The organism is Streptomyces sp. NPDC001843 (genome assembly GCF_042891955.1).
GTDB lineage: Bacteria > Actinomycetota > Actinomycetes > Streptomycetales > Streptomycetaceae > Streptomyces.
Genome location: NZ_JBIATQ010000014.1, coordinates 111,812 through 166,757, shown reverse-complemented (window position 1 = coordinate 166,757; position 54,946 = coordinate 111,812). Strand labels below are relative to the sequence as shown.

Sequence of the window (54,946 nt, the reverse complement as noted above, 5' to 3'; positions counted from 1 at the left end):
TTGAACGCAGGTGAACGGCCCCGTCCGAGGTGCTCAAGACCACCAACACAGTTGGAAAGCGTGCGCTTCGAAGAGCGCTCGACGTACTGACCCGCGTGCACCGGCTCGCCCGATGCCGTCGGCCATGCGCTCTGCCCTGTGTAAGCGAGGTGCCACAGGCTGGACGCCCAGACCCGAAGACGGACCAACGCAAGGGGTGGGGACTGTGGGTGAGTGGAAGCAGGGAAAGTGTGGTTGGCCGACGGACCGAGGCAGCTGCCGCAACAAGACAATGAAGGGAACGTCGCGTTGCTACCGCCATCAAGGTGACTGGACGAAGCGCGGCCAGGCCGAACTGAAGAAGAGGGCAAGCAAGCGTCGCAAGATGTGAGCGGAGTTGGGGGTGAGTGTCTAACTGCGTGACAATGCCGACGCACATCGACGGACGCCCGCGAACGTCTGTGCACCATCAACGCAGGTGAGACGCGCAGTAGTCCAAGGCAGCACCCCCGCCCCAGTAACTGCAGGACGAAGAAGTCCCGAGCTAGAGGCTGTCGCGCTCGATGAGTGAGCCGTCAGGGCCCAGAGAGAAGAAGCGCGGTGGGCCCATGGCTTCCATGGCCCTTTGCAACGCCGCTTCCCGCTCCGCGGGATCTGGGCCGTGCGGGTCCCGGACCTGGAAGCCGTGCAGTCGGATGCTGTCCGTGTCGATGTCGTCCGGCTCGGGGCGGCCCTCCAGTACGAAGCCGCAGAGCGCGCGCAGCGCGTCTTCGCCCAGTTCCAAGGGGTGGAACGGCAATGGGTAGGGGCCTTCGTCCTCGTCCGGCCAGGGAATGATGTCGGCCGGGCGGTCTCCGGCCCAGTAGGGCAACTCGAAGGAGAGTGGTTCGCCGATGTTCTCGATGATGCCGCTGTCCGGGGACAGGCTCAGCGAGCGGACGAGCCGGCCGTCCTCCCACACGGCGAACGCGAGCCAGTCCACGACGCTGTGCATAGCGTGCAGCACGAGCCGCTGGCCGATGCTCGCCGCCACGAGGTGTTCCGGGAGCTGGGAAGGAAAGTCGATCATCACCCTCTGGTCGCCGATGACCTCAAGGCCGGGCCAGCTCGCCGCGTACGCCGTCCCCTCCGGGGGGTATACGCCGTCCCAGAGAGTCGAGCCCTCGCTTGCTTCTATCTCCCAGCCCGGGTAGAGCAGTCGCATCATGCTGGCCGTGCGTGCGAGGTCCGCTGTGCCCGCTTCTCGCAGCAGCCTCGGCACGTCGCCGTCGGCGTACATCAGAAAGCCCGTCTTGGCTCCCAAAGCCCCTCCCCAGAGTGTGGCCCTCGCTGGCGGGTGCACAGTAGCCGCCCCCACTGACAACGCGAGATGACGAAGCCCGAGGGCCCCCGGCTGGGCCGTCCCTGGGCCGTCCGAGGCCGCTCGACAGTGGCCAATGACGACCAACGACGACTACCAGGCGCACGATCCCACCCATCCTGACCATCGAAAATGCAGTTCACCAAGATCCCCGACAAGACCCAGGGCAAGAAGAAGTAAGCGCCCACGAAGAAGCCCCCTGCCTGCGGTTTCTCCGCTGGAAGGGGGCTCTTCTCTTGCCCTGGGCCGTCTCTGGGCCGTCAGCCGGTTGATCGGGCCGTGCTCAGTTGTCGGCGACGGCTGAAAAGTGGACCAGCGGCGGCGCTTGAAAGTTGACCCCCTCCAGGGGCTTGGCTCGTTGAGTCAGGCCGGGAGGAGTGGTGATCAGCGTGGAGGACTGGGCGGAGATCCGCCGGCTTCACCGGGCCGAGCAGATGCCGGTGCGAGCGATTGCGAGGAAGCTGGGGATCGCGAGGAACACGGTCCGCAGGGCGATCGCGGACGACGCGCCGCCGAAGTACCAGCGGGCCCCGAAAGGCTCGATTGTGGACGCGGTCGAGCCGCAGATCCGTGAACTGCTCGAACAGTGGCCGGAGATGCCGGCGACGGTGATCGCCGAGCGGATCGGCTGGGACCGCGGCCTGACCGTGCTCAAGGACCGGGTCCGCGACCTGCGGCCGGCCTATCGGCCCGCGGATCCGGCCTCGCGGACGGTTTATGAGCCGGGCGAGATCGGCCAGTGCGACCTGTGGTTCCCGCCCGTCGACATCCCGCTCGGCTTCGGCCAGGTCGGGCGGCCACCGGTGCTGGTCATGGTCGCGGGCTACTCGCGGTGGATCACCGCCCGGATGCTGCCCTCCAGGTCTGCGGCCGACCTGATCGCCGGGCACTGGCGGCTGCTGACCGAGCTGGGCGCCGTTCCCCGGGTGCTGGTCTGGGACAACGAGGGCGCCGTCGGCTCCTGGCGGTCCGGCGGACCCCAACTCACCGATGACTTCGCTGCGTTCGCGGGACTGCTGGGCATCAAGTTCCTGCTCTGCAAGCCGCGGGATCCAGAGGCCAAGGGCCTGGTCGAACGGGCCAACGGCTATCTGGAGACGTCGTTCCTGCCCGGGCGGGTGTTCACCTCGCCGGCCGACTTCAACATTCAGCTCGCCGACTGGCTGGCCAGGGCCAACCGGCGCGTCCACCGCACGTTGCAGGCCCGCCCGGCGGACCGGCTGGAAGCGGACCGCTCCCGGATGCTGGCCTTGCCGCCGATCGCCCCGCCGGGCTGGTGGAAGGCCTCTCTGCGGCTGCCCCGGGACCACTACGTCCGCTTGGACACCTGCGACTACTCGGTGCACCCGCTGGCCGTCGGCCGCCGCATCGAGGTCGCTGCCGACCTGGACCAGGTCCTGGTGACCTGCGACGGCGTCGAGGTCGCCCGTCATGCCCGCAGCTGGGCCCGCCACCAGACCATCACCGACCCGGACCACGCGGCCGCTGCCGCAGCCGCCCGCAAGGCGGCCGCCGGCCCGAAGCCGGCGCCGGTGGACGTGACGGAGGTCGAGGAGCGGTCGCTGGACACCTATGACCGGATCTTCGGTGTCATCGACGGCGGGCTGAGCACGGGTGAAGGGGCAGCGTGATGAGCACGAAGAACGGCACGAACCAGGCCAGGGCCAGCCGCGACGTCGGCTCCGAACTGATCTATCTGACCAAGGCGCTGAAGGCACCGGCCCTGCGGGACGCTGCCGCCCGGCTCGCCGAGCGGGCCCGCGAGGAGAGCTGGAGCCACGAGGAGTATCTGACCGCCTGCCTGCAGCGGGAGGTCGCCGCCCGTGACTCCCACGGCGCCGAGGGACGCATCCGGGCGGCTCGTTTCCCCTCTCGCAAGTCGCTGGAGGACTTCGACTTCGACCACCAGCGGTCCGTGAAACGCGAGGTCATCGCCCATCTGGGGACGCTGGACTTCGTGGCCGGAAAGGAGAACGTGATCTTCCTGGGGCCGCCCGGCACGGGCAAGACCCACCTGGCCACCGGCTTGGGCATCCGGGCCTGTCAGGCCGGCCATCGGGTGGCCTTCGGCACCGCCGCCCAGTGGGTCACCCGCCTCGCCGAGGCCCACCAAGCAGGCCGCTTGAGCGACGAGTTGACCCGGCTGGGACGGATCCCATTGATCGTGGTCGACGAAGTCGGCTACATCCCCTTCGAGCCCGAGGCCGCGAACCTGTTCTTCCAGTTCGTCTCGGGCCGCTACGAACGAGCCTCGGTGATCGTGACCAGCAACAAGCCCTTCGGGCGCTGGGGCGAGGTCTTCGGCGACGACACCGTCGCCGCCGCGATGATCGACCGACTCGTCCACCACGCTGAAGTGATCTCGCTGAAGGGCGACAGCTACCGCATGCGCGGACGCGACCTCGGACGGGTTCCCGCCGCCAACACCGGGGAATGACCAACATCAACTGACGCAGCGGGGGGTCATTTTTCACCCGCCGGAACCGGCTCACTTTTCAACCGTCGCCGACACTCAGTGCTTCGGGAAGTCGGCTCCGGCTGTTCCCTCGCCTCTGCCTGGGCTCCCACTGCTGTGCCTGGGCCGGATCCCGTCGGGTTCGGAAACTCGGCAGCGCATTCGCCGTGACGGGTCGAAGATGGGGGCGTGGGCAAGCAGAAGGTGACCTTACGGAAGATGACGCCGACGGAGTACGCGGCGGCCACTGAGCACCGTGAGGCCGAGTCGGTCCGGGAGCTCAGCAAGCTCATGCCCGAGGAACTGGCGCGGGAGCGGGTTCGTCAGGGCACGGCTCGGTTTCTCCCGGACGGGCTCGACACGGCTCGTCATCATCTCGTGGTGGCGGAGGACGCGTCGGGCGAGGTCGTGGGGAACGCGTGGATCGGTCCGGATCCCCGCCAGGCTTCGGGCACTGCCGGCTCGGCCTGGCTGTACGACATCAACGTCTTCCCGGCGTTCCGGCGCCGCGGGTACGGATCCGCCGTCCTCTCCGCTGCCGAGGAGCTCGTTGCCCGCGAGGGGTGGACATCCCTCGGCTTGAACGTCGCCGGGGACAATGAGGCTGCCATTGCCCTCTATCGCCGCAACGGCTACGACGTGTCCTCGATGTACCTGCGTAAGAGCGTGCAGCCGCAGTAATGAGAACGCGCGGTGCTCACACGACGCGCCGATGTTCCAGCCCGTGCCCGCGAGCTCTCCGCAGGCAGGGGCTTGCGCTGTCCTGAGGCAGGCGTCTCAGGAGCGTCCGCCGCCGGTGGTGCGGTGGCCGCGGCCGGGACCGCCGGTGGTTTCACGGGTGTCGTCGCCCTGGGGTGCGGCGTGGTGGGTCAGGACCTTCGTGATCTCCCGGGCCGACACATCCGCCAGGGCGGGTGCGAGAGAGTCTGCGAGTGCGGTCGCGAGGATCTGCGCGAACAGCATCCTTTCCAGCTGCGGACCTCAGTAGTCGAGGGTCGGGTACCACTCGCCACGGCCCCGCGGTGTCAGGTCGAGGAGGTGCCAGACGGGGGCCAGGAGGTCGATGCCGCGCTGGTCGATGTCGTCGGCCATGCGGGGATGGGTGGAGTAGAAGTGGTGGACCGTGCCGTCGCCGTCGCGGGTGAAGACGGAGACCGTGGAGTCCTGCGCGCCATCCTCGTCCTCGCTGCCCAGGTCGTACTTGAACGTACTGTCACCGCAGCTCAGCAGGCGCAGCCGGTCCCAGCCCCGGTTGCGGGCGTGCTCCCGCAGAGTGGGCGGGTCGGCGGCCGCGGCGACGACGAAGTCCGCGTTGCGGGTGACGTGGCGTGCGACCCCGTTGAAGCCGTCGATCCACAGGGTGCACATCGGGCAGGGGCTGGTCTGCAGCTTGCCGTACATGAAGTGGTAGACGATCAGCGGACGGTCGGGGGAGGTGAACAGCCCGCTCAACGCGACCTCGCGGACCGGCGTGTCACCGGCGCCGAGATCGGCGGGGCCTTCGAGGAAGACGTAGTCGTCCACGGGCGGCCCCTGGGGGAGGGACCGCCGTAGGGCCGCGACTTCCTCACGGTGGCGCATGAGCTCGATCTCGGCCAGGCGCAGCTCTTCGCGGGCCGCGAGGTAGTCCGCCGATTCCCCGGCCAGTCTGGTGTGCCGCAACATCGCGTCCTCCTGGGGTGGCCATCCCCCCCGGTTCCCCGCTCCGGGTCCCCGGCCCCCGCCTCCCCGAACCGTCCCGTAGGGGGCCGCGGGGACCGAAGGACTTTCGTTCAGGGGTCCACCTCGTACTGGCCGACCTCCAGGAAGTACCGCATCTCCTCCGGCGTCCCGTCGACGGCTTTCTCGGCAGCCGCGCGGAGGGCCTTGCTGATGTGCGGGTCGGCCAGGATCCGGAAGATGGCGACGCGGTCGTCCTCGGCCTGGGCCAGGCGGTAGCCGGTCTCCAGGAAGGCGCGCAGAGCCTCCGGCGTGTCGGTCTGCAGCGCCTTGGTCGCCTCCCGGACGACCGCCTTGCCGGAGTTCTTGTCTCCCAGGATCCGGAAGATCGCGACGCGGTCGTCCTCGGCCCGGGCCAGGCGGTAGCCGGTCTTCAGGAAGTTCCGCATGTCGTCCACCGTGCCGTCGAGGGCCTTGCCGGCCTCGCGGACGACCGCCTTGCCGCTGTCCTTGTCCGCCAGGATGCGCAGGACCGCGATACGGAGGTCGTCCTCCGACATCTCGTCCACCGGCGTTCCGTCCGCCGTCGTGGCGGACAGCACCGTCCCGGACGCCGCTTCCCCGGACGCCACCGTCCCGGACGCCACCGTCCCGGAAGTCGCCGGCACGCCCGGGGGCGTGGCCGCCGCGCCGTTCGCCGACGCCGGCGTGGTCAGGAGCAGGGCCGGCGCCAGGGCGGTGGCCGTGACGAGCAGGGCAGCGCGGAGCCGTCTCATTGGTGTACCTCCGTGGGCAGGCTGTCGGTACGAAGATCCTCCTGGCTGTCCTGCACCGAAATCACTGCCGGAAGTGGGCAGTCTTCGCCCGGCTGTCACTGCCGTCCGCACATCCTCCCTCCGGCAGACGGCCAAGGGCGGCGGAGCGTTCGGCAGGGCCGCTGCTCCGTCCGCCCCTGGCCGTCGAGGGGAGGGCCGGGTCGGCTACGGCCGCCCCAGCGCCCGGTACTCCCAGCCCGCCGCGCGCCACTCGGCCGGGTCCAGGGCGTGGCGCCCGTCCACGATGCGCCGGTGGGCGACCACCGCGCCCATGGCTTCCGGGTCGATGAGCCGGAACTCGTTCCACTCGGTGAGCAGTACGACGACGTCGCTGCCCGCGGCGGCGGACAGGGCGTCCGTGCCGTAGGACAGCTCAGGGAAGCTGCGCCGGGCGTTGTCCGTCGCGGCCGGGTCGACGACGGTGACGTGGGCTCCCAGCCTGTGGAGCGTGCTGGCCACGTCGAGGGCGGGGGCGTCCCGGATGTCGTCGGAGTTGGGCTTGAAGGCCGCCCCGAGGGCGGTCACCCGGATACCGGTCAGCTCGCCGCCGGCCAGTTCGCGGACGAGGTCCACGGTCCGGGCGCGGCGGCGCCGGTTGATGGCGTCCACCTCGCGGAGGAAGGAGACGGCCTGGCCGACACCGAGCTCCTCGGCGCGGTGGGCGAACGCCCGGATGTCCTTGGGCAGGCAGCCGCCGCCGAAGCCCAGACCGGGCTGGAGGAAGCGACCGCCGATCCGGTCGTCGTAGGCCAGCGCCTCGGCGAGGCCGGTGACATCGGCGCCGGCCACCTCGCAGACCTCGGCCATCGCGTTGATGTACGAGATCTTCGTGGCGAGGAAGGAGTTGGCGGCCACCTTGACCAGCTCGGCGGTCGCCAGATCGGTGACCACCACCGGTGTTCCCCGCTCGATGACCGGGGCGAAGGCGGCGCGCAGCCGCTCCTCGGCCCAGGGCGAGGAGACGCCGAAGACCAGCCGGTCGGGGCGCAACGTGTCGTCCACGGCGCGGCTCTCGCGGAGGAACTCCGGGTTCCAGGCGACCTCCACCCGGTCCCCTGCGGGGGCGGTGCGCTGGATGAGTTCCGTGAGGCGTGCGGCCGTACCGACGGGCACGGTGGACTTGCCGACCACGAGTGTGCGACGGTACAGATGCCGGGCCAGTTCGGTGGCGGCGGCGTCCACGTACCGCAGGTCGGCCGCTTCCGATCCCTGCTGTTGGGGGGTGCCCACGCACAGGAAGTGGACGTCACCGAACTCGGCGGCCTCCGCGAAGCTCGTCGTGAACCGCAGCCGCCCCGAGTCCAGCGCCTTGCCCAGCAGTTCGGGCAGCCCGGGCTCGAAGAAGGGGACGGTGCCCGAGTTGAGCCTGTCGACCTTGTTCTGGTCGATCTCCACCCCCAGGACGTCGAAGCCGAGGACCGCCATGCAGATGGCGTGGGTGGCGCCGAGGTAGCCGGTGCCTATGACGGTGAGCCGGGGAACGGCCTTGTCGCCGTCGCGGGGCTGGGAGCCGGCGGTGTCCTCCGGGATGGTGGTGGCTGCCATGATCGTCTCCAGGAATGTGTTTTCGGGTGTGGCGGACCGCCGCAGCGGCCCGCCCTACGGCGGGCCCTGCGTGACGGAGAAGCGAGAAAGGTGCGGTCAGGAGGCGCAGTGGACGTTGGCGAGACCCTCTGCCGCGCCCGTTGCCTTGTTGTCGCAGGTCAGTTTGTTGCCGTTGACGGGCGTGAAGTGGAAGCCGTAGCCCGGGCCGTCCACATGGGCGACGTTGCCCTTGAAGGTGTTGTCCTTGCCCCAGCCGTCGCGGATCTCGTGCGTCTGGAATCCGTCCTCGTTGCTGTGGCTGCCGGTGTTGAAGGAGATCGTCCAGCCGTTGCCCTTCACGTCGACCCAGGAGTCGTCGTGCGAGCCGGACAGGTCGGAGCCGTCGAAGGTGTTGCGGGTGACGACACCGCCGGTGGTGCCTTCCTTGATGTCGACCGCCTCGGCCGTGGTGGCGCTGATGTGGTTGCCGGTCACGACGTTGCGGTCGCTGTTGTCCGGCTTGCACTGGGTGACCGTGCACCAGTTGGAGTCGGCGGAGCCGATGTACACGCCTTCGCCGAACTTCGGCTTGCGCCGCCCGGTGTCGCGGATGGTGTTGTCACGGACGACGTTGTCCGAGCTGAAGTCGCGCAGGTGGATGGCCTCGTCGCCGATCTGCTCGACCGTCAGGCCCTGGATGACGGCGTGCTGGACCTGGTCCGCCATCACGCCCTTCTGGCCGTTGCGCACGGTGAAGCCGATCAGCCGCCAGTAGTCGGCGCCGTCGAGGTGGAAGGCGTAGCCCCCCTTGACGCCGCCTGCGTCGATCACCGCGCCGGGGCCGCCGCAGACCCAGATCGGCTTGTCGGCGGTGCCCGCGGCCTTGGCCGTGAACTTGCCCTCGTAGCGGCCGTCGGCGAGGTGGATGACATCGCCCGGCATGGCGCCGTCGAGGGCGTCCTCGAGCGTCTTGCCGTCGCTGACGTCGACGGTGGCCGCGGGGCAGGTCACGGCGTCGGCGGACGCCTTGGCCGAGCCGGTGGCCTGCGGCGTGGCCGGGTCCGCGGTGGCGACGGGTCCGGTGGCCGACGGGGACGGCTCCTCGGTGACGCTGCTGCGGGCGGTCGAGGCGCTGCTCGTCGGGTCGGCCTTGGTGCGCGGGGAGCTCCCGTCGCCGCCGGCGGTCAGGGCCACGATCAGCGCCACCACCGCGACCGCGAGGGCGGCTCCCGACAGCCACACGGCACGGTTCACGGCGCTCATTCGGACATCACCGGTACCCGCTCCTGTTCCGTTTCCGGCCGGGGGATCTCGCGCAGGTTGTCCTTGGGCAGCGGCGCCTTGTCCAGGTACGGGTGGATGCCGAACTGCCCGCGCGTGCGGCGGCCGCGCCTGCCCAGGGCCGCGGAGAACAGAATGAGGAGCAGGATACCCGTCCACAGCAGGGTCATCGGGCTGGCGTAGTGCCGGAACTTCACCCAGAACGAGCTGGTGTCGTACCAGGCGAAGGTCTGGTTCTCCCTGATGGTCATGTCACCGTGGGCACGGGAGTTGTCGACGGCGCTGGGGCCGACACCGGCGATGACGTTGTACGAGACCGTGGAGCCGTCGATGCCGCCGACCAGGGAGACGCCGTGGTTGCCGGCTTCCTCGACGGTGTTGCCCCGCACCTCGGCGACCGAGTCGCGGACGTAGACGGCGGTGTCGGCCTTCTCGACGATGTTGCCGGTGACCTTGGCGCCCGTCACGCCGTCGCGCACCGAGATGCCCTGCCGGGACTGGCCGACCAGGTGGTTGCCGGTGACCGCGACCTTCTCGGCGTCCTTGCGGGCGACGATGCCCATGTCACCGCCGACCACGGTGTTGTCCTGCACACCGACGTCTGTGCCGCCGACGACCTCGATGCCGTAGTGGCCGTTGTCCTTGGCGGTGCTGCTGGAGACCGAGTTGGAGCCGTAGCTGCTGACGGACTGACCGGAGGCGGAGGGGCCGTGGGCCAGCGGCTGGCCGCTGATGGTGAAGCCGTTGCCGCCGTTGCCCAGCGACTTGGAACCGGTGACGCGGACCTGCTGGGTGGCACGGGCCAGCACGAAACCGTCGCCGCCGTTCTCCCGTGACGTGGTCTTCTCGACGATCGCGTTGGTCACGAAGCGGTGCAGTACGAGGCCGTCCTGCCGGCTCTTCTCGATGGTGGTGGACTCGACGGTGACTCCGGTGGCGCCGGAGGCGAACAGCCCGTACACGTTGCCGGACACGGTGGAGTGGTTGATGTCCGCCGACACGTAGGACAGTTGGGGTGTGCTGAAACGGCTGTCCGGGGTGGTCAGCTTGCCCGAGGGGCCGGTCAGCACGCCGCTGCTGCTGAGCTGGTCGTCGTCATCGGTGGGGGTGTCCGGGCCGCTGAGGCTGCCGGTGTTGGGCCGGTCGGTCCCGGTGAGGCTGAGCCCGCCGGTGCGTCCGCTCCAGAAACCCAGGTCCGAGACGTCTGCGTAGCTCATGGAGAACTGGCCGCCGATGGCGCGGATGTAGGCCCGCCCGTCCCGGACGTCGGTGTCCGGTCGGTTCTTCACGGGGTCCCAGCTGCTGACCTTGACGTGCGCCTGCGCGGCGCCGTCGATCATGATCCGGCCGCCGAAGGAGACGATGGAGACGAAGCCCTGGCGGTTGCTGGCCATGTGCAGGTTCAGCCCACCGGGGTTGGACAGACGCAGTTTGGCCCCGGAGTTCAGATAGATGTTCTCCGTCAGCAGATACGACCCGTCCGGCTTCCGCACGAACGTCTGCGGCGCGAGCCGCAGAAGGTCGGCGATGCTGTACGGCTTGCTGCGCCGGGTCAGTACGAGGGTGTAGCCGCCGGTGGTCTCCGTCCGGTACGGCTTCGTGTACCGCAGGTCCTTCAGCGGAGCGACCGCGGCCACCGCGCGGACCTGGTCGAGCCGATGGTCCTCGGCGGCGACCAGTGCCGCCTGGGTCTCTGACTCCTCCGCGGTGAACTGCTGCTCAGGAGAGTCGTTTTTTCCGTCAGCCGAGGCGTGGGCGGCGGGGGCGAGCAGGAACAGTGCGGTGGCAACCGGCAGAGCGGCGGCGGTACGCAGGGCCGGCCCGAGGCGCCCTGAGCGTGTCGTGCGGTTCGGACGGTTCATGACTGGAGAGCCCCCATACCGGATGCGGCCGTGTCCGGCGTCGAGCCGCCGAGCGATGCGGAGTCCTGGCCCTCGCCGCCGATCGTGCTGCTGTTGCGGGTGAGCCAGCCCTGCTTGTTCATGGTGGCGAAGGCGTACAGCTTGATCGGCAGCGAGATCATCACGACCACGAGCGCGAGCAGCGGCAGCAGGAGCACTTCCTGCGGGTGCCTGCGCAGATGCGAGTAGCCGCGTATGCCACGTCCGACGAGCAGCCAGATCAGTGCCAGCGCGATACCACGCCCTGTCAGTTCGAGGCGGCTGAAGAGGAGATAACCGACGGCCATGCCCATCGTGACGGGGGTGAGCAGGATCTGCAGCACGGTGATCTTGGTGACCAGCGGTACCCGCCACAGCCAGCCCTTGTACAGGGCGGTCAGATAGCAGCGGTAGGAGTTGCGGCTCCAGCGCACGCGCTGCTTGACGAAGGCCCGGAAGGAGGAGGGGAACATCGACAGCGCACGGGCGGACGACTGATGGACCGTCTTGTAGCCGGAGGCCAGCACAAGCCAGGTCAGCCGGCCGTCGTCGCCCGCGACGCACCGGCGGCCGAGGAAGAACTCGTCCTCGAGATTGGTCAGCACCGGGGTGATCGCCGCTCGCCGGTAGGCCGCGGTGCGGCCGGAGAGGCAGGCGACGGCGCCGGCGCGACCCATGGCCGGGACGTAGTCGTAGTAGCGGAGGTTGACCAGCCAGTCGGCTATGCGCCGCCAGACGCTGGAGCGGCGTTGGTAGACGTTCTGCTGGGTGCCGACGCCACCGACCGCGGGGTCGGCGAAGGGCATCTGCACCGCGTCGAGCAGCCCTGGCTCCCAGCGGGTGTCGGAGTCGACCAGGACGCACAGTTCGCTGGTCGCCGCCCGGATCCCCACGCCCAGCGCCGAGCGCTTGCCGCGGTGTTCGAAGGCCAGCACCCGGACCCGCGGATCGGTCACCTGTGACAGCCGGTGGATGACCTCGTGGTCCTCCACGTCCGGGACGATGATCACCTCGGTGGGATTCTGGGCCAGCCAGGTCTCCAGGCAGTCCAGGAGGATGTCCGGGTCCTCCCGGTAGGCGGGCACCACGACCGAGGTGGTGGTGCGGTAGTCGTTCACCACGGGTCTGGCGAACCGGGACAGCACCGCTCGGTACAGCCACAGTCCCCACACGAAGACGCCGGCGATGCCGAGGGGCATCACGTCCCGCCAGGATGTCTCACCGACGGCCTGCACCAGCCATGACCAGAATGCGTCGAAGAAGCTCGACATACAGAGGGCCCCCACCCAAGAAGCAACCGGGAACAGCACCAATACGCCGTGGAGGCGATTTGGCGTGAAGGAATCTAAGCCACAGAACACGTGTTTTTCACAACTGGAACACAAAGTTCACCTTGTGTGCGCACAAGTTTCCGACGGCGGAAGCGGTTTGTGGCACAGAGGCGCCGTGCTCCGTGTGAAGCCGTGCGGGGACGGCGCGTCGGCTCTTTCGAGTCGCGGCCGGTGCCACCCGGGACGGACTACCGCTGTGTCACCGGCCTGTCCGTGATGCCGATCCCCCTCCGGGCCGGCAGGTTTCCGTACATGGTCCCCCCTCTGGGTCCGTGCGATGAGGCGCCCTGTGAAGAATCGTTTCGCCACTTCCTGAGCGGTGACGCCCCTGAAATGCGACCGTCTGTTCCTGAAGCAGGCGGGTGCGGCGTCGGTTGGAGGGTGTGGGCGTGAACGATGGTCCGGAGCCGTGCTGCTGAGCCCCCGTCGGGTCGCAGCGGCGGTGCTGTCCGATTCGACGCTCCGTCAGGAGGCGGCTAAACGCCCACGGCCTGAGCGTGTGTCGGAGACCGGCCGATCTTCACAAAGCTTCCTCATTTGTGAACATCAAGAGTTCAACAAGGGTACGCCATCGGTGGATCTCTTTACCGAAACGAGACCTATGAATCTACTCTCAGTCAGTTCAGGGAGTTGCCGGTCCTGGGCGACGGGTGAGACGGGGCGCGCGGGCGGCCGGTCTGCCCGTGTCGATCAGTCCTCACCATTCGATCGCGGGGTCACCCGCAGAGGGTGAGGCAGGGCCCCCGGCGGCTCCCTACCTTGAGGGGTGTCGGCTCTCCTCCGAGGAAAGGCGGACCCGAGATGGCCACTGCGCCTGACGCCCCCGTTCTCGACACGCTCACCGCCATGACGATCGACTCGCTCGAGCGGTGCCACATGGACGTGGGCGCGCTTGTCCTCACCCGTGTCGCCGCGCTCGTCGCCATGGACGCGCCCGCGGTCTCCTACCTCGCCCACGCCGGCGCCGCGGCCGAGGCGAACCTCACGACCGAGCAGTTGCAGGACGTCCTCGTCGCCATCGCCCCCGTGGTGGGCACGGCCCGCGTCATGTCCGCCGCCAGTCACATGGCTGAGGCGTTCGGGCTCGCCCTGGCCGTCGAGGAGTCCGAGGCCCAGACGATCGCCGAGGCGGAAGCGCAGAGCAGGGGGAATGCCTGAGGACCTGCGGAAGGCCGCCGCCTGCACCTCCCGAGCCTCTGGCCGTGCTCAGGCATGACCAGAGGCTGTCGTACGGTCCCCCTCGCTGCGGTCCTCAGACCGTCAACGGCACCGGATGCACCTCGTCCGCCCGGTGCCCCGCCCGTTCGTGAATGCGCTGGACCGCCTCGGCGGAGGGCGCCTCGGAGAGGCAGTAGACGGTGCCGGACTCCGGGTCCGCCCAGGCCTTCTCGAAGTGCACGTTCTCCTCGCCCTCGATGGCCAGGTCGGCCTGGTGCGCCTGCTTCAGCTGGTCGGCGGTGATGTCCTTCATCCCGTGGTGGACGTCCATGAACCGGGGCATGGCCTCACACCTCCTCGTCCTTTCCACTACCGCTTTCCATCGTGCTTCCGCGACCGCACGGGGGCGACTTCTGGAAACGCGGTCGCGGCATACGTCGAGGGCCCCGGCGCTCACTGATCGCCAAGGCCCTCGACGTAGCTGACGGAAGGTGCCGTCAGCCGCACTGGCACGGGCCGCCCGACTGGCACCCGCAGCCGCATCCCGAGCCGCAGCCGCAGGAAGCGACGAGCGGGAGACTCCTGAGGTCGGCGGGCTGGTCGGTGTCCTGCTGCTGTGCGGGGTCGGGCGTGGTGCTGGGGGATTCGGCCATGGTTCCTCCCAGTGGATAGGGCCTGGTGCCTTTGCCCATTTCATGCCCGGCCCGGTAGGCGCATCAACGGCGCACAGTGGCGCCCGCTGGGGCCGCCAGGAGCAGTGCCGGGATGTCCGGGCCGCCCGCCCTGGCCCGAGCCGCAAGCCGCCCGCACTGGGGCATGAGCGGGTCGCTGTCGCTGTGCCTCGGATCCGTGACCTTCATGCCTGCGACCGTAAGCCTCCGACTCGGCCGGAGGCCTTTGAGCGGGCAGGCGCCGACCGGATGTCGTGCAGCCCGAGGGCGACAGCGGTTCCCCTCCGCGGTCCACAGACCCGCGGCCTCGGCTACACCGCGCACCTGCCCTCGATCCCCGAGCCCTCACGCCCGCGAGCCGTAGGCCTGGGGCCGCCGGCCTGTAGACGGTGCTGCTGTTCCTGGCCGCGGGCCTGCCCCCGGCTGGAGGCCTCGGGCCCCCGGGCGTGCAAGCCGTGTTCCTGGTCGCTGGCCCTAGTTCCGGCCGTGGCTTCGGGTCCTTGGCCCGGAGGGCGTACTGCTGTCCTGGCTGCGGGTCTGCTTCCGGCCGGAGGCCTCGGGTCCCCGGCCTGCAAGCCGTGCTGCTGCCCCTGGACGAAGACCCGACTCCCGGCCGGAGGCCGACTCCCGGCGGGAGGTCGAGCCCGGCCGCAGGCCAAGCCCGCCCGCAGGCCGACCCCCGCCCGCGGCCCGGGCAAGCCCAGCCGTGGCCCGCCGAACCCCCGGAGGGCTACGCTCCGTCCGCCCCCGTGACCGACTGGATGTCCGTCTGGATCTCGTCCGCGTGCTCGCCGGTCACCAGAAAGACGACGCGCTTGGCGACCGCGACCGCGTGGTCGGCGTAGCGCTCGTAGTAGCGGCCGAGCAGGGTGACGTCGACGGCCGTCTCGATGCCGTGCTTCCAGCGCTCGTCGATCAGGTGCTGGAAGAGCGTGCGGTGCAGCAGGTCCATCGCGTCGTCGTCGGCCTCCAGCTGGAGCGCGAGGTCGACGTCCTTCGTGATGATGACCTCGGCGGCCTTCGCCATCAGGCGCTGGGCGAGCTGGCCCATCTCCAGGATGGTGGCGTGCAGGTCCTGGGGGACCGCACGCTCGGGGAAACGCAGCCGGGCGAGCTTCGCCACGTGCTGGGCGAGGTCGCCGGAGCGCTCCAGGTCGGCCGACATGCGCAGCGACGTGACGACGATCCGCAGGTCCGTGGCCACCGGCTGCTGTCGGGCCAGCAGGGCTATGGCCCGTGCCTCCAGGTCGTGCTGCAGGTCGTCGACCTTCTTGTCGGCCTCGATGACGCTCTCGGCCAGCTTCAGGTCGGCGTCGAGGATCGCGGTCGTCGCGCGCCCGATCGCCGACCCGACCAGCCGGGCCATCTCCACCAGACCGTCGCCGATCGAGTCCAGTTCCTCGTGGTACGCGTCCCGCATCAGGGTTCCCTCTCGTACGTGTGCTTCGGGGCGGTGCGAACCCCACGCTCCCACGTTCCGGCCCGTACGCGTCCGTTTCTTCCACCTCAAATGAACCAATACTGGCTCCAAGGTGAACTCTGGGCGACGAGTGTTCGAGCTCGCCCCCAGACGGCTGTGGTCAGGAGGAATGCCGTGCCTAACCTTGACGCATGGACGTGAACGCGGCGGTCGCCGCAGCGGCTGCGATCGCCGGGGTGCTCACCGGTGTCATCGCCATGCTGGCGTTCCGTTGGAGCGAGCGCGACCAGAAGCGACCGACCAGGACTTCCTTGCACACCGATCCCGTACTCCCGCCCGGAGTGGACACGGTTCTGTCCGTACTCCGCTCCTCGGCCGTCGTACTCGACGAGGCCGACGCCGTCGTCAAGGCCAGCTCCGCCGCGTACGCCCTCGGGCTGGTCCGCGGCGGCAAACTGGCCGTCGAGCCCATGCTCCAGATGACTCGCGACACCAGACGCGACGGCGAGATACGGCAGGTCGAGCTCGACCTGCCCCGGCGCGGGACCGGGCGGGGGGAGGCCCTCGCCGTTTCCGCGCGCGTGGCCCCGCTGGGCTCCAGGCTGGTCCTGCTGCTCGTCGAGGACCTCACCGAGGCCCGTCGTATCGAGGCCGTACGACGGGACTTCGTCGCGAACGTCAGCCATGAGCTCAAGACCCCGGTGGGCGCGCTCTCCCTGCTGTCCGAGGCCGTCATGGACGCCTTCGACGACCCGGAGGCCGTACAGCGCTTCGCCGGGCGCATGCAGATCGAGGCGACCCGGCTGACCAACCTGGTGCAGGAGCTCATCGACCTCTCCCGCGTGCAGAACGACGACCCCCTCGAGGACGCCGAGCCCGTCCGGGTGGACGAACTCGTCGCCGAGGCCATCGACCGCTGCCGGCACCAGGCCGGCACCAAGCAGATCACGATGGCCGCCGGCGGCACCGCCGACCTCCACGTGTGGGGGAACCGGGGGCAGCTCGCCGCCGCCCTGGGCAACCTCGTCGAGAACGCCGTCAACTACTCCCCGGCCCGCACCCGCGTCGGCATCGCCGCCCGCCGGATCGTCGCCTCCGGCGGCGACATGATCGAGATCGCAGTCACCGACCAGGGCATCGGCATCTCCGACAAGGACAAGGAGCGCATCTTCGAGCGCTTCTACCGCGTCGACCCGGCCCGCTCCCGGGCCACCGGCGGCACCGGCCTCGGTCTGGCCATCGTCAAGCACGTGGTCGCCTCGCACGGCGGGGAGATCACGGTGTGGAGCGCCGAAGGCCAGGGCTCCACCTTCACCCTGCGGCTGCCGGAGGCCGGTGCGGCCCGCGACCGCGCCCAGCAGCATCCCGACCTCGACGAAGAGGCCGGGCCGTCCGCCACCACGTCCCCCGATTCAACCGCGTACGAAACGCTTCCCGCCCCGGAGGTCCTTCCGTGACCCGAGTGCTCGTCGTCGAGGACGAGGAGTCCTTCTCCGACGCCCTGTCGTACATGCTCCGCAAGGAGGGCTTCGAGGTCGCCGTCGCGGCCACCGGCCCCGACGGACTCGACGAGTTCGAGCGCAATGGCGCCGACCTCGTCCTCCTCGACCTGATGCTGCCGGGCCTGCCCGGTACGGAGGTCTGCCGCCAGCTGCGCGGCCGCTCCAACGTCCCGGTGATCATGGTGACCGCCAAGGACAGCGAGATCGACAAGGTCGTCGGGCTGGAAATAGGAGCCGACGACTACGTCACCAAGCCCTTCTCCTCGCGTGAGTTGGTCGCCCGCATCCGCGCGGTGCTGCGCCGGCGCGGCGAGCCGGAGGAGGTCACCCCGGCCGCGCTGGAGGCTGGCCCGGTCCGGATGGACGTCGACCGGCACGTGGTGACGGTGTCCGGTTCCAAGGTCGATCTTCCGCTGAAGGAGTTCGACCTCCTGGAGATGCTCCTGCGCAACGCCGGCCGCGTCCTCACCCGCATGCAGCTCATCGACCGCGTCTGGGGCGCCGACTACGTCGGCGACACCAAGACCCTGGACGTCCACGTCAAGCGCCTGCGCGCCAAGATCGAACCGGACCCCGGTGCGCCGCGGTACCTGGTGACGGTGCGTGGGCTGGGCTACAAGTTCGAGCCCTGATCGGCTCCGGCACCCGCGGCGGGCGGGCCCCCGCTCCACCCGCCGGGCGGAGTCCGGCGCAGCGCTCCGAAGCCCGCGAAGCGGTGCGAGGGGCGCGTCGGGAGTGGGCTCGAACCGGACCCCGGTGCGCCGCGGTACCTGGTGACGGTGCGTGGGCTGGGCTACAAGTTCGAGCCGTAAGGGGACCTCGCAGGGCGGGCGGTACGGCTGAAGGGCGGCACCCCACTCGGGGTGCCGCCCTTCAGCCGTGTGACCAGTCCAGCCGTGTGATCAGTGGCCGGCGGCGGACGCCGACGCGGAGTCGCTCGGCGTGGTGCCGGCGGAGGCGGACGCGGAGCCGGTCGCGGAGGGGGACTTGCCCTTCGACGGCTTGCCGGAGGAGCTCGCCGACGCGCCGGGGGCGGGCGACGTCGAGGCCGACGCCGTGGGGATCTCGCTCGGGCCCCAGCTGCTGAAGTAGCTCTTGGCCGGGAAGACGAAGGCGCGCAGGCTCACGTCACCGGTCTTGCTGAAGGTGAAGGTGACCTTCTGGGCGTTGCCGCCCTGGAGGGCCTCCTGGGTGTTGTCCAGGACGGCGGAGGCGTTGCCCTTGCCGCCGAGGACCAGCGAGCCGCCCGCCGGGACGACGAGGTCCTTGCCCTTGACCGGGCTGAGCTTGGCGGTCTCGCCGGTGCCGGGAAGGGTGATCGACTGGAGGGTCTGGGGGTGGGTCCCGCCGTTGAAGACGGTGGCGGAGATCACGGCAGGGCCCGTCGAGTGCATGTCGGGCTGCGTGATGACCGTGGCGTTCTGCACCTTGATGTCGCCCACGCTCGTGGCCGCGTTGTCCGGCTTGATCTCCAGGGTCTGGGAGTCGTTGCCGGCGCCGCAGGCGGCGAGCGAGGCGATCGAGAAGGCGATGGCGGAGGCGGCGAGGGCGCCGCGTCGAAGGCTGCTGCTCACGGCGGCGGCAACTCCTTGAACGCAGGGGCGACCTCCTTGTAAAGCCGCCCTATGTGTCTGTCAGCGGCCTCAGGTTACCGAGCCGTCCCCGCCCGGCCGCACCCGACCCTCCCCCCGGAGCCCCGCTTCCCTCGGGCAGGGGTGCCCCCGTCTCTTCCGGCTACACCCGATCCGCATTGACCGCGGCCTCGTCCGGCATTCACATAAGGGGGGTCGCAAAATTTCGGTGAAGGAATGCGCGGGCGCCCGGATATTGATCACGTATTGATCACGTACCGATGAGTACGACGATCGGTCTACTGATCAGCGCGCACGGATGATCAATTCTGGATTCGCCTCATGTCCGCCTCCGGACACCGAACGGAGTAGCGTAAGTCGCACGCTTGGAAGCGGACAAATGTGGACGTTCGGCCGCTTGGGTGGGCCCCTGGATGCGTGTAACGTACGCGTTTCACCTCGCCCGGACATCCGCTCCGACCTGCGAATACCTGCTTCCGCGGACCTGCCGCAGCACGTTCCTGTCGCTGTTGTCAAGCCCCGAGATATGCCCTGACCTGCGAAAACGCCATTCAGAAGACGCCGTATCCGTGTTACTCTTGATAGCCACGGAAGGGGTACCTGTCACATGACGTTCAAGGTTGGCGACACCGTGGTCTATCCCCATCACGGGGCCGCGCTGATCGAGGCCATCGAAACTCGCCAGATCAAAGGCGTGGACAAGACCTACTTGGTGCTGAAGGTCGCCCAGGGTGACCTGACGGTACGTGTGCCAGCGGACAATGCGGAGTTCGTGGGCGTACGTGATGTGGTCGGTCAGGACGGGCTGGACCGGGTCTTCGAGGTGCTGCGCGCGCCGTACGCCGAGGAGCCCACTAACTGGTCCCGTCGTTACAAGGCAAATCTGGAGAAGCTCGCCTCCGGCGATGTCATCAAGGTCGCGGAAGTCGTGCGTGATCTGTGGCGTCGCGAGCGCGAGCGCGGACTCTCCGCCGGTGAGAAGCGCATGCTGGCCAAGGCTCGCCAGATCCTGGTGAGCGAGCTCGCCCTCGCGGAGAACACCAACGAGGACAAGGCCGAGGCCCTGCTCGACGAGGTCCTCGCGTCCTGACGGACCGGCCTCCCGGCAGGCCCCGCCCGCTCAGCACGCTCGAACAGTGAACTGCCGCGGTGCCCGATGACACACCACCTGTCGCCGGGCGCTGCGGCATGTTCAGTTCGTACGCGGCCGCGCGGGTTGCCGTACGTGGATCTCGTACGCGGTTCGTGTACGTGGATCTCGTACTACGCGGAAGCCGGCAGCGATGCCGTAAAACACCGGGGAGCCCCCGATACTGGTCGTACCGAGCCCGGGCAGCCGACTCGACCGGTGTCACGGAAGGGTCCGGTCAAGACGCGCGCCAGTGGCACGCTGAGGCCATACCCACGCAGACCCTGCCGTCAAACCGGCGCTTCCCGGGCGGTGTCCGGTGCGTGCGCTCCGGTGCCCGGCGAGCGCACGCACGGACACCGCCCCGCCGCTCAGCGGAACGGACGACGCCGGTGCGACGGCAGGCCTCCCGCACACGAACCTGACAGGAACCGATGTCTGACGAATCGCGCCCCTCGCCCGCGCCGACGCCCGTCGCAGCCGTCATTCCGGCCGCCGGGCGGGGCGTACGCCTCGGACCGGGCGCCCCCAAGGCACTCCGTGCGCTGGGCGGCACGCCCATGCTCATCCACGCGGTCCGCGCGATGGCCGCCTCCCGCGCCGTCTCCCTGGTGATCGTCGTGGCCCCGCCCGACGGTGCCGCCGAGGTCAAGTCCCTCCTCGACGCGCACGCCCTGCCCGACCGGACGGACTTCCTGGTCGTCCCCGGCGGCGAGACCCGCCAGGAATCGGTCCGCCTCGGCCTCGACGCACTCCCGCCCGACCACCGCGTCGTGCTCGTGCACGACGCCGCCCGGCCCCTCGTCCCCGTGGACACCGTCGACGCCGTCATCGAGGCCGTACGCGACGGGGCCCCGGCCGTCGTCCCCGCGCTGCCGCTCGCCGACACCGTCAAGGAGGTCGAACCGGCCGCCGTCCCGGGCGAGCCCGAGCCGGTCGTCGCCACGCCCGAGCGGGCCCGGCTGCGCGCCGTGCAGACCCCCCAGGGCTTCGACCGCGACACCCTGCTGCACGCCCACCGGACCGTCACCGAGGACGTCACCGACGACGCGAGCATGGTGGAACAGCTCGGCCTGCGCGTCGTGACCGTCCCCGGCCACGAGGAGGCCTTCAAGGTCACCCGCCCGCTCGACCTCGTCCTGGCCGAGGCGGTCATCGCCCGCAGGAGGCTCAACGATGGCTTCTGAGGCGCTGTCCTCCCAGCCGCTGCCGCCCCTGCCCCAGGTCGGCATCGGCACCGACATCCACGCCTTCGAGGACGGCCGCGAACTGTGGTGCGCCGGCCTGAAGTGGGAGGGCGAGGGGCCCGGCCTCGCCGGCCACTCCGACGCCGACGTCGTCGCGCACGCCGCCTGCAACGCCCTCTTCTCGGCCGCCGGCCTCGGCGACCTCGGACAGCACTTCGGCACCTCGCGCCCCGAGTGGTCCGGCGCCTCCGGCGTCACCCTGCTCACCGAGGCCGCCCGCATCGTCCGCGCGGCCGGCTTCCGGATCGGCAACGTCGCCGTCCAGGTCGTCGGCCCCCGGCCGAAGATCGGCAAACGTCGCGACGAGGCCCAGAAGATCCTCTCCGAGGCGGCCGGCGCCCCCGTCTCCGTCTCCGGGGCCACCACCGACGGGCTCGGCTTCCCCGGCCGCGACGAAGGCCTGATGGCCGTGGCGACCGCACTCGTGGTGCGGGTGAGCTGAAAGCGTGTGAGGGTACCCGTGGGACGACAGCGACCCAGGTCCCGGAGGTACCCCCATGCCCGCCGTTCTTTCTGACCGCCTCAAGGCCTTGCTCGACGGCCCGGTCTTCGTCGTCCTCGGCACCGCCCAGCCCGACGGCAGCCCCCAGCTCTCGCCCGTATGGGCGAAGCGGGACGGCGACGACATCCTGATCTCCACCACGGTCGACCGCCGCAAGAAGCAGAACCTCGACCGCGACCCCCGCGTCAGCGTCGTCGTCCAGGACCCCGATTCCCCGTACGAGTACGCCGAGATCCGCGGCAGCGTCGAGACGACCACCGAGGGCGGCCAGGAACTCATCGACGAGCTGAGCCTGAAGTACAGCGGAAAGCCGTACGCGGAATTCAACCCGGCCTCGGCCCAGGACGCGGAGCGGGTGGTCGTGCGGGTGCGGCCGCGGAAGGTCGTGGGGAGTCTCTGAGGCGGACGGGACGGGCCGGCGGCCGGTGCGCGCGGGCGGAGCCCGGCCCCTCCCGGGCGCCCGATGGCGCCCGCTGTGTCACGAATGCGCTGTCCTTCGGTAGAAGAGTCGCAAGGCACTGCCCCGCGCCCACTACCCTGGAGTGGTGACCATTCGCCTGTACGACACCAGCGCCCGGCAGATCCGTGACTTCACCCCGCTCAAGCCGGGCTGTGTCTCGATCTACCTGTGTGGTGCCACCGTGCAGGCACCGCCGCACATCGGGCACGTCCGCTCGTACCTCAACTTCGACATCATGCGCCGCTGGTTCGAACACCGCGGCTACGACGTCACGTTCGTCCGCAACGTCACCGACATCGACGACAAGATCATCGCCAAGGCGCACGAGCAGAACCGGCCCTGGTGGTCGATCGGGTACGAGAACGAGCGCGCCTTCAACGACGGCTACGCCACGCTCGGCTGCCTCCCGCCCACGTACGAGCCCCGCGCCACCGGCCACGTGACCGAGATGGTCGAGATGATGCAGACGCTCATCGAGCGCGGACACGCCTACGAGGCCGACGGCAACGTCTACTTCGACGTGCGCTCCTTCCCCGGCTATCTGGAGCTGTCGCGGCAGGAGCTGGACAACCTGCTGCAGCCGTCGGGCGAGGGCGAGACCGGCAAGCGCGACCCCCGCGACTTCGCCATGTGGAAGACCGCCAAGCCCGGCGAGCCCACCTGGCCGACCCCGTGGGGTCCCGGCCGCCCCGGCTGGCACCTGGAGTGCTCGGCGATGGCCCACAAGTACCTGGGCAGCGCCTTCGACATCCACGGCGGCGGCATCGACCTGATCTTCCCGCACCACGAGAACGAGATCGCCCAGGCCAAGGCCTTCGGCGACGACTTCGCCCGGTACTGGCTGCACAACGCCTGGGTGACCATCGCCGGCGACAAGATGTCCAAGTCGCTCGGCAACTCCGTCCTCGTCTCCGAGATGGTCAAGCAGTGGCGCCCGATCGTCCTGCGCTACTACCTCGGCACCCCGCACTACCGCTCGATGATCGAGTACAGCGAGGAGTCCCTGCGCGAGGCCGAGTCCGCGTTCGCCCGCATCGAAGGCTTCGTGCAGCGCGTCGTGGAGAAGGCCGGGGGAGTCGTGGAGCCCGCCGCCGAGGTCCCGCCCGCCTTCGCCGAGGCCATGGACGACGACTTCGGCGTCCCGCAGGCCCTGGCGATCGTGCACACCACCGTCCGGCAGGGCAACTCCGCCCTCGCCGCCGACGACAAGGAGGCCGCCGTCGCCCGGCTCGCCGAAGTGCGCGCCATGCTCGGTGTCCTCGGCCTCGACCCGCTCGACGAGCACTGGGCCGGTGAAGGCGCCGACCGCGGCGAGGACCTCCACGGGGTCGTCGACAGCCTCGTCCGCATGGTCCTCGACCAGCGCGAGGCCGCCCGCGCCCGCAAGGACTGGGCCACCGCGGACGCCATCCGCGACCAGCTCAACCAGTCCGGCCTCACCATCGAGGACAGCCCCCAGGGTCCCCGCTGGAGCCTCGGCCAGCGTTGACCCCATGACGGATCGACACCTTTGACGGTCGATTCCTTCGACGGTCGATTCCTTGATCGATTGTGCCGTCCGGCCCGCTGGGCGGCACACTGCACAAGACGTACGTACGCACGCTTCACACAGACAGGTGAGTCATGGCCGCTAACAACCGTCGCATGTCCGGCAAGAAGGGCGCGCAGGTCGGCAGTGGCGGCCAGCGGCGCAAGGGCCTCGAGGGCAAGGGCCCGACCCCGCCCGCCGAGATGCGCAAGGGCCACAAGAAGAACCGCATCGCCAACGCCAAGGCGAAGCAGGCCGTGCGCCGCCCCGCGGCCCGGGGCCGCGGCGGCAGGTCCGCCTCCGAACTGGTCGTCGGCCGCAACCCGGTCGTCGAGGCGCTGCGCGAGGGCGTACCCGCCTCCACCCTCTACGTCCAGCAGTTCATCGACAACGACGAGCGGGTCCGCGACGCCCTGCAGCTCGCGGCCGAGCGCGGCGGCATCAACCTCATGGAGGCCCCCCGCCCCGAGCTCGACCGGATGACGAACGGCCTGAACCACCAGGGCCTCGTCCTCCAGGTCCCGCCCTACGAGTACGCCCACCCCGAGGACCTCGCCGACGCCGCCTACGACGAGGGCGAGGACCCCCTCATCGTCGCCCTCGACGGCGTCACCGACCCGCGCAACCTCGGCGCCGTCGTCCGCTCCGTCTCCGCGTTCGGCGGCCACGGAGTCCTCGTACCCGAGCGACGCGCCGCCGGCATGACCGCCGGTGCCTGGAAGACCTCCGCCGGCACCGCCGCCCGTACCCCGGTCGCCCGCGCCACCAACCTCACCCGCGCCCTCGAGGCCTACAAGAAGGCCGGCATCGTGGTCGTCGGCCTCGCCGCCGACGGCGACGTCGAACTCGGCGACCTCGAAGCCCTCGCCGGACCGGTCGCCATCGTCGTCGGCAGCGAGGGCAAGGGCCTGTCCCGCCTCGTCGGCGAGACGTGCGACTTCCGCGTCCGCATCCCCATGCCCGGCGGCGCCGAGTCGCTCAACGCGGGTGTGGCTGCGGGCATCGTCCTGTACGAGGCGGCGCGTCGGCGGGTCTGAGGCCGGTCGGCGCAAGCGGACGGAGCCCGTCGGCCGGAGGCCGGCGCAGCCGCCCGCAGCCGCGCAGCGCGCAAGGGCGGCAGAAGGAGGGGCCGCGGGTGTGGCTGCGGGCATCGTCCTGTACGAGGCGGCGCGTCGGCGGGTCTGAGGCCGGTCGGCGCAAGCGGACCTGAACACGCGTCCCCCAACGTCACCCGTACGGGGTAATCCGGGCGACACGTACGAGCTTGACGCGGTCCGGACACATCCGGGCCGCCAAGGCAGTGTCCTAACTCCACGTCACTCGGTTAGATGAGTGTGGACACCAGAACACCCCGCACACCCACGGGGGACCGCTCGTCGGGATACGACGACGCTCCCGCGCTGAGCATGGTGAAGGTGCCGAGCGATCCGGCGCAGGTCATCGTCAATCACGCGAGCTTCCGCGTGCAGCTGGGCGCCTCGACACGGCGAACCCAGTCACCACGGATCGCCTGGCACACCGCCACCGGGGACACCGCCCGCGTCCCCGCCATGGGCGCCCCCGCCCGCCGCCGCCCCGTCGTCTGGAGCGGCCACTCGGCCCCCGACGACACCGGCGCCCACCGACTGCTCCAGGCCGTGCGGGGCGGCAGCGTCCGCCACGCCGACGATCCCGTACCGGACGCCGGGGCCACCCAGGTCATCCCCCGCGTCGGCGACCAAGACGGCTACGCCACCGGCTACGACGACGTGTACCACCAGCTGGACGAGACCGTCGAGACCCCCGTCCTCGGGCACCAGCGCGCCCCCGTCGCCGGAGAGACCCGCCTCCTGCCCCGGATGCGCCCCGTCGGCAGCGCCTACGACCCACCGGCCCACCCCCACGACCACTACGCCGACCCCGCCGACGACTACGCGGACCCCGACGACCACTACGCGGGCCCGGCGGACCACGAACCGGCCGAACCCCCCGGCAAACGCCCCACCGACGACCCGGCCCGGCACGCCTACTACCCCGGCCGCCGCATGAACCTCGGCGTCGTCCTCCTCCCCCTGCGCCTCTTCCTCGGGGTCATCTCCATCTACGCCGGCATGGGCAAGCTCTGCGACCCGCTCTACTTCGACGGCGGCCGGCGCGGCTCCATGGTCAAGTGGCTCAACACCCTCCACCCCTGGCAAGTGGCCGAACCCCTGCACCAGTTCGCCCTGCACCACCCCGTCGGCTCCGGCCTCGTCATCGCCTTCCTCCAGGTCGTCGTCGGCGTCCTCACCATCCTCGGCTGCTGGCAGCGCGTCGCCGCAGTCGTCGGCGCGCTGCTCTCCGCCGCCCTCATCGTCACCGTCAGCTGGAAGACGGTCCCCGCCTACGACGCCCCCGACATCATCTACCTCGCCGCCTGGTCCCCCCTGGTCATCGCCGGCGCCCCCGTCTACTCCGTCGACGGCCGCCTCGCCGCCAACGCCTGGCGCACCCTCGGCCCCCGCTCCGCCATCTGGGACCTGCGTCGCTACGTACTGCGCCGCGGCGCACTCATCACCGCCCTCACCGTCGGCGTCACCCTCCTCGTCGGCTCACTCCTCGGCGGCGCCGTCCGCGACGCCGACCGCGTGGTCGTGCCCGGCCCCGGCGAGGCTCCCCGCAACAACCTGCCCGGCTCCCCGCTCGCCCAGGACCCCGGCAAGCACCACAAGAAGACACCGACCGCCTCCGCCCCGCCCAGCGGCGGCGCCACCACCGGCGCCAGCCCCTCCGGCGGCACCACCACCCCCGGCGCCACCCGCTCCACCGGCACCGTCACCGGCGGCGCCCCCAGCCAGACCCAGGGCGCCGCCGGCCAGGCCCCGCCGCGGCGCACCGCCCCCGCCCAGCAGGCGCCCAGCACCACCTCGGGACCGACCTCCGGCGGCACCACGACCGGCGGCGGTGGCTCCACCACCGGCGGCGGCTCCTCCTCCGGACAGCCGGGCCTGGTGGGCGGCCTCCTCGGATAGCCCGCACCACCTCCCCGCTACGACGACGGGGTCCCGCACCACCCAAGGTGCGGGACCCCGTCGTCGTCATGTCCCCGATGTGTCCGAGCGGCTCCTCAACGCCCGAGCGCCGCCAGCTCCTTCGCCGCCTCCGTCAGGTCCTTCGCCGTGTCGATGGCCCGCCAGTAGGCGCCCTGCGGAATCGGGAAGCCCGCCAGCCTGCGCTCGCGCGCCAGATGCGGGAACGTGGTCCGCTCGTGGTCACCGCGCTCCGGCAGCAGACCGGCGAACTCCGGCGAGAACACGTACACGCCCGCGTTGATCTCGAACGTCGACGGCGGCGCCTCGATGAAGTCCGTGATGTGCCCGAAGCCGTCCGTCTTCACCGCACCCCACGGAAGGCGCGGCCGGGCCAGCGCGAGGGTCGCGACGGCGTCGCGCTCGGTGTGGAAGTCCGCCATGTCGCGGAGCGAGAAACGGGTCCAGATGTCACCGTTGGTGGCGAACCAGGGACGGTCCGGATGCGGGAGACGGGCCGCCGCGTACTTCAGACCGCCACCGCGGCCGAGCGGCTCCGACTCGACGACGGTCGTGACGTTCACGGGCAGATCGGCCGAAACCAGCCACTTCTGCAGAACCTCGGCAAGGTGGCCGCAGGAGACCACCACGTCCGTCACGCCCTCTTCGGCGAGCCAGGAAAGCTGATGGCCGATGATCGGAGTACCCGTGCCGGGAATCTCGACCATCGGCTTGGGCCGGTCGTCGGTGTACGGACGCAGCCGTGAGCCCTGGCCACCGGCCAGGACAACGGCTTGAGTGGGGCGCGACGCGGCATTCGGATCGGTCATGACCGAACTGTACGCGGCGCCCCACTCGCGGCTTACGAACCCAACCTTCTCCTTAAACAGCTGTTACCCGTCCCGTTACCTCGGCCGGACGGTCAGCCACGCGACGCGGCCAGCACCCCGGAGGCGAAGGACGTGTCGCACACCGGACGGGCGTACGACTGGGCGCGCGAGGCGCCGTACACGCGGACCGCGGCCCGGCCCAGCGCACGGGCGATGGAGGTGCAGTGCCTCGCCAGGGACGGGTGCCCGTTCACGGCCTGCTGCAGATGGGCGAGAACCACACCGGGGTTCTTCTCCTGCAGCTCGCCCATCAGCCGGTCCCGCAGCACGTCCTGTGGTGCGCGCTGGAGGGAGCGGCCCGAGACGTCCGACGCGGTCAGCACCGAGTTCGAGGGGTTCCCCGACCAGTTGACCCGGGTGACCGCGAGGGTCCCGGAAAGCACCAGGACGACGGGCAGGACGAGGGCGAGGGTGCGGCCGATCCGGCGGGCAGGGCCCCGGTGGCCGCGTCGCGTCTGTGGGTTGGTGGAGTGCTTCACGCGTGTGAGGGTAGCGCGCGGTGATGATTTGGAGACATTTAGTCACCGGTTCGAGGGACAGGGAACTCTCCGTTCCTGAACGGGGAGTTGACGCACACTGCTCGAAATGCACCCCCCTGCCGGGGTATTCCACGGCAAACAGCAGGCAACGAGAGGGGCCCCGCAGCAGGCCGCGGGGCCCTTCTCGTCAACCTGGGTCATTTCACCCGGGACGGGGGTTTCAGTCGGAGAGACGCTCACCCGTCGAGGTCGAGAAGACGTGCGTCTCACCCGGCCGCGGGACGACGTGGAGCTGCGCGCCCTTCTCCGGCACCTGACGGCCGTTGACGCGGACCACCAGGTCCTTCCGCTCGCCGCCGACCTCGGCGGTGCCGTAGACGTAACCGTCGGCGCCGAGCTCCTCCACGACGTTCACGGAGACCGCGAGACCCGCCGGGGCGTCCTCGGTGTCCTTCGACAGGGAGGCGGCGGTACCACCGTCGTGCTCCACCACGTCGAAGTGCTCGGGACGGACACCGACCGTCACCGTGCGGTCGCCCTTGTCGGCGGCGGCCTTCAGCGCGTCCCGGTTGACGGGCACGACACTGTTGCCGAACTTCACACCGCCGTCGGTGATCGGCACCTCGACCAGGTTCATCGCCGGGGAGCCGATGAAGCCGGCGACGAACAGGTTGGCGGGCCGGTCGTACATGTTCCTGGGCGAGTCGACCTGCTGCAGCAGACCGTCCTTGAGCACGGCCACCCGGTCGCCCATCGTCATGGCCTCGACCTGGTCGTGGGTGACGTACACGGTGGTGATGCCGAGGCGGCGCTGCAGCGACGCGATCTGCGTACGCGTCGACACACGGAGCTTGGCGTCCAGGTTGGACAGCGGCTCGTCCATGAGGAACACCTGCGGCTCACGCACGATGGCACGGCCCATCGCGACACGCTGGCGCTGACCACCGGACAGCGCCTTCGGCTTGCGGTCCAGGTACTCGGTCAGGTCGAGGATCTTCGCGGCCTCCTCGACCTTCTGCCGGATCTCCGCCTTGTTGACGCCCGCGATCTTGAGCGCGAAGCCCATGTTGTCGGCGACCGTCATGTGCGGGTAGAGCGCGTAGTTCTGGAACACCATGGCGATGTCACGGTCCTTCGGCGGCAGGTGCGTGACGTCGCGGTCACCGATGCGGATGGCGCCGGCGTTCACGTCCTCGAGCCCCGCGAGCATCCGGAGCGAGGTGGACTTACCGCAACCCGACGGGCCGACCAGGACGAGGAACTCGCCGTCCTCGATGTCGATCTCGAGCGCGTCGACGGCGGGCTTCGTGGAACCCGGGTAGATCCGGGTCGCCTTGTCGAACGAGACAGTGGCCATGGTGAATGGGCCCCCTTCTACCGGCAGGAACGTGCCGGACGATCCGTTGTAGGAAGGTGGTTGGTGTAGTCCACCGGGGTGAACTGGGTCAGGACGGTACCTGGCGTTCACCAGGTCTGTCAGTAGTCCGGGGGGTGTGAACTTCGCGGAAATATTCGACCGGGCCCCCTGCGGACCTGGGTACACTGCTCGGGCACGTGCTTCGCACACGTGCAGGCCTCCTTAGCTCAGCTGGCCAGAGCAACGCACTTGTAATGCGTAGGTCGTCGGTTCGAATCCGACAGGGGGCTCAAAAGACCCAGGTCAGATCCCTGTCCGGCCTGGGTCTATGCATGTGCCGCATGCGCATCGGCGAATCCGCTCAGTGCCGCCCGGCCACCCGGTCGGCCGCTCGGGCCAGGCGTGAGGACTCGGTGCCCGGCCGTAGCCGCTCCCGCTGATCCGCGGCTCGATACGTCGCGTACATGCCGTGCACGCCGAGCCAGCGCAGCGGTTCCGGTTCCCATTTGCGCACCTTGTGGCCGACCCACGGGAGGTCGGTCAGCCGGGTGCGGCCGCCTTGGCCGGAGTCCTGTTGGACGAGGTCCCGCAGGGTTCGTGCGGCGAGGTTGGTGGTGGCGACGCCGGAGCCGACGTATCCGCCCGCCCAGCCGATTCCGGTCGTGCGGTCGAGGGTGACCGTCGCGCACCAGTCGCGCGGTACTCCGAGCACCCCCGACCAGGCGTGTTCGACGCGGACCGCGGCCAGTGCCGGGAAGAAGCGGACGAGGATGTCCCGCAGGGCCTCGATGGTCGTGTCCTGGGTGCGGCCGTCGTTGTCGGTGCGGGATCCGAAGCGGTAGGGCACGCCGCGCCCGCCGAGCGCGATCCGCCCGTCGGCGGTGCGCTGGGCGTACATGTAGGCGTGGGCCATGTCGCCGAGGGTCTCCCGGCCGTGCCAGCCGATCGCCGACCACTGCTCGTCGGTGAGCGGTTCGGTGGCGATCATGGAGGAGTTCATGGGCAGCCAGGTCCGCCGCTGGCCCTTGAGGGAGGCCGTGAAGCCTTCCGTGCAGCGCAGGACGTAGGGCGCGCGGACGTTTCCGTACGGGGTGACGGCGTGCCGGGGCCGGATCTCCGTCACCGGTGTGGACTCGTGGATGGTCACCCCGAGGGTTTCCACGGCGGCCGCGAGTCCCTTCACCAGCTTCACCGGGTGCAGCCGTGCACCGTGTGGTGTCCAGGTCGATCCGACCGCGTCGGCGACGCGGATCCGTTCGGCGGTCTCCCGGGCACCGTACAGTTCGCGGTCCTTCTCCCCGTACGACAGTTCGTGCTGGTGGAAGGCCTTCAGCCGGGCGAGCTGGGCGGGTGTGGTCGCCACTTCGAGGACGCCGCCATTGTGGACGTCCGCGTCGATGCCTTCGGCCTCGGTGACGGCGATGACTTCGTCGACGGTGTCGTTCATCGCCTGTTGCAGGCGGATCGCCGCGTCGCGGCCGTGCAGTTTCGCGTACCGGTCGCGGCCGGCGATGCCGTTGTACAGCCAGCCGCCGTTGCGCCCGGAGGCGCCGTATCCGCAGAACTTCTGTTCCAGGACGGTGATGCGCAGGGACGGCGCCGCCTTCTTCAGGTAGTAGGCGGTCCACAGCCCTGTGTATCCGCCGCCGACGATCACGACGTCCGCGGAGGTGTCGCCGGGCAGTGGCTCCCGTGCCGCCGGGAGGCCGTCGTCGCTGTACCAGAAGGAGATGCCGCCGTTGACGACTGCGCTGGCCGAGCTGCTCATGTGCGGACGTTAACCCCTGAGAGTTGCCAGTGTCTCCTTCGGATTCCATGTTTTTCCGCGGCCCCTGGCCAGTGGATAGCAGGCCAGTCCGATCAGTACGGAGACGAAGTGCCCGACGTCCGTGAACGTGGGCCCGGTGGCCAGCGGCACGGTGAAGAGGACGAGCACGGCCGCCAGGTACCCGTACCGCCAGGGCGTCGCGATCCGGTACGTCAGGACGGCCATCACTCCGGCCAGCGCGTAACTCACGCCGACGTCGAGGGTGTTGACGGCCGACTGCGGTGCCATGCCGTTCCGGATGGCCATCAGCAGCGCGCCTTCGCTGATCAGCGTGGCGAGTACGTGCGCGGCCACACACACCACCAGCCAGCGGGCGGTGCTCAGCCAGCGTTCGGCCTGTGCGTGGAAGACCGTGAACAGGGCCGCGTACGGCAGCCAGTAGCCGCTGTCGGTCCACATCGCGCTGGCGATCAGCACCCGCACCGGGTTCTGTGACAGCTCGTGGATGTTGGTCGACCGCTGCCGCAGGAAGTGCTGCTCGAACTCCGGCGACATGGCGTGCAGCGCGACGGTCGTGAAGAAGAGGATCATCAGCCACGCGTAGGTGCCGGGAGCGCTGCGGAGGTACGCCCACACCCTGCTGGTGTCCCGGTTGGTTCGCATGAGCCGATTCACGCAGACGAGTAACGTCCGACGGATGATCGACATTCCGGGTGGGCTGGCGGCTGCGCATGAGAGGTACAACGGGGCGGCCGGACGGGCCTTCGTCGCCGGGCTGCCGGAGCTGGCGGCCGGGTTTCTGGATCGCTGGGGGCTGCGTCTGGACGGGCCGTCGATGTACGGCGTGAGTGCCCTGGTCCTGCCGGTCGTCGTCCGTGCCGACGGCACGCCGGCCGTGCTGAAGCTGCAGCTCGCGGATGCGGAGACCGTGGGGGAGCCGGCCGCGTTGCGGGTCTGGGGCGGCGACGGCGCCGTGCGTCTCCTCGGCCACGACCCGGTCACCGGCACCATGCTGCTGGAACGCCTCGACCCGGCCCGGACGCTCTCCGGCCTCGCGGACGCCCGTGAGGCGGTGGGGGTCGTCGCCGGGCTGCTGGTGCGTCTGACGTCGTTCCCGGCGCCGGAGGGCATGCGCCGCCTCGGTGACATCGCGCGCGGCATGCTGGAGCGGACCCCGCCGGTGCTGGCCCGTATCGCGGACCCCGCGGCCCGCCGCCTGGTCGCCGACTGCGCGGCCGAGGTGCGGGAGGTCGCCGACGAGCCCGGAGACCGTCTCCTGCACTGGGATCTGCACTACGGGAACGTCCTCGGCTCCGCCCGCGCCCCCTGGCTGGCCATCGACCCCAAGCCGCTGTCCGGTGATCCCGGGTTCGAACTGTGGCCCGCCCTGGTCAACCGTTTCGACGCGGACGAGGTGCGGTGGCGTTTCGACGCGATGACGGAGGTGCTGGGGCTGGACCGGGGGCGGGCGCGGGCGTGGACGTCGGGGCGGCTGCTGCAGAACTGTCTGTGGGACGTGGAGAGCGGACGCGGGTTGGAGGAGCGGCATCTGGAGGTGGTGCTGCGGCTGCGGGAGGGCCGGGGCTAGCCTCGGCCCATGATTCGTGTCGCGACACCCGCCGATGTCCCCGTCATCCACGCACTGGTCCGTGAGCTGGCCGAGTACGAGAAGGTTCCCCAGGAGGCGAAGGCGAGTCCCGAGCAGCTGCGCGAGGCGTTGTTCGGTGTGCGGCCGGCTGCGTTCGCGCATGTCGCCGAGGACGACTCGACCGGCGAGGTGGTCGGTTTCGCGGTGTGGTTCCTCAACTTCTCGACCTGGCGGGGTGTGCACGGGATCTATCTGGAGGACCTGTACGTCCGCCCGGAGGCCCGGGGCGGGGGTCACGGCAGGGCGTTGGTCGCCGAGCTGGCGCGGATATGCGTGGAGCGGGGCTATGGGCGGCTGGAGTGGGCGGTGCTGGACTGGAACCGGCCCGCGATCGGGTTCTACGAGTCGCTGGGGGCCCGTGCGCAGGACGAGTGGACGGTGTACCGGCTGTCGGACGGGGCGCTGGCGGCGCTGGGCGGGGTGCCGTCAGGTCACTGATGCGGGGACGGGGGCCGCTGCGTGCGCCCCGTGCCTCGGGGCCCTGGCGTGACCATCAGGCCGGCGACGGGACCGGCGAGGAGCAGCTATGCCAGCGTGATGATCACGTAATCGGTATGTGCCGCGGAGGCAGCGCCCATTTGATTGTCAGTGGCGGGGTGCAGCATGGGGGCATGGCGAGGAAGGCGACCGGCGGGGCCGGTGGGACGAAGGCGGCGCGGCGACCGGAACTGCGGCTGCCGCCGCTGGAACCCTGGGACGGCGGCGGGCTGGAGCCGGACGGGGACTACGACGGGGTGGAGTTCCGCGAGGCGGACTTCGCGGGGCAGGACGGGGCGGGCGCGCGTTTCATGGACTGCTCGCTTGCGGGGTGCGTCGTCGACGAGACACGTCTGCACCACGCCCGGATCCTGGACACCGTCCTGTCGGGGATACGGGGTGTGGGTACCGATCTGGCCGAGTCGACCCTGCGTGACGTCGAGGTCCACGACGCCCGCCTCGGCGGCACACAGTTGCACGGCGCCGTCCTGGAGCGGGTCCTGATCCGCGGCGGCAAGATCGACTACCTCAACCTCCGCAAGGCCAGGCTGACCGACGTCGTCTTCGAGGGCTGCGTCCTCGTCGAACCCGACTTCGGCGGAGCCCGCCTGGACCGTGTGGAGTTCGTCGACTGCGTCCTGAAGTCCGTCGACTTCACCGAGGTGACCCTGACGCACGTGGATCTGCGCGGGGCCGCTTCGCTGGAGATCGCGCGAGGGGTCGGGCGGTTGGCGGGGGCGGTGATCAGCCCGGGGCAACTGCTGGATCTGGCGCCGGTGTTGGCGGGAGAGCTGGGGATCCGGGTGGAGTGATCCAGTCCGTCCGCGGGCCCCTCCGGGAGGCGGCCTACGGCACCCTCGGGAAACGGGCCTGCAGTGTCCAGATCGCCGGGTTGTCCGACAGGGCCTCGTGCAGGTCGGTCAGGTCGGCGATGAGGTCGTGCAGGAAGTCGCGGGCCTCCCGGCGGAGTTCGGCGTGCGAGAAGGAGAGGGGGGACTCCTCCGCGGGCATCCAGTCGGCGGCGATGTCCACCCAGCCGAAGCGGCGCTCGAAGAGCATGCGGTCGGTGGACTCGGTGAAGTCCAGTTCCGCCCGCTGGGGCCGGGAGGCGCGGGAGCCCGCCGGGTCCCGGTCCAGGCGCTCCGCGATGTCGCACAGGGCCCAGGCGAAATCCAGCACCGGCACCCATCCCCAGGCTGTGGACAGTTCGCGGTCGGTCTTGGTGTCGGCGAGGTAGACGTCACCGCAGAACAGGTCGTGGCGGAGGGCGTGGACGTCCGCGTGCCGGTAGTCGGTCTGCGGCGGGTCGGGGAAGCGGGTGGAGAGGGCGTAGCCGATGTCGAGCACGTACGTGATGGTGTCACGCCGGTCCGGGACCACCGCACGCCTCCCGGCCGGTACCCGCCCGCATAGGATCACTGCCGTGCCCAGATCCGTGCGTCTCGTCCCGGTCTCCGCCGCGTTCCTCGCCCTCGCCCTCACCGCGTGCGACGGCGGAGTGCACGGCACCCCCGGCGGCTACGGCGTACAGGACCCGTACTTCCCGAGGGCGGGCAACGGTGGCTACGACGTCACCCACTACGGCCTGACCCTCTCCTACGAACCCGGCCGCCACCACCTCACCGGAACCGCGGTGATCACGGCTCGCGCGACCAAGGACCTGTCCGCCTTCGACCTCGACCTCAGGGGCATGGACGTCGATGCCGTCACCGTCGAGGGCCGCGGCGCCCACTGGAACCGGGCCGGCCAGGAGCTGACCGTCCGCCCGCACGACGACCTGGACGAGGGGGAGACGTTCGAGGCCACGGTGCGCTACTCGGGCACCCCGGAGACGATCACCGACCCCGACGGTTCCAAGGAGGGCTGGCTGCGCACCGCGGACGGCGCACTGGCGCTGGGCGAACCGACCGGGTCCATGGCCTGGTTCCCCGGCAACCACCACCCTTCCGACAAGGCGTCGTACGACATCACGGTCACCGTCCCCAAGGGGCTGCAGGCCGTCTCGAACGGTGAGCCGTCGCGGCAGAACACGACCGGCGGCCGTACGACGTTCGTCTGGCACACCGCCGAGCCCATGGCGAGTTACCTGGCCACGGTCGCGATCGGCCACTACGACATCGCGCGCACGACCACCGAGGACGGCCTGCCCGTGTACGTGGCCGTCGACCCCACGCAGAGGGCGGCGAGCCGGGAGGTGCTGGCGAAGATCCCCGAGGTCATGAAGTGGGAGGAGTACAACTTCGGCCCGTACCCCTTCGCCTCCACGGGTGCGATCGTCGACCGCGCCGAGGACGCGGGCTACGCCCTGGAGACCCAGACCCGCCCCGTCTTCCCGGGCGCCCCCGACACCGCGACGCTCGTCCACGAGCTCGCCCACCAGTGGTACGGCGACTCCGTCACCCCGGAGAGCTGGCGGGACATGTGGCTGAGCGAGAGCTTCGCGACGTACGCGGAATGGCTGTGGCGGGAGGACCACGGCGGCGACTCCGCGCAGCAGACGTTCACCGCGCTCTACGACGGCACGTCCGACGAGGTCGACGACCCGGACGCCATCTGGGCCTTTCCGCCGGCGAAGCCCAGCAGTGCCGCGCACATCTCCGACCCGCCCGTCTACCAGCGCGGCGCTATGGTCCTGCACAAGATCCGTCAGAAGGTCGGCGACGACACCTTCTACGACATCATCCAGGGCTGGGCCGCCGCTCACCGTTATGGCAACGCGAGCACCGCCGACTTCACGGCGTACGTGGAGAAGCGGGCTCCGCACGAGGACTTCGGCACGATCTGGGCCGACTGGCTGTACGGGGAAGGCAAGCCGGACCGCCCCTGAGTGCCTCCGGAGTGCCTCCGGTGGTCAGCCCTGCTCGAACTCGGCCAGCAGCCGGCCCAGGTGGGGCGGCCAGACGGGCTCGTCCGGATCGGCCAGCTCCTCCCGCGTCCACCAGCGCCAGGTCAGGATGCCGTCCCGGGCGTGTTCGGCGGCCAGGTCGGGGCCGGCGGGGTCCCGGCGCGGGCCGCGGGTGACGTAGATGTCGTCGTGCTGCCGGATGTGGGTGTCGAACCGGGTGAAGTCGTGCTCCCACGTGCACAGCAGCGGGCCGGGCTCCAGATCGGTCCAGCCGGTCTCCTCGCGCAGTTCCCGCAGGGCTCCCTCGCGCGAGGTCTCGCCCGGTTCGAGGCCGCCGCCGGGGAGGGCCCAGTGGGCGCCCGCCTCGGGGTTGTCGTAGCGGAAGAGGAAGACCGAGCCCTCCGGGTCGACGACGGCGACGCGGGCCGCCGAGCGTGGGGTGCGCAGCACCTTGCGCAGGACCGTGCAGGGCCGGCCGAGGGCGCGGTCGGGCCGCTGGGCGACGTATGCGTAGCCGAGGGCGGTCCAGAAGGCGAGGCCTCCGGGGTTGTTGTCGAGGACGGCGAGCCGTACGGCGGTCCGGCCGGCCTTCCGGAAACGGTCCTCGACCAGTCGCGCGATCTGCCGTCCCCGTCCCCGGCCGTGCTCGCCCGCGTCCACCATCAGCAGCCCGATCCACGGGTCGGGGTCGGCCGGGTCCGGGTGACGGGCGAGTGTGCAGGCGACGCCCACCAGCCGTCCCGCACCGCGCGCGAGCAGCACTTCCGCGTCCGGGTGCGCCAGATCCTCCGCCAGCGCGGCCGCCACTTGCTCCGGCCGGATGTCGTCCGGGTCGGGGAAGTCGTCGCTGAGCGCGAAGAAGTCGCGGTTGGAGGCGTAGAGCGCGGTGAGTTCGGTGAGAACGGGCGCCGGGATGTCCTGGCCGGCGGGCAGGGGCTCGAGGATCACGCCGGGCAATCTATCGCCGGAGACGGCGCGGGGCCCCGGTCGTTTTCTCGCGGTGCGAGTACGACCGGGGCTTTCGTCAACGAGCGGGTGCGGCTCAGACGTTGACGCCGAAGTCCTGCGCGATGCCCACCAGGCCCGAGGCGTAGCCCTGGCCGACGGCGCGGAACTTCCACTCGGCGCCGTTGCGGTAGAGCTCGCCGAAGACCATGGCGGTCTCGGTGGCGGCGTCCTCGGAGAGGTCGTAGCGGGCGATCTCGGCGCCGCCGGCCTGGTTGATGATGCGGATGTAGGCGTTGCGGACCTGGCCGAAGTTCTGGTTGCGGGTCTCGGCGTCGTAGATGGAGACCGGGAAGACGATCTTGTCGACGTCGGCCGGGAGGGCCGCCAGGTTGACGTTGATCGCCTCGTCGTCGCCCGCGCCCTCGCCGGTGCGGTTGTCGCCGGTGTGGACGATCGAGTTGTCCGGGGTGTTCTTGTTGTTGAAGAAGACGAAGTGGGCGTCCGAGTAGACCTTGCCCTGCGTGTTGACCGCGATGGCGGAGGCGTCCAGGTCGAAGTCCGTGCCGGTGGTGGTGCGGACGTCCCAGCCGAGGCCCACGGTGACGGCGGTCAGGCCCGGAGCTTCCTTGGTGAGCGAGACGTTGCCGCCCTTGGACAGGCTTACAGCCATGGTTTGGGAGTCCCTTCCCTCGTTGCGTCAGTACGGGCTTCGCACTGTGGACGAAGCTACCGTCACTCCGAGAACGCCGAGGGGGGTCCCCGTGGTTCCGGGTGGCTTTACCTTTTTTACCCAAGGCGAAATCCGGGTGACGTGGACCGGACAGAGGCGGGAACATGGACGGCATGTCCGGTCCTTACGTCGTCCGTGGCTCCGTCTCGCTGCCCGAGGCCGAGCTGATGTGGCGTTTCTCGCGGTCCTCGGGGCCTGGTGGGCAGCATGTCAACACCAGTGACTCCCAGGTGGAGCTGCGCTTCGACCTGGCGCGGACCGAGGCGTTTCCACAGGTGTGGAAGGAGCGGGCGCTGGCCCGGCTGAGCGGGCGGCTGGTCGACGGTGTCGTCACCGTCCGCGCCTCCGAGCACCGCTCCCAGTGGCGCAACCGGGAGACCGCCGCGGTGCGCCTCGCGGCGCTGCTCGCGGAGGCCACCGCGCCCCCGCCCAAGCCGCGCAGGCCGACCCGCATCCCGCGGGGGATCAACGAGCGCCGGCTCCGGGAGAAGAAGCAACGCTCGGACACCAAGCGGGGCAGGTCGGGACGGGACTGGGGCTGAGCGGCCCCGCCGTCCCGACGCCGGCGTCGCACCCGGCCCGCCCCGGGGTGCCCCCTGGATGGCTTCGGACACCGCACCGTGGCAACGCGGGTTCAGCGCCCCCGCCGCCCCTACCCGTTCCCGTCCTCCAGGGGCTCCGCCCCTTCGCCCGGCCGGGGGACCCGCCCCCTGTCCCTTGCGGGGCTGCTGTCCCTGCACCCTGCGGGGAGAGTGCTGCCCACTGTCCCCTGCGGGGCTCCAGCCTGCCCCTGCGGCACTGCGCCCCCGCCGACCTGGCCCATGCGGGGGTTGTCGTCCCTGGACCCGTGGGGCTGACGCCCCTGCTTCCGCGGGGCCCCGGCACCCGCACCGGCAGCTCAAGCCCCGTCAGGCTCCGGCGCCCGGTCCAGCTCCAGCACCCCCACCGTCTGGCCCCCGCTGGTCTCCCCGGTGCGGCGGAAGCCGAGGCCGAGGTAGAAGCCCTCGGGGCCGGTCGGGCCCGGGTGCCAGGTGACGTGCAGTTCCTTGCCGCCGCGGCGGCGGATCTCCTCGGCGACGGAGGCGACGGCGAAGCGGCCGTAGCCGCGGCCCTGTTCCCCGGCGGCGATGTTGAGGCGCCACAGGCCGGAGCGGAACACCGTTCCGTCGCCGTGCCAGTCGATGTCGAGGAAGGCCATCAGAAAGCCGACCGGGCGGTCCTCGTCGACGATCAGACGGGGCCAGGCGACCCCGGCCGGATGGACGTACGCCTCGGCCAGCGACTGCATCACCGGCGACACCGCGTGCTCCTGGTCCGGGCGGACGTGAATGCCGGTCGCGGCGTCGAAATTCCTCGGAGTCACTTGTTCCAGACGGGGCGTCATACCGGCACGGTAGAGCGGCAGTTCACAAAACCGCCACGAATTTCTCCGGCGGTGATTACCCCAACTGCCGGTACCTGCCCCGGAAATACAGCAGAGGGCCACCTTCCGTGCCCGGCAGTCGGGCGGTCAGCACCCGGCCGATCACCAGTGTGTGGTCGCCGGCCGCCACCCGCTGCTCGGTGCGGCACTCCAGGGCCGCCAGGGCGCCGCCGACCAGCGGCGCACCGGTGGCCTCGCCGCGGGTGACGGGGAGGTCGGCGAAGAGCAGGCGGTCGCTGACCCGGCCCTTCATGGCGAAGCGGCCGGCGGTCTGGCGCTGGTTGTCGGCGAGGACGGAGACGGCCCACAGCGGCTGCTCGGCGAGCAGGTCGTCCATGCGGGAGCCCTCGCGCAGGCTGACCAGGACCAGCGGCGGTTCGAGGGAGACCGACATGAAGGCGGTGGCGGTCATACCGACGTCCTCGCCGGGCGGCGCCCCGGGGTCGTCCGGGTCGAGCGGCGGCTCCTGCGCGGTCACCAGGACCACGCCCGCGGCCAGCCGGGACATCGCGGCCCGGAACTCGTCGTTGCTCACCCCCTCAGCATGCCCGGAGGCGGTGGGGACGATGGGCAGGGCGAGGGCAGAGGGATTGTTCGGCACACCGGAAACGCTAATCTCCGCTCGGTGCGGGTCGCATCGGGCCTCCGGCCGAGAGGGCCCCGGGACAAGGTCCTACGACCCCGAGTCCGGCCCTTCGTGCATCATGTCCGCACACTCGCAAAGACTGCGTTCAGTAAACACACAGGGAAAACGCAGAAACTCCACTCAATTGTTCACGTTCTCCTGTGACTTGAGTCACAAGGGGCGGGAATTGTTGACCCTGTGTACCGAGTGGGGAGCGCGCTGTGATTCAGTGGCGGGGAACCTGTAAGAGCACCACAAGGGCACCACCGGAAAAGAAACGCCGACGACAACCCTTGATTCGCTGCGAGGTCTCGGGGGGAGGGCGAGCATGGAGACCGAGTCGGAGCCGTATGTCCGCCTTGCGTCCCTGCGACAGCTGCACCAGGTCATGGCCGACATGAACACGGCACGCAGCCTGGCGGACACACTGCAGACCGTCGCGGACGGGGTCGTGAACGCCCTCGGCTACGAGATGGCGGCCGTGAACCTGGTACGGCCCGACGGCGATCTCGTGGTCGCCGCCTTCTCCGGCAACTCGGCCGCGGAGGCCCTCATCACCGGCCGTGTCGGCTCCCGCGCCTCCTGGGAGCGCCGCCTGAGCATGGGCGAGGACTGGGGCGACCTGCGTTTCATACCCCACACCGAGGGCTGGGTGCTGGACGACGACGACGTCCCCCAGTGGTTCACCGACGGGCCCGACCCCCGCTTCGAGGACGAGTGGCACCCCTCCGACCGGCTCTTCGCGCCGATGTACACGCCCGGCGGGCCGGCCGGCTCCAGTGGCGAACTGCTCGGTGTGATCTCCGTGGACCGGCCGCGCAACGGCCGCCGGCCCGGCGCCTGGGGCCGCGAGGCGCTGCAGATGTACGCGTTCCAGGCCGCGATCGCGATCAGCAACGCGCGTCTACGTGCCAATATGCAGCGCGCCCTGGTCCGCCTGGAGCGGGAGCAGCAGGCCCTGCGGGCCAGTGAGGAAAGCTTCCGGCAGGCCTTCGAGTACGCCCCCTCGGGCATGGCGATCGCCGAGATGGGCGGCGACCAGCACGGCCGGATCCTGCGCACCAACGACGCCCTGTGCCGCCTGCTGGGCCGACCCGCCTCCGCGATGCGCCGCTACTCCTTCTCCGACCTGGTCCACCCCGAGGACATAGGCACCCTGCTGCGCACCTCCGCGGAAGGCGGACGCGCGGAGCTCCGGCTCGGCCGCCGTGACGGTACGTACGTATGGGTGTCCCTGCGCAACAGCGTCGTCGCGGACGCCGCCGACGGCCCCCGCTTCCTGCTCACCCACGTCGAGGACATCGAGGAGCGCAAGCGCCGCGAGCTCCAGCTCGCCCACCGCGCCTCCCACGACTCCCTCACCGGGCTGCCGAACTCCGCCGAGCTGCGCTCGCGCCTGTCGTCCCGGCTCTGTCAGCGGCCCACCCAGTCCGGCGCGCTGGAGTCGCTGGACGCGGCCTACGGCCACCCCGCCTTCGACCCGCCCGGCCACGGCTTCGACTTCGCGTCGCCGGGCGCTCAGCCGTTCGAAGGCTACGACCACCACGTGCACACCATCGCCCCCGAGGGGGAGCGGGACGACGGCACCAAGGGCCTCGCGGTCCTCTTCTGCGACCTCGACGGCTTCAAGTCGATCAACGACCGGTTCGGGCACAACGCGGGCGACGCGGTCCTCATCGAGGTCGCCCGGCGGCTCAGCAACGGCGTGCGGGACGGCGACACGGTGGCCCGGCTCGGCGGCGACGAGTTCGTGATCCTCGCCGACGGCCTCGGCAAGGCCGACGCCCAGGACCTCGCCGTACGGCTGCGCAACGAGATCATCCAGCCGATCCGCGCCGAGGGCCGGGCCGTGCGGGTGGGCGCCAGCTTCGGTATCGGGTGGGCACACTGTGGAATGACTGCGGACGAAGTGTTGAAGTCCGCTGACGAACGCATGTACGTAGAGAAACGATCTCGTCCCAAACAGCACCGGCGGGCCGGCTGATCTCCAGGTCAGCGGGTCGATGCGACGGGAGTCACCCGTTTGGGCCACACGAAGCGGGTAGGCTCGCCATTCTCACCACTACCGCATCCACCCGCACCTGTTGAGGAGTACCTAGGGATGAGCCCCGGCGAAAACGGCCCGAGCACGCCCGAGGACGACGACCCGTTCGGCTATCTGTACGCCGACGGTCAGGCCAGGGGCGCCCAGCCGCCGTCCGGCGGTTACGGCTACCCGGGCTCGGTCAACAGAGTGCGCGCGGTCGGCGAGCGCACGTACGGCGGGCAGCAGGCGCAGTACGGCCAGACCGTCCAGCAGCAGGGCGCCGCCTACGGGCAGCCGAACGCCGCCTACCAGGCACCGGAGACCTTCCCGGGCGGCGCGCAGACCACCCAGCAGCCGATGCCCGGCGGCGGGGGCGGTGGCGGCCGGAGTCGCGGCCCGAACACCAAGGGCCTGCTGATCGGTGCCGTCGCGGTGGTGGCGGCGGTCGTCATCGGCATCGGCTGGGCCATGATGAACGGCGACTCCGACGACAAGAAGGCCGACAACAAGGCCTCCGGCGCCCCGGCCCAGTCCCAGAAGGCCTCGCCGACCCCGTCCAGCAGCAGCTCGGCGGCGTCGGGGGAACTGCCCAAGGCCGACGCGAAGACGCTGACGCTGGGTGGAGGAGCGGGCACGGCGTCGGACGTCAAGGGCGCGAAAGCCGACGGTGGCACCTACGTCACGAACTTCAACCAGGTCGGCTCGTCCCTCACCTGGGACCTGAGCGACATCCCCAAAGCGGGCAAGTACACGCTGCACGTCACCTACGGCGTGCCCGGCAAGGACGCCAACGCCACACTCACGGTGAACGGCACGCCCCAGACCCGCCCGTTCAACCTGGCGAACTTCGCCCATGCCCCGGCGGGCGACTACGAAAAGGGCTGGACCAACACCTTCGGGAACATCATCCTCAACAAGGGCCCCAACACCATCAAGCTGTCCTGCGAGCAGAGCAACCAGTGCGATGCCAACTTCGACCAGTTCTGGCTGGAGCCGGGGTGGAAGAAGTCGTAGTCAGGCCGCGCTGACCTCTCCGGTCACCGCCACCCGCCCCACCAGCTCCTCGTAGGCCTCCCGGTCGAACTCGCCCGCCGCAGGCGCCCGTACCGTCGCCGCCGACAGTGCGACCGCGCGGGTCAGCCGGTCCGGCCAGGGCAGGTGTTCCACGAGGCCCGACAGCAGGGCCGCGACCGTGGAGTCGCCGGCGCCGGTCGGGTTGCCGTGGAGGCGGCCGGGCGGGGTGGCGCGCCAGCGGCCCTCGGGGGTGACGGCCAGCAGGCCCTCCGCGCCCAGGGAGGCGACGACCGCGTGGGCGCCGCGCCGCCGGGCGTCCTGGACGGCCCGCAGCGGCTCGTGGGAGCCGGTCAGCTCGGCGAGTTCCTCGGCGTTCGGCTTGACGATGTCCGGGCGGGCCGCCACCCCGCGGCGCAGTGGTTCGCCGCTGGTGTCCAGGAGGACGGGGACGCCCGCGGCCCGCGCGGTCCGTATCAGTCCCGCGTACGCACCCACCGGTACTCCCGGCGGCAGGCTCCCGCACAGGGCGACCGCGGAGGCCGAGCCCAGCAGCCGCCCGTACGTGTCCTGGAAGGCGGCCCACTCGGCGTGGGTGATCTGCGGGCCGGGCTCGTTCAGCTGGGTGGTGTCGCCGCCCAGCTCGTCCACGACGGCGATGGTGCGCCGGGTCGCCCCGCCGACCGGCACCAGCGCGTCCACCATTCCCGGCGTGGTCGCCAGCCGCTCCCGGACCACGCGCCCCGTGGCGCCGCCGGCGAACCCGGTGGCCGTCACCTCGTGCCCGAGGGCCGCGAGCACCCGGGCGACGTTCAAGCCCTTGCCGCCCGGCCGTTCGACGACCTCCTGCACGCGGTGGGAGGCGTGCGGCCGCAGGGACCGTACGCGATAGGTGATGTCGAGAGCGGTGTTCAGTGTGACCGTGAGGATCACGTGGGCCGGCCTCCCCTCGGGCGTGACATGCGGCTTCTTCGCTTCCGGAAGCCAGATCATGCCAAAGAGAGGGCGACCGGCCCAGTCCACGGGACCGGCCACCGACTCCCGACTCGGGGACGGATCAGCCCAGTTGGGGATCGACCACCCATTCACCCCGGCGCATCACACCCTTGAGGTCGAAGTCCGCGTCGAGGAGCACCAGGTCGGCGTCCTTGCCGGGCTCCAGGGAGCCGATGCGGTCGTCCAGGCCCAGCAGCCGGGCCGGGTTGGCGGACAGGGCGGCCACCACGTCCTCCACCGGCAGCCGGTCGACGGTCACCGCCCGTTTGAAGGCGCGGTCCAGGGTGAGCGTCGAGCCCGCGATGGAGCCGCCCTCCACCAGCCGGGCCACGCCGTCGTTGACCTCGACCTCGAGCGGGCCCAGCAGATAGCGGCCGTCGCCGATGCCGGCCGCGTCCATCGCGTCCGTGATGAACGCCACCCGCGCGGCGCCCGCACGGTTGAACGCCAGTTCGAGGGCGGCCGGGTGCAGGTGCGTGCCGTCGTTGATCAGCTCGACCGTGACCCGTTCGTCCTCCAGCAGGGCGGCGACCGGGCCGGGGGCGCGGTGCCCGAGGGCGGGCATGGCGTTGAAGAGGTGGGTGGCGACCGTGGCGCCCGCGTCGATCGCCTCGGCCGTCTGCTCGTACGTCGCGTCCGTGTGCCCGACCGCCGCGATCACGCCGTGCTCGGCCAGCAGCCGTACGGAGTCGAGGCCGCCCGGCAGCTCGGTGGCGAGGGTGACCATCCTCGCCCGCCCGCGCGCCGCGTCGAGGAGCTTGCGGACCTCGGCCGGGTCGGGGTCGCGCAGCAGCTCCGCGGAGTGCGCGCCCTTGCGGCACGGGGAGATGAAGGGGCCCTCGAAGTGGATGCCGGCGATGTCGCCCTGTTCGGCCAGCTCGCTCAGCAGGCCCGCCTGCCGGGTCAGGACGTCCGTCTCGTCGGTGACGGTGGAGGCGACCAGGGTGGTCGTGCCGTGCCGCCGGTGGGTGTCGACGGCTCTCAGTACGTCGTCCACCGGGCCGGAGAAGGAGGCTCCGCCGCCGCCGTGGTTGTGCAGGTCGACGAAGCCGGGGACCAGCCAGTGGCCGCTGACGTCGATGAGTTCCGCGTCCGGGCGTGCGGCGGCCGCGATCCTCGTACCCTCGACGATCACACGCCCGTCGGGCACGGTCCCGGTGGGCAGCACCACAGAAGCTCCGGCGAGAACCTTGGTGGGGGGCATCAGGCGGTTACCTCCGAGGAGTCAGTGGTTTCGAGGAGATCCCGGGCGAGCAGCCCCGCACCCAGGCACCCGGCGGTGTCCCCGAGGGCGGCGGGGACGACGGACGGCAGCTTCTGGAAGGTGACGCGCCGCCGGACGGCCGCCCTGAGCGGTGTGAACAGGGTCTCCCCCGCCTCGGCGAGCCCGCCGCCGACGATCAGCGTGCGCGGGTCCAGCAGGGTGAGGGCGGTGACCAGGCCGTCGGCCAGCGCGTCCACCGCCTCCTGCCAGACCCGGACGGCGTTCGGGTCACCGGACACGACGGCCTTCGCGCAGTCGGCGGCGTCCGCGTCCGGGCTGCCGGAGACGGCCGCCCACGCCTCGCTGACCGCGGCCGCGGACGCGTACCGTTCCAGGCAGCCGCGCTGCCCGCACGGGCAGGCGATGCCGCCGGGGCGTACGACGATGTGACCGATCTCGCCCGCGAAGCCGTGCGCGCCCGCCTCCACCCGGCCGTCCAGGCCGATGGCGCCGGCGATCCCGGTGCCCAGCGCCACGAACAGGAACCGGTCGGTGCCCTTGCCCGCGCCGGTGCGGCCCTCGGCGAGCCCGCCGGTACGCACGTCGTGGCCGAGGGCGACCGGGATGCCGAGCCGCTCGGTGAGCAGGGCGCGCAGGGGGACGTCGCGCCAGCCGAGGTTGGCCGCGTAGACGGCGACCCCGCGGTCCTCGTCCACGATGCCGGGGACGGCGAGTCCGGCCGCGGCGGCCGGTTCACCGAAGTGCTCCTCGCCGTGGGCGTACAGGGAGGCCGCGAGGCCGAGGATGCCCTCGACCACCGCGTCGGGCCCGCGCTCGCGGCCCGTGGCCCGGCGGTCCTGGTGCAGCAGCTCGCCGTCCGGCCCGATCAGGGCGGCCTTCATCCCGGTGCCGCCCACGTCGATGGCGATGACATGTCTCACGGGAACAGTGTGGCCCGCGAACCCGCAAGAGGTCTAGTCCACTACATGGTGTAGACCTTATGGTGTTCACATATCGAATGACGAGTCAGTAGGGTTTGGGGCAACAACAGTGGGGCGTCGTACGGCAGGAACGATCGCGGCGGTCGCCGCGCTGGGTATGACCGCGGTCCTCGGGGGCTGCGGGAGCACCGGATCGTCCGACGTGACCCTGAGACTGGTCGCGGCCGACTACGGCGACTCGGCGGCCAACAGCTCGAAGAAGTACTGGGACGAGCTGGCCAAGGAGTACGAGGCCAAGCACCCCGGCGTGAAGATCGACGTCACCGTGTACTCCTGGAACGACGTCGACCGCAAGGTGAAGGAGATGGTCGCCGCCGGCAAGGCGCCCGACATGGCGCAGATCGGCGCCTACGCCGACTACGCCGCCGAGGGCAAGCTGTACGACGTCTCCGAGCTGCTGTCCATCCCCGTCCAGGCCGACTTCGTCTCCCAGCTCGCCGAGGCCGGCCAGTGGAACCACACCCAGTACGGCATGCCCTTCGCGGCCTCCACCCGGGTGCTCTTCTACAACAAGACCCTCTTCGCCAAGGCCTCCCTCACTCCGCCCACCACCTGGAGCGAACTCGCCGGCGACGCCGAGAAACTGAAGGCCATGGGCGTGAAGTACCCCTACGCGCTGCCCCTCGGCCCGGAGGAGGCGCAGGCCGAGACCATGCAGTGGCTGCTCAGCGGAGGCGGCGGCTACACCGACGACATCGGCGGCTACGACCTCGCCTCCACGCAGAACGTCGACACCCTCACCTGGCTCAAGGACGACCTCGTCGGCAAGGGGCTCACCGGCCCCGTCGCCCCGGGCAGGCTCAACCGGGCCCAGGCGTTCGCCGCCTTCACCGACGGGCAGGTGGGCATGCTCAACGGGCACCCGGCGCTGATCCAGCAGGCGAAGAAGAAGGGCGTGAAGTTCGGCACGGTGCCGATGCCCGGGCGGACGGCCCAGTCCAGGGCGTCCATGGGCGTCGCGGACTGGATGATGGCCTTCAAGCAGAACGGCCACGCCGAACAGGTCGGCGACTTCCTCGACTTCGTCTACAGCGAGAAGAACGTCCTCGACTTCTCCCGCCGCTACGGGCTGCTGCCGGTCACCACCTCCGCGTCCGACGTCATGGCCGACTCCGGCCGGGACAAGCCCCTGCGGCCCTTCCTGCAGGAACTCCCCACCTCCGAGCTGTACCCCGTCGGCAAGACGTCCTGGGCGTCGGTCAGTGCGGGCCTGAAGAAGACCATCGGCCAGGCGGTCGCCCCCGACGGCAGCCCCCTCGGGACGCTCAGCCGCCTCGAGGCGACGGCGAACACCGCGGACAGCAGCGCCTCGAACTGAGCACCCTGTCAGTGCCCCGCGTTACCGTTTCGGACATGGAACGGGACGAGTTCGGCCGACGCGAACAGGGCATCCTCGCGCTGGAACGCCGGGGCTTCACCGGCCCCGGCGCCAAGGAGCGCGCGATACGGGAGGAACTCGGCCTGGCCCCGGTCCGCTACTACCAGCTCCTCAACGCCCTCCTCGACGACGAGCGGGCCCTGGCCCACGACCCGGTCACGGTCAACCGCCTGCGCCGGGTCCGGGAGTCGCGGCGGGCCGAGCGGTAGCCGCTGCGCGGGGCTTGGCCGGGGGGTCGGCACCCCGGGGGCCTGCCCTGCCCTGGGGCTCCGCCCCAGACCCCGCCAGGGGCTGCGCCCCTGCACCCCGGCGCTTCCCACCCACCCACCCGTGACGGTCGGCTGGAAAGTCGCCCCACCCTGGGGCTCCGCCCCGGACCCCGGCGGGGGCTCCGTCCCCTGCACCCCTCGCAGGACTCCGTCCCCCCGCGCCCCTCGCGGGAGCGGTGAAGCTCCCAGGAGTGCATCCGCGGTTGCGTGGATAGGGTCGATCCATGGGCACCCACACGACGGACTCCACGGACCCGGACAACCCCATGGACCCGCTGCCGACCCCCGTCACCCAGTCCGGGCGGGACGGGCTGAACGCGCTGCTCGCCAGGCCCCGCTCCGCGGTGGTCGGGCTCGATTTCGACGGGACGCTGGCGCCGATCGTCGCGGAGCCCGACCAGGCCCGCGCCCACGCGCAGGCGGTCCCGGCGCTCGCCGCCCTCGCCCCCAAGGTGGCCGCCGTCGCCGTGGTCACCGGCCGCCCGGCCGGGGTCGCGGTGCGCTACGGCGGCTTCGCGGGCGTACCCGGACTGGAGCACCTCGTCGTCCTCGGCCACTACGGCGCCGAACGCTGGGACGCCGTCACCGGCACCGTCAACGCCCCCGCCCCACACCCCGGCGTCACCGCCGTCCGCGCCGAGCTGCCCGGCTTCCTCGACCGCATCGGCGCCTGGCGCGGCACCTGGATCGAGGAGAAGGGCCGGGCCGTCGCCGTGCACACCCGCCGCGCCGAGGACCCGCAGGCCGCCTTCGAGGCCCTGCGTGAACCCCTCACCGACCTCGCCGCCCGCAACGGCCTGATCGTCGAGCCCGGCCGCATGGTCCTCGAACTCCGCCCGCCCGGCATGGACAAGGGCGTCGCCCTGCTGGAGTACGTTCGCGAGGCCGGCGCCGAGGCCGTCCTCTACGCGGGCGACGACCTGGGCGACCTCCCCGCCTTCGCCGCCGTCGACAAACTGCGCTCCGACGGCGTCCCCGGCCTCCTCGTCTGCAGCGGCAGCACGGAGGTCACGGAGCTCGCGGAACGCGCGGACCTGGTGGTGGACGGCCCCGAGGGCGTCGTGTCCCTGCTGCGCGGGCTTGCGGCGGCACTCGGCTGAGACCCGAGGCAACCGACCGGTGCCCGCTGGGCGTGTCCGGCCGGTTGCCAGGCAGTCGAGCGGTTGCCTGCCGGATCCGTCCGACCGACTGCCGGGTCCGTCCGTCGCCCGGCGGGCCGCCCAGCGACTGCCCGCCGGGCCTGCCCGGCCCGCCCCGCCACGGGGCAGCGAGTGTCCCGCCCCGCGTCAGTCCTCCAGTGCGTGCAGTTGGTCCAGGAACCACTGGGCCGGAGGCAAGGCCGTGGCCGCCGCAGTGAGGCGCTTGGTGCGCTCGGCGCGCTCGCCGTCGGACATGGTGAGCGCCTGGTGGAGGGCGTGCGCCGTGCCGGCGATGTCGTACGGGTTCACCGTCACCGCGTCCTCGCCCAGCTCCTCGTACGCGCCGGCCTCCCGGGACAGCACCAGCGCGCAGCCCTCGTCGGAGACGACCGGGACCTCCTTGGCGACCAGGTTCATGCCGTCCCGGATGGGGTTGACCAGGGCGACGTCGGCCAGCCGGTACGCGGCCAGGGAGCGGGCGAAGTCGTCCTTGACGTGGAGGACGACCGGGGTCCAGCCCGGGGTGCCGTACGCGGCGTTGATCTCCTCCGCCACCCGTTGCACCTCGGCGGTGTAGTCGCGGTACACCGCGAGGTCCTGCCGGGAGGGGTAGGCGAACGCCACGTGCACCACCCGCTCGCGCCACTCCGGGTGGTCGTCGAGGAGCTCACGGTAGGCCAGCAGCCCGCGCACGATGTTCTTCGACAGCTCCGTGCGGTCGACCCGGACGATCGTCTTGCGTGCCCTGCCGTCGGGCGCCGTACCGATCTCCGTCCGCAGCGCCGTCATCCGCTCGTCCACGTCCGGCCGGTGCGCCCGCTGCCGCAGGAAGTCCGCGTCCGCGCCCAGACCGTGCACCCCGATCCGAGTGCCGGACACGGCGTCGGCCCCGAGGACGGCTTCGCAGCAGGCGGTGAACGCGTCCGCCCAGCGCTGGGTGAGGAAGCCCGCCCGGTCCGCGCCCAGGATCCCGCCGAGCAGTTCGGCGGCGATGTCGTCGGGGAGCAGCCGGAAGTAGTCCGGCGGCGCCCACGGGGTGTGCGAGAAGTGGCCGATGCGCAGGTCGGGGCGGAGTTCCCGGAGCATCCGGGGAGCCAGCGCCAGGTGGTAGTCCTGGACGACCACCACCGCGCCCTGCGCCGCCTCCTCGGCCAGGGCTTCGGCGAACGCCCGGTTGTAGGCCTCGTAGGACGCCCACTGGCGACGGAACTCCGCGTCCAGGACGGGCTCCAGCGGGGTCTGGTACAGCATGTGGTGGACGAACCACAGCACCGAGTTGGCGATGCCGTTGTACGCGTCGGAGAACACCGTCGCGTCGATGTCGATCATGCGGACCTGCTGCCCGCCGGTCGCGTCCTCGGAGAGCCGCCGACCGCCGTGGGAGCGGCGCACCGCCTCCCGGTCGGCGTCGCTCAGCGCGGCGCACACCCAGAGCGCGTTCGCGTCCGGGCCGATGGCCGACAGCCCGGACACCAGTCCGCCGCCACCCCGCTTGGCGTGCAGCGAACCGTCCTCGCGGACTTCGTACGAAACCGGGCCGCGATTGGACGCGACCAGCACCTCAGCACCGTGCGTGGAAGCCATGAGTCTCAACCTAGCCCGGCCCGGAAACGCTCAAACGTACGGTTCCCTCCCCGGCGGAGTGACACGGCCGGGGTCAGGCCACCCGGCGCGCGGCGTACTCGGCGATCTCCGCCATCGGCGGCCGCTCCTCCGTGTCCACGGAGTAGGTGCGCGGCTCGAAGCCCTCCTCGCCCCGCTCGAACTGGGTGAGCGAGGGCCGGACGAGGTGGCCGCGGGCCAGGCGGAGCTGGGCGGTGCGGTAGATGGCGGCGGCCATCCGGCCGAGCGCCTGCCCGTCCTGGTGGCGGTGCTTGCGCACCCCGACGTCCACCTGGGCCAGGGCGTCCAGGCCCACCAGGTGCAGGGCGTCGACCAGCATGCCCAGTTCCACCCCGTACCCGACGGGGAAGGGCAGCTGCTCCAGCAGCGAGCGGCGGGCCGCGTACTCACCGCCGAGCGGCTGCACGAACCCCGCAAGCTGCGGCCAGTGCATGTTGAGCAGCGGGCGCGCCATCAGCTCGGTGACCCGGCCGCCCTGGCCCGCGGTCCCGGCGAGCGGACGGTCGTACATGCCCTTGACCAGGTCCACGTCCGGGTCGGTCAGCAGCGGGCCGACGATCCCCGAGACGAAGTCGGAGGAGAACTCCTTCAGGTCGGCGTCGATGAAGCAGACGATGTCCCCCTCGGTGACGAGGAGCGAACGCCACAGCACCTCGCCCTTGCCGGGCACGGCCGGTATCCGCGGCAGGACGTCGTCGCGGTGGACGACCCGGGCGCCCGCCGCGGCGGCCACCTCGGAGGTGCGGTCGGTGGACCCCGAGTCGACGACCACGATCTCGTCGACGAGCGGGGTCTGCTGCATCAGGTCGTGGCGGATGATCGCGACGATGTCGCCGACCGTCTCCTCCTCGTTGAGCGCGGGCAGCACGACACTGACCGACTGGCCCGTGCGCTGCTTCGCGGCCAGGATCTGGTGGAGCGGGCGATCGGTCACGGACCAGGAGCGGGTGCTCAGCCAGCGCTCGACTTCTTCCAGCACGGTGGGCGGCTCCTCACTGTTTGTCTCGCGGTTCGGACGACTATCTCAACTGTCCCGGCCTTCGGTTACAGTCTTGAACAACGCGGATGACCATCGCATGTCCGAGGTCACCGTTGTTCACAACCGCACACACAACCGCATACCGCTCATCCAGAGGGGCAGAGGGACACGGCCCGATGAAGCCCCGGCAACCCTCCAGTCGGTTCTCGTAGATCAGTTGGACCAGTCCTGATCGTTCCGCGAGGCTCCCGGCTAGGGAAGGTGCCAAATCCGTCTCACGGCGAGATGCGTCGTGAGGAAGATGAGGAGAAAGGGCCTCGCCTCACATGGCTGTGCAGACTGCTGCAAGCACCACCGACTCCACCGTAGACCTCGGCCCCGCCGCTGCTCTGAGCTGCCGCGAGTGCGGCCACCGGGTACCGCTCGGACCGGTCTTCGCCTGCGAGGAGTGTTTCGGCCCGCTCGAGATCGCCTACGACTTCTCGGCCTACGAAACCGAGGAGCTGAGGAAGCGGATCGAGGCGGGACCCGCGAACATCTGGCGCTACGCACCCCTGCTGCCCGTCCCGGCGGACGTGGCGACCAAGCCCAACATCAACCCCGGCTGGACCCAGCTCGTCCAGGCCGACAACCTCGCCCGTGAGCTCGGCATCGAGGCTTCGCACCTGTACGTGAAGGACGACTCCGGCAACCCGACGCACTCCTTCAAGGACCGTGTGGTCGCGCAGGCACTGGAGGCGGCGCGGGCCTTCGGTTTCACCACCCTGTCCTGCTCCTCCACCGGCAACCTGGCCGGCGCGGTCGGTGCCGCGGCGGCCCGGGCCGGCTTCCGTTCCTGCGTGTTCATCCCGCACGACCTGGAGCAGGGCAAGGTCGTCATGGCCGCGGTCTACGGCGGCGAGCTCGTCGGCATCGAGGGCAACTACGACGACGTGAACCGCTTCTGCTCCGAGCTGATCGGCGACCCGGCCGGCGAGGGCTGGGGCTTCGTCAACGTCAACCTGAGGCCGTACTACGCGGAGGGGTCCAAGACCCTGGCGTACGAGATCTGCGAGCAGCTCGGCTGGCGGCTCCCGGACCAGATCGTCGTCCCGATCGCCTCCGGCTCCCAGCTCACCAAGATCGACAAGGGGCTGCAGGAGCTGATCAAGCTCGGCCTCGTCGAGGACCGGCCCTACAAGATCTTCGGCGCCCAGGCCCAGGGCTGCTCGCCGGTGTCGACCGCGTTCAAGGCGGGCCACGACGTGGTGCGCCCGCAGAAGCCCGACACCATCGCCAAGTCCCTCGCCATCGGCAACCCGGCGGACGGGCCGTACGTCCTGGACATCGCGCGCCGCACCGGCGGGGCGGTGGAGGACGTGACGGACGAGCAGGTGGTGGACGCCATCAAGCTGCTCGCCCGCACGGAGGGCATCTTCGCGGAGACGGCGGGCGGTGTGACGGTGGGCGTCACGCGCAAGCTGCTGGAGAACGGCGTCCTCGACCCGACCAAGACGACCGTCGTCCTCAACACGGGCGACGGCCTGAAGACCCTGGACGCGGTGGCAGGCACCGGCCTGACCGCCACGATCCGCCCGAACCTCGACTCCTTCCGAGAGGCTGGCCTGGCATGAGCGTGACCGTCCGCATCCCCACCATCCTGCGCACCTACACGGGCGGCCAGGCAGAGGTCCAGGCAGAGGGCACGACCCTCGGCGAGGTCATCGCCGACCTGGAGAAGAACCACACCGGGATCGCCGCCCGCGTCCTGGACGACCAGGGCAAGCTGCGCCGCTTCGTCAACGTGTACGTCAACGACGACGACGTGCGCTTCGAGCAGGGGCTGGAGACCACGACTCCGGACGGTGCGGGCGTCTCCATCATTCCGGCCGTCGCCGGCGGCTGACCGAATGACTGATCATTACCGTCGGTAACACCGGTTACCGAGAGTTCATCGAATTGCCCTCGCCGTGAGAGAAACGGAGGGGGCAATTCTGTGTGGTTGAGCGCGGTAGAGTTGGGGAACGCGCTCCCGGAACGCGGGTCGGGGGCCCTGGAATCGCGCCGCACATCCGACAGGATGTAGCCAAAGTGTGCGAATGTTTTGCGCCTTATGTGCCCTTTGCGGGGCCCGACTTGCCCCGGATTCAGCCGAATTTTTGGCAGATTCCCGACCGGCGTCGTCCAGATTTCTCGTCCGATTGACCTGTTGCAGACGGCAGTTGGACAGATACATTCAGCCGCGGTCGACGCGTTCCGGCGCACGCCCCCAATCCATGGGGGGTGAGGTCTGACCCGGATCCGCGAAGTGTGGATCTGTGCAAGGGCCAGTAATAGGGGAGTTAGGCATGGCTCAGGGCACCGTCAAGTGGTTCAACGCGGAGAAGGGGTACGGCTTCATCGCGGTCGACGGTGGTGCGGATGTTTTCGTCCACTACAGCGCGATCCAGATGGACGGTTACCGCACCCTGGAAGAGGGTCAGCGGGTCGATTTCGAGATCTCGCAGGGCCAGAAGGGTCCGCAGGCGGACATGGTTCGGCTCGCGACCAGCTGAAGCACGCGCCGACCCGCACGACGTTCTTCTGTACATCTTCGAAGGGCCCGTACCCCCCGGGGTGCGGGCCCTTCGGCCTGCCCGGACACCCGTGGGGCCCGCTGTTCACCTGGCTATCCGCTCGAGCCGCTTGCACTCGGCATGGGCGAGTGCTAATCATTGGCGTTAGCACTCTGAAGGTGAGAGTGACAATGAAGGACCGGGTCGGTGAGGCCCGCAGGCCAAGTGGGGCAAGGAACCACGCGGCCCGCGAGCCGTCCGTCGCGGGCGCGGGCGCGGTCCGAAGGAATCACCCCCAGTCCTGGAGGGACCACTTCACATGGCCAAGATCATCGCGTTCGACGAGGAGGCGCGGCGCGGCCTCGAGCGCGGCATGAACCAGCTCGCGGACGCCGTGAAGGTGACGCTCGGCCCCAAGGGCCGCAACGTCGTCCTCGAGAAGAAGTGGGGCGCGCCCACGATCACCAACGACGGTGTCTCCATCGCCAAGGAGATCGAGCTCGAGGACCCGTACGAGAAGATCGGCGCCGAGCTGGTCAAGGAAGTCGCCAAGAAGACGGACGACGTCGCCGGTGACGGTACGACCACGGCGACCGTTCTGGCCCAGGCGCTGGTCCGCGAGGGTCTGCGCAACGTGGCCGCCGGTGCCAACCCCATGGCCCTGAAGCGCGGTATCGAGAAGGCCGTCGAGGCCGTCTCCGCCGCCCTGCTGGAGCAGGCGAAGGACGTCGAGACCAAGGAGCAGATCGCCTCCACGGCCTCCATCTCCGCCGCCGACACCCAGATCGGCGAGCTCATCGCCGAGGCCATGGACAAGGTCGGCAAGGAAGGCGTAATCACCGTCGAGGAGTCCCAGACCTTCGGTCTGGAGCTGGAGCTCACCGAGGGTATGCGCTTCGACAAGGGCTACATCTCGGCGTACTTCGCCACCGACATGGAGCGTATGGAGGCCGTCCTCGACGACCCGTACATCCTGATCGCCAACTCCAAGATCTCCTCGGTCAAGGACCTGCTCCCGCTGCTGGAGAAGGTCATGCAGTCGGGCAAGCCGCTGCTGATCATCGCCGAGGACGTCGAGGGCGAGGCCCTGTCGACCCTGGTCGTCAACAAGATCCG

At 70.5% G+C, this 54,946-nt stretch carries 54 protein-coding genes, 1 tRNA gene and 1 riboswitch (1 of these 56 only partly in view); of the genes, 28 read left to right on the top strand and 27 right to left on the bottom strand.

What is annotated here, in order from left to right; genetic code table 11:
- Window positions 1–523: 523 nt before the first annotated feature.
- Entirely contained in the window at window positions 524–1,282 is a 759-nt protein-coding gene (locus ACFYZQ_RS31375; RefSeq protein ID WP_389155000.1) for a DUF6928 family protein, read from the bottom strand.
- A gap of 437 nt (window positions 1,283–1,719) precedes the next feature.
- Here ACFYZQ_RS31375 and istA point away from each other — a divergent pair, with 437 nt between their 5' ends.
- From istA to ACFYZQ_RS31360, 3 genes are all read left to right on the top strand, one after another.
- Window positions 1,720–2,970 (top strand): IS21 family transposase, encoded by a 1,251-nt coding sequence (istA, locus tag ACFYZQ_RS31370; protein WP_389154997.1) that lies wholly within the window; start codon window positions 1,720–1,722, stop codon window positions 2,968–2,970.
- Complete coding sequence (gene istB, locus ACFYZQ_RS31365; RefSeq protein ID WP_389154995.1) at window positions 2,970–3,776, top strand: IS21-like element helper ATPase IstB; 807 nt, start codon at window positions 2,970–2,972, stop codon at window positions 3,774–3,776. Before istA ends, istB begins: the two co-directional genes overlap by 1 nt.
- 207 nt (window positions 3,777–3,983) lie before the next feature.
- Complete coding sequence (locus ACFYZQ_RS31360) at window positions 3,984–4,475, top strand: GNAT family N-acetyltransferase (RefSeq protein ID WP_389154992.1); 492 nt, start codon at window positions 3,984–3,986, stop codon at window positions 4,473–4,475.
- A gap of 96 nt (window positions 4,476–4,571) precedes the next feature.
- On the opposite strand, the gene ACFYZQ_RS31355 is transcribed toward ACFYZQ_RS31360, so the two are convergent.
- From ACFYZQ_RS31355 to ACFYZQ_RS31325, 7 genes are all read right to left on the bottom strand, one after another.
- A complete protein-coding gene (locus ACFYZQ_RS31355) occupies window positions 4,572–4,757 on the bottom strand; it encodes a hypothetical protein (RefSeq protein WP_389154989.1) in 186 nt (61 codons plus the stop codon).
- An 18-nt stretch (window positions 4,758–4,775) separates the two neighbouring features.
- The gene (locus tag ACFYZQ_RS31350; RefSeq protein WP_389154986.1) at window positions 4,776–5,459 is read right to left on the bottom strand and encodes a DUF899 family protein; all 684 of its coding nucleotides are present in this window, start codon (window positions 5,457–5,459) and stop codon (window positions 4,776–4,778) included.
- 107 nt (window positions 5,460–5,566) lie between these two features.
- The gene (locus tag ACFYZQ_RS31345; protein ID WP_389154984.1) at window positions 5,567–6,229 is read right to left on the bottom strand and encodes an ALF repeat-containing protein; all 663 of its coding nucleotides are present in this window, start codon (window positions 6,227–6,229) and stop codon (window positions 5,567–5,569) included.
- 204 nt (window positions 6,230–6,433) lie between these two features.
- Window positions 6,434–7,813: a UDP-glucose dehydrogenase family protein gene (locus ACFYZQ_RS31340; protein ID WP_389154981.1), complete on the bottom strand. Its 1,380-nt coding sequence runs from the start codon at window positions 7,811–7,813 to the stop codon at window positions 6,434–6,436.
- Between the two features lie 96 nt (window positions 7,814–7,909).
- Window positions 7,910–9,055 carry a nitrous oxide reductase family maturation protein NosD gene (locus tag ACFYZQ_RS31335; protein WP_389154978.1) on the bottom strand — a complete coding sequence of 382 codons (1,146 nt, stop codon included), beginning with the start codon at window positions 9,053–9,055 and terminating at the stop codon, window positions 7,910–7,912.
- A complete protein-coding gene (locus ACFYZQ_RS31330; RefSeq protein ID WP_389154975.1) occupies window positions 9,052–10,935 on the bottom strand; it encodes a right-handed parallel beta-helix repeat-containing protein in 1,884 nt (627 codons plus the stop codon). The genes ACFYZQ_RS31335 and ACFYZQ_RS31330 overlap by 4 nt, the downstream gene beginning before the upstream one ends.
- On the bottom strand, window positions 10,932–12,224 hold the full coding sequence (locus ACFYZQ_RS31325) for a glycosyltransferase family 2 protein (protein WP_389154971.1): 1,293 nt from the start codon (window positions 12,222–12,224) through the stop codon (window positions 10,932–10,934). The genes ACFYZQ_RS31330 and ACFYZQ_RS31325 overlap by 4 nt, the downstream gene beginning before the upstream one ends.
- 861 nt (window positions 12,225–13,085) lie before the next feature.
- Here ACFYZQ_RS31325 and ACFYZQ_RS31320 point away from each other — a divergent pair.
- On the top strand, window positions 13,086–13,442 hold the full coding sequence (locus tag ACFYZQ_RS31320; protein WP_389154968.1) for a carboxymuconolactone decarboxylase: 357 nt from the start codon (window positions 13,086–13,088) through the stop codon (window positions 13,440–13,442).
- 94 nt (window positions 13,443–13,536) lie between these two features.
- Here the strand turns inward: ACFYZQ_RS31320 and ACFYZQ_RS31315 are convergent, their stop codons facing one another.
- The 3 genes from ACFYZQ_RS31315 to phoU form a co-directional block, all read right to left on the bottom strand.
- On the bottom strand, window positions 13,537–13,785 hold the full coding sequence (locus ACFYZQ_RS31315) for an SCO4226 family nickel-binding protein (RefSeq protein ID WP_389154966.1): 249 nt from the start codon (window positions 13,783–13,785) through the stop codon (window positions 13,537–13,539).
- A 154-nt stretch (window positions 13,786–13,939) separates the two neighbouring features.
- Entirely contained in the window at window positions 13,940–14,095 is a 156-nt protein-coding gene (locus ACFYZQ_RS31310; protein WP_389154963.1) for a hypothetical protein, read from the bottom strand.
- A gap of 748 nt (window positions 14,096–14,843) precedes the next feature.
- Window positions 14,844–15,533 carry a phosphate signaling complex protein PhoU gene (phoU, locus tag ACFYZQ_RS31305; RefSeq protein WP_389154960.1) on the bottom strand — a complete coding sequence of 230 codons (690 nt, stop codon included), beginning with the start codon at window positions 15,531–15,533 and terminating at the stop codon, window positions 14,844–14,846.
- A gap of 191 nt (window positions 15,534–15,724) precedes the next feature.
- On the opposite strand from phoU, the gene ACFYZQ_RS31300 reads away from it, so the two are divergent.
- On the top strand, window positions 15,725–16,990 hold the full coding sequence (locus ACFYZQ_RS31300) for a sensor histidine kinase (RefSeq protein WP_389154957.1): 1,266 nt from the start codon (window positions 15,725–15,727) through the stop codon (window positions 16,988–16,990).
- Window positions 16,987–17,667 (top strand): response regulator transcription factor, encoded by a 681-nt coding sequence (locus ACFYZQ_RS31295; RefSeq protein WP_010358452.1) that lies wholly within the window; start codon window positions 16,987–16,989, stop codon window positions 17,665–17,667. The genes ACFYZQ_RS31300 and ACFYZQ_RS31295 overlap by 4 nt, the downstream gene beginning before the upstream one ends.
- A gap of 270 nt (window positions 17,668–17,937) precedes the next feature.
- On the opposite strand, the gene ACFYZQ_RS31290 is transcribed toward ACFYZQ_RS31295, so the two are convergent.
- Window positions 17,938–18,609 carry a DUF461 domain-containing protein gene (locus ACFYZQ_RS31290; RefSeq protein WP_389154955.1) on the bottom strand — a complete coding sequence of 224 codons (672 nt, stop codon included), beginning with the start codon at window positions 18,607–18,609 and terminating at the stop codon, window positions 17,938–17,940.
- A 625-nt stretch (window positions 18,610–19,234) separates the two neighbouring features.
- Between ACFYZQ_RS31290 and ACFYZQ_RS31285 the strand changes: the two genes are divergently transcribed.
- The 7 genes from ACFYZQ_RS31285 (at window position 19,235) to ACFYZQ_RS31255 (ending at window position 26,483) form a co-directional block, all read left to right on the top strand.
- Entirely contained in the window at window positions 19,235–19,717 is a 483-nt protein-coding gene (locus tag ACFYZQ_RS31285; RefSeq protein WP_003953493.1) for a CarD family transcriptional regulator, read from the top strand.
- Window positions 19,718–20,190: 473 nt separating this feature from the next.
- Window positions 20,191–20,943 (top strand): 2-C-methyl-D-erythritol 4-phosphate cytidylyltransferase, encoded by a 753-nt coding sequence (gene ispD / locus ACFYZQ_RS31280; RefSeq protein WP_389154952.1) that lies wholly within the window; start codon window positions 20,191–20,193, stop codon window positions 20,941–20,943.
- On the top strand, window positions 20,933–21,445 hold the full coding sequence (gene ispF / locus ACFYZQ_RS31275; protein ID WP_389154949.1) for a 2-C-methyl-D-erythritol 2,4-cyclodiphosphate synthase: 513 nt from the start codon (window positions 20,933–20,935) through the stop codon (window positions 21,443–21,445). Before ispD ends, ispF begins: the two co-directional genes overlap by 11 nt.
- 55 nt (window positions 21,446–21,500) lie before the next feature.
- Complete coding sequence (locus ACFYZQ_RS31270; RefSeq protein WP_389154946.1) at window positions 21,501–21,905, top strand: PPOX class F420-dependent oxidoreductase; 405 nt, start codon at window positions 21,501–21,503, stop codon at window positions 21,903–21,905.
- Between the two features lie 145 nt (window positions 21,906–22,050).
- Window positions 22,051–23,454, top strand: a complete 1,404-nt coding sequence (cysS, locus tag ACFYZQ_RS31265; protein ID WP_389154944.1) for a cysteine--tRNA ligase — start codon at window positions 22,051–22,053, stop codon at window positions 23,452–23,454.
- 134 nt (window positions 23,455–23,588) lie between these two features.
- Window positions 23,589–24,530, top strand: a complete 942-nt coding sequence (gene rlmB, locus ACFYZQ_RS31260) for a 23S rRNA (guanosine(2251)-2'-O)-methyltransferase RlmB (protein WP_389154942.1) — start codon at window positions 23,589–23,591, stop codon at window positions 24,528–24,530.
- A gap of 291 nt (window positions 24,531–24,821) precedes the next feature.
- Entirely contained in the window at window positions 24,822–26,483 is a 1,662-nt protein-coding gene (locus ACFYZQ_RS31255) for a DoxX family protein (RefSeq protein ID WP_389154939.1), read from the top strand.
- A 95-nt stretch (window positions 26,484–26,578) separates the two neighbouring features.
- Here ACFYZQ_RS31255 and ACFYZQ_RS31250 read toward each other — a convergent pair whose 3' ends face one another.
- The 3 genes from ACFYZQ_RS31250 to ACFYZQ_RS31240 form a co-directional block, all read right to left on the bottom strand.
- The gene (locus ACFYZQ_RS31250) at window positions 26,579–27,310 is read right to left on the bottom strand and encodes an NDP-sugar synthase (protein ID WP_388791578.1); all 732 of its coding nucleotides are present in this window, start codon (window positions 27,308–27,310) and stop codon (window positions 26,579–26,581) included.
- 92 nt (window positions 27,311–27,402) lie between these two features.
- The gene (locus ACFYZQ_RS31245; RefSeq protein WP_389154937.1) at window positions 27,403–27,849 is read right to left on the bottom strand and encodes a hypothetical protein; all 447 of its coding nucleotides are present in this window, start codon (window positions 27,847–27,849) and stop codon (window positions 27,403–27,405) included.
- Between the two features lie 220 nt (window positions 27,850–28,069).
- Window positions 28,070–29,206: an ABC transporter ATP-binding protein gene (locus tag ACFYZQ_RS31240; RefSeq protein ID WP_388791582.1), complete on the bottom strand. Its 1,137-nt coding sequence runs from the start codon at window positions 29,204–29,206 to the stop codon at window positions 28,070–28,072.
- Between the two features lie 216 nt (window positions 29,207–29,422).
- On the opposite strand from ACFYZQ_RS31240, the gene ACFYZQ_RS31235 reads away from it, so the two are divergent.
- Window positions 29,423–29,496, top strand: a tRNA-Thr gene (locus ACFYZQ_RS31235).
- A gap of 71 nt (window positions 29,497–29,567) precedes the next feature.
- Here ACFYZQ_RS31235 and ACFYZQ_RS31230 read toward each other — a convergent pair.
- Together ACFYZQ_RS31230 and ACFYZQ_RS31225 are read right to left on the bottom strand one after the other, a co-directional pair.
- Window positions 29,568–30,974: an NAD(P)/FAD-dependent oxidoreductase gene (locus tag ACFYZQ_RS31230; protein WP_389154934.1), complete on the bottom strand. Its 1,407-nt coding sequence runs from the start codon at window positions 30,972–30,974 to the stop codon at window positions 29,568–29,570.
- 9 nt (window positions 30,975–30,983) lie between these two features.
- Window positions 30,984–31,637, bottom strand: coding sequence for a rhomboid-like protein (locus ACFYZQ_RS31225; RefSeq protein WP_389154931.1), 654 nt, complete (start codon window positions 31,635–31,637; stop codon window positions 30,984–30,986).
- Between ACFYZQ_RS31225 and ACFYZQ_RS31220 the strand changes: the two genes are divergently transcribed.
- The 3 genes from ACFYZQ_RS31220 to ACFYZQ_RS31210 all read left to right on the top strand — a co-directional run bounded on the left by ACFYZQ_RS31220 (window position 31,636) and on the right by ACFYZQ_RS31210 (window position 33,911).
- Window positions 31,636–32,562: an aminoglycoside phosphotransferase family protein gene (locus tag ACFYZQ_RS31220; RefSeq protein WP_389154928.1), complete on the top strand. Its 927-nt coding sequence runs from the start codon at window positions 31,636–31,638 to the stop codon at window positions 32,560–32,562. The genes ACFYZQ_RS31225 and ACFYZQ_RS31220 overlap by 2 nt on opposite strands.
- Before the next feature lie 9 nt (window positions 32,563–32,571).
- A complete protein-coding gene (locus tag ACFYZQ_RS31215) occupies window positions 32,572–33,060 on the top strand; it encodes a GNAT family N-acetyltransferase (protein WP_389154925.1) in 489 nt (162 codons plus the stop codon).
- 173 nt (window positions 33,061–33,233) lie between these two features.
- Complete coding sequence (locus tag ACFYZQ_RS31210) at window positions 33,234–33,911, top strand: pentapeptide repeat-containing protein (protein ID WP_389154923.1); 678 nt, start codon at window positions 33,234–33,236, stop codon at window positions 33,909–33,911.
- A 34-nt stretch (window positions 33,912–33,945) separates the two neighbouring features.
- Here the strand turns inward: ACFYZQ_RS31210 and ACFYZQ_RS31205 are convergent, their stop codons facing one another.
- A complete protein-coding gene (locus ACFYZQ_RS31205; RefSeq protein WP_389155256.1) occupies window positions 33,946–34,446 on the bottom strand; it encodes a hypothetical protein in 501 nt (166 codons plus the stop codon).
- A gap of 76 nt (window positions 34,447–34,522) precedes the next feature.
- On the opposite strand from ACFYZQ_RS31205, the gene ACFYZQ_RS31200 reads away from it, so the two are divergent.
- Window positions 34,523–35,926, top strand: a complete 1,404-nt coding sequence (locus ACFYZQ_RS31200) for a M1 family metallopeptidase (protein WP_389154920.1) — start codon at window positions 34,523–34,525, stop codon at window positions 35,924–35,926.
- Window positions 35,927–35,950: 24 nt separating this feature from the next.
- Here the strand turns inward: ACFYZQ_RS31200 and ACFYZQ_RS31195 are convergent, their stop codons facing one another.
- Both ACFYZQ_RS31195 and ACFYZQ_RS31190 read right to left on the bottom strand, forming a co-directional pair.
- Window positions 35,951–36,892, bottom strand: a complete 942-nt coding sequence (locus ACFYZQ_RS31195; protein ID WP_389154917.1) for a GNAT family N-acetyltransferase — start codon at window positions 36,890–36,892, stop codon at window positions 35,951–35,953.
- A 94-nt stretch (window positions 36,893–36,986) separates the two neighbouring features.
- Complete coding sequence (locus ACFYZQ_RS31190) at window positions 36,987–37,562, bottom strand: TerD family protein (RefSeq protein ID WP_389154915.1); 576 nt, start codon at window positions 37,560–37,562, stop codon at window positions 36,987–36,989.
- Window positions 37,563–37,726: 164 nt separating this feature from the next.
- On the opposite strand from ACFYZQ_RS31190, the gene arfB reads away from it, so the two are divergent.
- On the top strand, window positions 37,727–38,164 hold the full coding sequence (arfB, locus tag ACFYZQ_RS31185) for an alternative ribosome rescue aminoacyl-tRNA hydrolase ArfB (protein ID WP_132852615.1): 438 nt from the start codon (window positions 37,727–37,729) through the stop codon (window positions 38,162–38,164).
- A gap of 356 nt (window positions 38,165–38,520) precedes the next feature.
- On the opposite strand, the gene ACFYZQ_RS31180 is transcribed toward arfB, so the two are convergent.
- Both ACFYZQ_RS31180 and ACFYZQ_RS31175 read right to left on the bottom strand, forming a co-directional pair.
- Window positions 38,521–39,006: a GNAT family N-acetyltransferase gene (locus ACFYZQ_RS31180; protein WP_389154913.1), complete on the bottom strand. Its 486-nt coding sequence runs from the start codon at window positions 39,004–39,006 to the stop codon at window positions 38,521–38,523.
- A gap of 55 nt (window positions 39,007–39,061) precedes the next feature.
- Window positions 39,062–39,646: a flavin reductase family protein gene (locus ACFYZQ_RS31175; protein WP_389154911.1), complete on the bottom strand. Its 585-nt coding sequence runs from the start codon at window positions 39,644–39,646 to the stop codon at window positions 39,062–39,064.
- A 352-nt stretch (window positions 39,647–39,998) separates the two neighbouring features.
- On the opposite strand from ACFYZQ_RS31175, the gene cdgB reads away from it, so the two are divergent.
- Together cdgB and ACFYZQ_RS31165 are read left to right on the top strand one after the other, a co-directional pair.
- Window positions 39,999–41,654, top strand: a complete 1,656-nt coding sequence (gene cdgB / locus ACFYZQ_RS31170) for a diguanylate cyclase CdgB (RefSeq protein WP_389154908.1) — start codon at window positions 39,999–40,001, stop codon at window positions 41,652–41,654.
- A 117-nt stretch (window positions 41,655–41,771) separates the two neighbouring features.
- Entirely contained in the window at window positions 41,772–42,710 is a 939-nt protein-coding gene (locus tag ACFYZQ_RS31165; protein WP_389154905.1) for a CBM35 domain-containing protein, read from the top strand.
- Here the strand turns inward: ACFYZQ_RS31165 and ACFYZQ_RS31160 are convergent, their stop codons facing one another.
- The 3 genes from ACFYZQ_RS31160 to ACFYZQ_RS31150 form a co-directional block, all read right to left on the bottom strand.
- Window positions 42,711–43,640: a 1-phosphofructokinase family hexose kinase gene (locus ACFYZQ_RS31160; RefSeq protein ID WP_389154903.1), complete on the bottom strand. Its 930-nt coding sequence runs from the start codon at window positions 43,638–43,640 to the stop codon at window positions 42,711–42,713. It abuts the gene before it with no gap.
- Window positions 43,641–43,764: 124 nt separating this feature from the next.
- Complete coding sequence (gene nagA, locus ACFYZQ_RS31155; RefSeq protein ID WP_389154900.1) at window positions 43,765–44,907, bottom strand: N-acetylglucosamine-6-phosphate deacetylase; 1,143 nt, start codon at window positions 44,905–44,907, stop codon at window positions 43,765–43,767.
- On the bottom strand, window positions 44,907–45,848 hold the full coding sequence (locus ACFYZQ_RS31150; protein WP_389154898.1) for an ROK family protein: 942 nt from the start codon (window positions 45,846–45,848) through the stop codon (window positions 44,907–44,909). Before ACFYZQ_RS31150 ends, nagA begins: the two co-directional genes overlap by 1 nt.
- A 157-nt stretch (window positions 45,849–46,005) precedes the next feature.
- On the opposite strand from ACFYZQ_RS31150, the gene ACFYZQ_RS31145 reads away from it, so the two are divergent.
- From ACFYZQ_RS31145 to otsB, 3 genes are all read left to right on the top strand, one after another.
- On the top strand, window positions 46,006–47,226 hold the full coding sequence (locus ACFYZQ_RS31145; protein ID WP_389155254.1) for an ABC transporter substrate-binding protein: 1,221 nt from the start codon (window positions 46,006–46,008) through the stop codon (window positions 47,224–47,226).
- A gap of 35 nt (window positions 47,227–47,261) precedes the next feature.
- A complete protein-coding gene (locus ACFYZQ_RS31140; RefSeq protein ID WP_389154895.1) occupies window positions 47,262–47,495 on the top strand; it encodes a DUF3263 domain-containing protein in 234 nt (77 codons plus the stop codon).
- A 284-nt stretch (window positions 47,496–47,779) separates the two neighbouring features.
- The gene (otsB, locus tag ACFYZQ_RS31135; RefSeq protein ID WP_389154892.1) at window positions 47,780–48,655 is read left to right on the top strand and encodes a trehalose-phosphatase; all 876 of its coding nucleotides are present in this window, start codon (window positions 47,780–47,782) and stop codon (window positions 48,653–48,655) included.
- A 186-nt stretch (window positions 48,656–48,841) separates the two neighbouring features.
- On the opposite strand, the gene ACFYZQ_RS31130 is transcribed toward otsB, so the two are convergent.
- Window positions 48,842–50,278, bottom strand: coding sequence for a trehalose-6-phosphate synthase (locus tag ACFYZQ_RS31130; RefSeq protein WP_389154889.1), 1,437 nt, complete (start codon window positions 50,276–50,278; stop codon window positions 48,842–48,844).
- A 73-nt stretch (window positions 50,279–50,351) separates the two neighbouring features.
- Window positions 50,352–51,296 (bottom strand): glucosyl-3-phosphoglycerate synthase, encoded by a 945-nt coding sequence (locus ACFYZQ_RS31125; protein WP_389154886.1) that lies wholly within the window; start codon window positions 51,294–51,296, stop codon window positions 50,352–50,354.
- Between the two features lie 143 nt (window positions 51,297–51,439).
- A riboswitch (SAM riboswitch) is annotated at window positions 51,440–51,604 on the top strand.
- A gap of 18 nt (window positions 51,605–51,622) precedes the next feature.
- On the opposite strand from ACFYZQ_RS31125, the gene thrC reads away from it, so the two are divergent.
- The 4 genes from thrC to groL form a co-directional block, all read left to right on the top strand.
- Window positions 51,623–52,909, top strand: a complete 1,287-nt coding sequence (thrC, locus tag ACFYZQ_RS31120) for a threonine synthase (protein ID WP_389154883.1) — start codon at window positions 51,623–51,625, stop codon at window positions 52,907–52,909.
- Window positions 52,906–53,181 carry a MoaD/ThiS family protein gene (locus tag ACFYZQ_RS31115; protein ID WP_389154880.1) on the top strand — a complete coding sequence of 92 codons (276 nt, stop codon included), beginning with the start codon at window positions 52,906–52,908 and terminating at the stop codon, window positions 53,179–53,181. The genes thrC and ACFYZQ_RS31115 overlap by 4 nt, the downstream gene beginning before the upstream one ends.
- 442 nt (window positions 53,182–53,623) lie before the next feature.
- Window positions 53,624–53,830: a cold-shock protein gene (locus tag ACFYZQ_RS31110; protein ID WP_019057200.1), complete on the top strand. Its 207-nt coding sequence runs from the start codon at window positions 53,624–53,626 to the stop codon at window positions 53,828–53,830.
- Window positions 53,831–54,149: 319 nt separating this feature from the next.
- Window positions 54,150–54,946, top strand: the 5' end (the start) of a protein-coding gene (gene groL, locus ACFYZQ_RS31105) for a chaperonin GroEL (protein ID WP_389154877.1). It continues 826 nt past the right edge of the window; the window shows 797 of its 1,623 coding nt (coding positions 1–797); its start codon is at window positions 54,150–54,152; the stop codon falls past the right edge of the window.

Excerpts from the sequence above, each read along its gene's own strand:
- istB (WP_389154995.1), top strand. The coding sequence starts at position 2,970 with ATGAGCACGAAGAACGGCACGAACCAGGCCAGGGCCAGCCGCGACGTC.
- ACFYZQ_RS31355 (WP_389154989.1), bottom strand. The coding sequence starts at position 4,757 with ATGCTGTTCGCGCAGATCCTCGCGACCGCACTCGCAGACTCTCTCGCA.
- ACFYZQ_RS31350 (WP_389154986.1), bottom strand. The coding sequence starts at position 5,459 with ATGTTGCGGCACACCAGACTGGCCGGGGAATCGGCGGACTACCTCGCG.
- ACFYZQ_RS31345 (WP_389154984.1), bottom strand. The coding sequence starts at position 6,229 with ATGAGACGGCTCCGCGCTGCCCTGCTCGTCACGGCCACCGCCCTGGCG.
- ACFYZQ_RS31340 (WP_389154981.1), bottom strand. The coding sequence starts at position 7,813 with ATGGCAGCCACCACCATCCCGGAGGACACCGCCGGCTCCCAGCCCCGC.
- ACFYZQ_RS31335 (WP_389154978.1), bottom strand. The coding sequence starts at position 9,055 with ATGAGCGCCGTGAACCGTGCCGTGTGGCTGTCGGGAGCCGCCCTCGCG.
- ACFYZQ_RS31330 (WP_389154975.1), bottom strand. The coding sequence starts at position 10,935 with ATGAACCGTCCGAACCGCACGACACGCTCAGGGCGCCTCGGGCCGGCC.
- ACFYZQ_RS31325 (WP_389154971.1), bottom strand. The coding sequence starts at position 12,224 with ATGTCGAGCTTCTTCGACGCATTCTGGTCATGGCTGGTGCAGGCCGTC.
- ACFYZQ_RS31320 (WP_389154968.1), top strand. The coding sequence starts at position 13,086 with ATGGCCACTGCGCCTGACGCCCCCGTTCTCGACACGCTCACCGCCATG.
- ACFYZQ_RS31315 (WP_389154966.1), bottom strand. The coding sequence starts at position 13,785 with ATGCCCCGGTTCATGGACGTCCACCACGGGATGAAGGACATCACCGCC.
- ACFYZQ_RS31310 (WP_389154963.1), bottom strand. The coding sequence starts at position 14,095 with ATGGCCGAATCCCCCAGCACCACGCCCGACCCCGCACAGCAGCAGGAC.
- phoU (WP_389154960.1), bottom strand. The coding sequence starts at position 15,533 with ATGCGGGACGCGTACCACGAGGAACTGGACTCGATCGGCGACGGTCTG.
- ACFYZQ_RS31300 (WP_389154957.1), top strand. The coding sequence starts at position 15,725 with ATGGACGTGAACGCGGCGGTCGCCGCAGCGGCTGCGATCGCCGGGGTG.
- ACFYZQ_RS31285 (WP_003953493.1), top strand. The coding sequence starts at position 19,235 with ATGACGTTCAAGGTTGGCGACACCGTGGTCTATCCCCATCACGGGGCC.
- ispD (WP_389154952.1), top strand. The coding sequence starts at position 20,191 with ATGTCTGACGAATCGCGCCCCTCGCCCGCGCCGACGCCCGTCGCAGCC.
- ispF (WP_389154949.1), top strand. The coding sequence starts at position 20,933 with ATGGCTTCTGAGGCGCTGTCCTCCCAGCCGCTGCCGCCCCTGCCCCAG.
- ACFYZQ_RS31270 (WP_389154946.1), top strand. The coding sequence starts at position 21,501 with ATGCCCGCCGTTCTTTCTGACCGCCTCAAGGCCTTGCTCGACGGCCCG.
- rlmB (WP_389154942.1), top strand. The coding sequence starts at position 23,589 with ATGGCCGCTAACAACCGTCGCATGTCCGGCAAGAAGGGCGCGCAGGTC.
- ACFYZQ_RS31255 (WP_389154939.1), top strand. The coding sequence starts at position 24,822 with ATGAGTGTGGACACCAGAACACCCCGCACACCCACGGGGGACCGCTCG.
- ACFYZQ_RS31250 (WP_388791578.1), bottom strand. The coding sequence starts at position 27,310 with ATGACCGATCCGAATGCCGCGTCGCGCCCCACTCAAGCCGTTGTCCTG.
- ACFYZQ_RS31240 (WP_388791582.1), bottom strand. The coding sequence starts at position 29,206 with ATGGCCACTGTCTCGTTCGACAAGGCGACCCGGATCTACCCGGGTTCC.
- ACFYZQ_RS31230 (WP_389154934.1), bottom strand. The coding sequence starts at position 30,974 with ATGAGCAGCTCGGCCAGCGCAGTCGTCAACGGCGGCATCTCCTTCTGG.
- ACFYZQ_RS31220 (WP_389154928.1), top strand. The coding sequence starts at position 31,636 with ATGAGCCGATTCACGCAGACGAGTAACGTCCGACGGATGATCGACATT.
- ACFYZQ_RS31225 (WP_389154931.1), bottom strand. The coding sequence starts at position 31,637 with ATGCGAACCAACCGGGACACCAGCAGGGTGTGGGCGTACCTCCGCAGC.
- ACFYZQ_RS31215 (WP_389154925.1), top strand. The coding sequence starts at position 32,572 with ATGATTCGTGTCGCGACACCCGCCGATGTCCCCGTCATCCACGCACTG.
- ACFYZQ_RS31210 (WP_389154923.1), top strand. The coding sequence starts at position 33,234 with ATGGCGAGGAAGGCGACCGGCGGGGCCGGTGGGACGAAGGCGGCGCGG.
- ACFYZQ_RS31190 (WP_389154915.1), bottom strand. The coding sequence starts at position 37,562 with ATGGCTGTAAGCCTGTCCAAGGGCGGCAACGTCTCGCTCACCAAGGAA.
- arfB (WP_132852615.1), top strand. The coding sequence starts at position 37,727 with ATGGACGGCATGTCCGGTCCTTACGTCGTCCGTGGCTCCGTCTCGCTG.
- ACFYZQ_RS31180 (WP_389154913.1), bottom strand. The coding sequence starts at position 39,006 with ATGACGCCCCGTCTGGAACAAGTGACTCCGAGGAATTTCGACGCCGCG.
- cdgB (WP_389154908.1), top strand. The coding sequence starts at position 39,999 with ATGGAGACCGAGTCGGAGCCGTATGTCCGCCTTGCGTCCCTGCGACAG.
- ACFYZQ_RS31165 (WP_389154905.1), top strand. The coding sequence starts at position 41,772 with ATGAGCCCCGGCGAAAACGGCCCGAGCACGCCCGAGGACGACGACCCG.
- nagA (WP_389154900.1), bottom strand. The coding sequence starts at position 44,907 with ATGCCCCCCACCAAGGTTCTCGCCGGAGCTTCTGTGGTGCTGCCCACC.
- ACFYZQ_RS31145 (WP_389155254.1), top strand. The coding sequence starts at position 46,006 with ATGACCGCGGTCCTCGGGGGCTGCGGGAGCACCGGATCGTCCGACGTG.
- ACFYZQ_RS31140 (WP_389154895.1), top strand. The coding sequence starts at position 47,262 with ATGGAACGGGACGAGTTCGGCCGACGCGAACAGGGCATCCTCGCGCTG.
- otsB (WP_389154892.1), top strand. The coding sequence starts at position 47,780 with ATGGGCACCCACACGACGGACTCCACGGACCCGGACAACCCCATGGAC.
- ACFYZQ_RS31130 (WP_389154889.1), bottom strand. The coding sequence starts at position 50,278 with ATGGCTTCCACGCACGGTGCTGAGGTGCTGGTCGCGTCCAATCGCGGC.
- thrC (WP_389154883.1), top strand. The coding sequence starts at position 51,623 with ATGGCTGTGCAGACTGCTGCAAGCACCACCGACTCCACCGTAGACCTC.
- ACFYZQ_RS31115 (WP_389154880.1), top strand. The coding sequence starts at position 52,906 with ATGAGCGTGACCGTCCGCATCCCCACCATCCTGCGCACCTACACGGGC.
- ACFYZQ_RS31110 (WP_019057200.1), top strand. The coding sequence starts at position 53,624 with ATGGCTCAGGGCACCGTCAAGTGGTTCAACGCGGAGAAGGGGTACGGC.